This window comes from Lonepinella koalarum, from assembly GCF_004565475.1.
Classification (GTDB): Bacteria; Pseudomonadota; Gammaproteobacteria; order Enterobacterales; family Pasteurellaceae; genus Lonepinella; species Lonepinella koalarum.
This window is the reverse complement of record NZ_SRHX01000002.1, coordinates 343,595-401,265: the sequence shown is the minus strand read 5'-3', so window position 1 is coordinate 401,265 and position 57,671 is coordinate 343,595. Positions and strand designations below refer to the sequence as shown.

Here is a 57,671-nt window from a genome sequence, read left to right as displayed (position 1 = left end):
CCACAGCTGACATATCGTCATTAAATTGCTCTGTTTGCGGATATAAAATTTTAGCAAATAATAAACCTGCCGGTGCTGCCATAAAAGATGCACTAATTAAATAAGGCAACGGCACGCCCATACCAGCATAACCCGCCAATACTGACCCCGCAATAGATGCTAAGCCACCACACATAATGGCAAATAATTCGGAGTTCGTCATTCTGCTAATATAAGGTCTAACAACTAATGGTGCTTCCGTTTGTCCTACGAAAATATTGGCAGCCGCTGACATAGACTCCGCTTTAGATGTGCCTAATAATTTTTGTAACCCACCGCCGATGATTTTAATCACCCATTGCATGACGCCAATATAATAAAGCACAGAAATTAATGCTGAAAAGAAGATAATATAAGGTAATACTCGCACGGCAAAAATAAATCCGTCACCACCCATTACTTCAAAAATTTTGTCACTGGCTAAACCACCAAATACAAATTGAATACCATCAAAGCCATAGTTGATAACTTTTTGTACACCATTTGATAACCAAAGTAACGCATCTCGCCCAGCGGGTACATAAAGAATTAAAGCCCCTAAACCGATTTGGATTAATAAGGCACCAAGTACAGTTCTCAAATTAATCGCTCGACGATTATTTGATAACAGGAATGCAATACCTAACAATACTACAATACCTAACAGACTAATTAACGATTCCATTTGTTTTCTCCTTTACAGTAAAAATTACTTAATTTTAATCTCTTTTATATTTTTCTGCTATAAGTTATATGTTTAATTTTGTTTTTTTCTGCATATTTTTTCATTATCATATACCGAATCTCTTTCAGGATATGATATGAAAACAAAAACATCCCTTTTACCAAGAACAATATGGACTGCCAAACATATTTGGTCGCTAGAAAGCAAGCCCTTGCTTGTTCTATTGTTTACACTTGTCATTATGGGGATTGGTGAAGGTTTAATTTTATCATCAAACCTTGGCTCTGCACCTTGGACAGTTTTATCACAAGGTATTGCTTTGCAAGGTAATTTTAGTGTAGGCTTGGCATCTTTTATCATCAGCACGATTGTTATGTTGTTTTGGATTCCTTTAAAACTCCGTATCGGTATTGGTTCAATCTTCAATGTGATTGTGATTGCGATTTTATTGGGTATCACTGTCGCTTATCTGCCCTATCCCGATAATTTAATATGGCAAATAAGTTATTTTTTTAGTGGACTGATTTTATTTGCTATTGGTACAGCATTTTATCTAACCTGCCATTTGGGCGCTGGTCCTAGAGATGGCTTAATGGTGGGTATTTGTCATCTTTTCCATTGGAAAATTGGTAAAGTCAGAACCACCATTGAAGTTGCCGCCTGTGTGTTAGGTTATTGGCTTGGTGGGACTGTAGGCATTGGTACATTAATTTATGCACTGGCGGTAGGCTGGATTATACAGGGAACGTTGAGCTTATTTCGTTATTATCATTCGTAAGTAGAGCTTATCAATAGCACAAAGTGCGGTAAATTTTTGCTATTTTTTGCTTGCCACCTTGAAAACCACAAAACATCCCTTATTTTGTGAATACAATAAAAAAGGTGAAGTGGCACTGAACTTTTTAACGCTTTTGAAAATTTCAAAAAATTTTTAAAAATACCCTTGAAAAACAAAATGCCAACCACATTTTAAATAACAAGCAAGCGAGCCTATTTATCGTTCTGTCAATAAAAGATGAAAGGCGTTGCGAAAACCAATTCAAACTAGGAGAAAACAAATTATGGGAAAAATTATCGGTATTGACTTAGGTACTACCAACTCTTGTGTGGCAGTAATGGATGGCGACAAACCACGTGTGATTGAAAATGCGGAAGGGGATCGTACCACCCCGTCAATTATTGCTTATACTAATGATAACGAAACCTTAGTCGGTCAACCTGCTAAACGTCAAGCAGTCACTAATCCGAAAAATACCTTATTCGCGATCAAACGTTTAATTGGTCGTCGTTTTGAAGACCAAGAAGTACAACGTGATGTGAACATTATGCCATTCAGCATTGTGAAAGCAGACAATGGTGATGCTTGGGTAGATGTAAAAGGTGATAAATTAGCGCCTCCACAGATCTCTGCGGAAGTATTGAAAAAAATGAAAAAAACCGCTGAAGATTTCTTGGGCGAAACCGTAACAGAAGCAGTGATTACTGTACCAGCTTACTTTAATGATGCACAACGTCAAGCCACTAAAGATGCAGGTCGTATTGCAGGTTTAGATGTAAAACGTATTATCAACGAACCGACTGCGGCAGCGTTGGCTTACGGTTTAGATAAAGGCAAAGGCAACCAAACTATTGCGGTGTATGACTTAGGTGGTGGTACATTTGACTTGTCTATTATTGAAATTGATGAGGTTGGTGGCGAGAAAACCTTTGAAGTGTTGGCGACCAACGGCGACACCCATTTGGGCGGTGAAGACTTTGATACTCGAGTAATTAACTATCTTGTAGACGAGTTCAAAAAAGATCAAGGCGTGGATTTACGCAACGATCCGTTAGCCATGCAACGGCTAAAAGAAGCGGGCGAAAAAGCCAAAATTGAGCTTTCATCTGCACAACAAACGGATGTGAATTTGCCGTACATCACTGCCGATGCCACAGGTCCGAAACACTTAAACATTAAATTGACCCGTGCGAAACTTGAAGCCTTGGTAGAAGATTTAGTGGCTCGTTCTCTTGAACCTGTTAAAGTGGCGTTAAATGATGCAGGCTTGAGTGTGTCTAAAATTGATGATGTGCTGTTAGTGGGTGGTCAAACTCGTATGCCATTGGTACAACAAAAAGTCGCTGAATTCTTTGGCAAAGAACCACGCAAAGACGTAAACCCAGATGAAGCTGTCGCAGTGGGTGCTGCAGTACAAGGCGGTGTGTTATCTGGTAATGTGACCGACGTGTTATTATTAGACGTTACCCCGTTATCTTTAGGTATTGAAACCATGGGCGGCGTGATGACTAACCTAATTGAGAAAAACACCACGATTCCAACTAAAAAATCGCAAGTGTTCTCCACCGCAGAAGATAACCAAAGTGCAGTGACGATCCATGTGTTGCAAGGTGAACGTAAACAAGCCTCTGCCAATAAATCCTTGGGGCAATTCAACCTTGAAGGCATTAACCCAGCGCCACGTGGTATGCCGCAAATTGAAGTGACGTTTGACATTGATGCTGATGGTATTATCCACGTTTCCGCCAAAGATAAAGGCACGGGTAAAGAGCAACAAATCACCATTAAAGCTTCTTCAGGTTTAAGTGATGAAGAAATTCAACAAATGGTGCGTGATGCGGAAGCCAACGCCGAAGCAGACCGCAAATTTGAAGAATTAGTGCAAGCTCGCAACCAAGCAGATGCTATTGTTCACTCTACTCGCAAACAATTAAGCGAAGTAGGCGACAAGCTCTCTGCTGACGACAAAGCCCCAATTGAAAAAGCCTTAGGTGAACTTGAAACTGCGGCGAAAGGCGAAAACAAAGCAGAAATTGATGCGAAATTGCAAGCGTTAATTCAAGTGTCTGAGAAATTAGTGCAAGCTGGTCAAGCTCAAGCACAGGCAGACGCTCAACAAGCTCAAGGTGGAAAACCAAACGATGACGTGGTCGATGCCGAGTTTGAAGAAGTGAAAGATAAATAATCTTTCCGTTAACATTGTAGGGGCGTATTGCATACGCCCCTTTGGTGTATTAGATATTAAATAAAATCCGTAAGGGCGGATCTATGTATCCGCCTGTTAAAAATGGAGCGTAATTTTCGGGCGGATACATAGATCCGCCCCTACGCAAAACAAAAAAGAGAAAAAATTAAATGGCAATCAAAAGAAAATGGTTTCGCCTGATTATGGTGACGGCTTCCGTGTTTGTATTTTCCTTTTGTATTTCATTAGGCATGACCATGGTCAATAACGGCTTTACGCCTGATTTTTTACTGGTTTGGTTACGCAATTGGCTGGTGGCATTTTGTTTTGCCTTTCCTGCTAGCTGGTTTTTACAACCTGTGATTGCCCATTGGGTACATAAAATTAAATTTAGTGACTAATCTATATGTGAGCAAAACATTATGGCAAAACGAGATTATTATGAAGTGCTAGGCATTCAAAAAGGGGCGGATGAGAAAGAAATCAAACGTGCCTATAAACGCCTAGCCATGAAATATCACCCCGACCGAACTAAGGGCGATAAAGACAGCGAAGAAAAATTTAAAGAAATCAACGAAGCCTATGAAATTTTAAGCGATCAAGAAAAACGCGCCGCTTACGATCAATACGGTCACGCCGCCTTTGAACAAGGTGGATTCGGTGGCGGTGCGGGCGGATTTGGCGGAGGATTTGGTGGTTTCGGTGGATTTGAAGATATTTTCAGCGAAATGTTCGGTGGCAGTGGCGGTCGTTCTCGGGTGGTGCGTGGTGACGATTTACGTTACGACATTGAAATCACTCTTGAAGAAGCCGTACGCGGCGTGACCAAAGATATTCAAATTCGTACCCTAGTACATTGTGATAAATGTGATGGTACTGGTGCGGAAAAAGGATCTAAAGTAGAAACTTGCTCAACCTGTCATGGACAAGGTCGGGTTCGTCGCCAACAAGGTTTCTTTGTTACCGAAACCACATGCCCTCATTGTCATGGCACAGGCAAGAAAATTGAGAAAACCTGTAAAACATGTCATGGCGATGGGCGTGTGCATAAAACCGAAAGCCTTTCGGTAAAAATTCCTGCCGGTGTGGATACAGGCAATCAATTACGCTTATCTGGCAAAGGGGCTGCGGGTGAAAATGGGGCACCTGCTGGCGATCTTTATGTTGTCATCCACGTTCAGGATCACCCTATTTTTGAACGTGATGGTAACAATTTATATTGTGAAGTCCCAATTAGCTTTACCCAAGCCGCCTTGGGTGGTGAAATTGAAGTCCCTACTTTAGAAGGTCGAGCTAAATTAAAAGTGCCAGAAGGCACCCAAACGGGCAAAATGTTCCGCATGCGTGGCAAGGGCATTGCCGCTATGCGAAGCGGTTATGCCGGCGATTTAATTTGCAAAATTACCGTAGAAACCCCAGTTTCACTCAATGAAGCACAAAAAGAACTACTGCGTAAACTAGAAGACAGCCTAGATGGTCAAGACAAACAACGACCAAAACATTCCAGTTTCTTTGATGGTGTGAAGAAGTTTTTTGATAATTTAGGTAAATAGTGCTTACCCCGTACAAAAATGCGGGGTAATTTTTTCAATTTTTTATTTTTAGGCATTGACTTTAAATTTTTTTTTACAATAGGGAAGATTTATCAAAATAATCTGTCAAAGCTATTACCCCATGTTTATCCTAAGGAGATCAAAATCATGCACCCCATTATTCAAAAAACCTTTGGCGGTTTAAATTTCGCTTATTATATTCGCCATTTTCTGTTTGGCTTAATTTTTTATGTGTTATTTCTCTACCAATTTGCACTTCATCCACTACGTTATGAGGGGGCTGAAACAGGCTACAGCTACATTTTCATCTTGTGGTTTACCCTTTGCCAATTTCTCTATCCTTATTCTCGCTTTGTGTATGAAAGCGTGATGAATTACATTTTGGGCGAAAATGGCTTTTTGGTGAATGCCATATTGATGCTTATTGTTAAATTTTTCACCATGGCAATTTGTTGGATTTTCTCTGTATTTATCGCTCCTATCGGCTTGATTTATCTCTATTTTTATCACAGCAAACAAGAAAAACAAGCCCAGCAAGAACAGCAATAATCTTATCAAGATCCCAAAAATGCGGTAAAATTACTCACAATCCTTTACAGGATTGTTCGGGGCTTTGCCCACGCCACAAGTGGCGTTCAAAATTCCTATCGGGATTTTGTCACCGCACTTTTTGTTTTTTTAGAGATGGATTATGCTTACTCCAACCCCAACCATTGAAAAACCTTCCAATTTGGTGGCGTTTGCGTTTTTATTGATCGCTTTTTTGACAGGCATTGCATCGTCTTTTCAATTACCTACATTGAGCCTATTTTTAACGCAAGAAATTCAAGTTTCCCCTGCTATGGTAGGTTACTTCTATGCAATTAATGCGATTATCGGTATCGGATTAAGCCAAATACTCGCCAAATATTCCGATAAAATGATCGATCGCCGAAAAGTGATATTATATTGTTGTGTTCTTGCTATCGGTGGCTGTTTAGTATTCGCTTTTAACCGTAATTATTACTGGTTAATTTTATTGGGTACAACCTTGCTTGGTTTAGGATCATCGGCTAATCCACAATCTTTTGCCCTAGCTCGGGAATATGCCGACAACACAGGCAAAGAAAGCGTGATGTTTTCCACCATTATGCGAACTCAAATTTCACTGGCGTGGATTGTGGGTCCACCACTTTCTTTTAGCATTGCACTAAATTGGGGCTTTGATTGGATGTATTCCATTGCTGGGCTAGCATTTTTATTCTGTGGGTTAATTGCGGTAACCTTGTTGCCTAAAGTGCCACGTAAAAAAATGGAACAAAATACGCCGTTACAAGCGCCATCGAATAATCAAAAAAGCGTGATTTACCTGTTTATCACCGTCTTTATGATTTTTAATTGCAATGGTATGTATTTGATTAATATGCCATTATATATTATCCATGAATTACATTTACCCGCTGAATTAGCTGGTACATTGATGGGAACGGCGGCAGGATTGGAAATTCCGATCATGTTATTGGGTGGTTATTTAACCCAATATTTCAGTAAAAAAGCATTAATTTTCACCGCACTTTGGGCTGGCTTTTTGTTTTATCTCGGTTTGCTATTTTTCCAAAATACATGGCAATTAGTCTTACTGCAATTTTTTAATGCTATCTTTATCGGCATTATTGCAACGCTAGGTATGCTGTATTTTCAAGATTTAATGCCGCGTCAAGCCGGAGCTGCCACAACTTTGTTTAGTAATGCGGCTAAATTAAGTTGGCTGGTCGCCGGTCCAATTGCTGGTTGGTTGGCTCAATTTTGGCATTATAATACGGTGTTTTACGTATCTTTTTTGATGATTGCGATTGCTATGGTTTGTTTGATGAAAGTGCGGACGGTGAATTAGTCAGTCTATGGACAGACACATAGGGTCGTGCTGACAATGAATCAAGAAATTAAATGAGTTGATCGATAAGCCGAGTTCTGTCGTGGACAATCATTCCTCTAGGCGTACGTTCGCACGCACGCTCAAGCAACCTACCCGAACTCTGAGCGGGCACACCCATTGAGCTCCTATTTGGTCTTGCTACGAGTGGAGTTTACCTTGCCATGAACGGTTACCCGCCATGCGGTGCGCTCTTACCGCACCCTTTCACCCTTACCCCTCACCTAGATTATTTATAATCTAAGTGAGGGGCGGTCTGCTCTCTGTTGCACTGGTCGTGGGATCGCTCCCCCTAGGCGTTACCTAGCACTCTGCCCTGTGTAGCTCGGACTTTCCTCTCGTCTATTTGTCCCACTAGATCGTTCTGACGAACACTTTAGGGCTTCAATAAACCAGCGATTGTCTGATCAACTCAGGGTTCGTAGTATAACGGAATTTTTGCTAGAGTGAAATCAAAACTTACGTTAAAATAGCCATCACAATTTCGGGTAAAGAATCGTATCGTTTTTTTACCGCACTTTTTTGTAGGGACAGAAAATGAATCATCTACATTATGCTCGTGAAACCATTAACATGGCAGAGCAAGCGTTAGATAAATTAAGTCAAACTCTTGATAATACCTTTAATCAGGTGGTGGAATTAATTCTAACATGCGAGGGGCGTATTGCTATTAGTGGCGTGGGAAAATCAGGGTTAATTGGACAGAAAATTGTTGCTAGTTTAGCATCAACCGGTACACCGAGCTTTTTTTTGCATCCAACCGAAGCCTTTCATGGTGATTTAGGTATGTTAAAACCCATTGATGTGGTGATTCTTATTTCTTATAGTGGTGAAAGTGACGAAGTCAATAAACTCATTCCAAGTTTAAAAAATTTCGGTAATAAAATCATTGCATTGACCAGTAACAAAGATTCAACCTTAGGTAAACACGCTGATTATGTATTAGACATTACCATTGAACGTGAAGCCTGCCCGAATAATCTTGCTCCAACAACGTCAGCATTAGTTACTTTAGCTTTAGGCGATGCGCTAACAGTCGCATTAATCTATGCTCGTGATTTTAAACCAATAGACTTTGCCAAGTTCCATCCGGGGGGGTCGTTAGGTCGCCGTTTACTTTGTCGCGTGAAAGATCAAATGCAAACTCGCTTACCTATTACCCTACTATCGACCAGCTTTACCGACTGTTTGACCATTATGAACGAAGGTCGAATGGGGGTTGCTTTAGTCATGGATAATAATAAATTACAAGGCATTATTACGGATGGCGATATTCGCCGTGCATTAACCTCTAATGGCACTGCAACACTGAGTAAAACCGCTCAAGATTTAATGACCAGAAATCCAAAAACTATTCATCAGGATGAATTTTTAACCACCGCGGAAACCTTTATGAAAGAGAACAAGATTCACTCTTTAGTGGTTGTTAATGATCAAAATGAAGTGGTTGGTTTAGTGGAATTTTCAAGTTAAAACAGGGTTAAACATGCTAAATAAATTACAAAAAATCAAATTAGTGATCACAGATATTGATGGTGTACTCACAGATGGATTATTACATTACGACGCTAACGGCGAAGCCATTAAAAGTTTCCATGTACGTGATGGTTTAGGCATTCGCATGTTGATAGAACAAGGTATTCAAGTAGCTGTATTATCCGGACGCTCTTCTCCCATTTTACAAAAGCGTATGGCGGATCTTGGCATTACATTGTCTATTCTAGGCAAATTAGAAAAAGAAACCGCCTGCTTTGAATTAATGCAACAAGCCAATGTTAGCCCTGAACAGACCGCTTATATTGGAGATGACAGCGTAGATCTACCCGCTTTTGCAGTCTGTGGTTTATCTTTTGCGGTCGCTGATGCAGCTGATTATGTGAAAAAAAATGCTGATTATGTACTCACGCTAGGCGGAGGCAAAGGAGCATTTCGTGAAATGTCTGATCTGATTTTAAAGGCTCAAGGTAAAACCGATATTTATGCTACAGCAAAAGGCTTTTTGAAATCCGTACGAAATATGGTTCAATAACCATAACTACATAAAATCTAAAAATATTGTATTTTTGATCTACACCTTAATTCGGTTAGCGCTTTCAGAGTGTAGATCAAATATTATTGTGTTACTCCCATTCGATAGTCGCAGGTGGTTTACCACTTACATCATATACGACCCTTGAAATGCCGTTCACTTCATTGATAATGCGGTTGGAGATTTTACCTAATAACTCATAAGGCAAGTGAGCCCAATGTGCGGTCATAAAATCAATAGTTTCTACCGCACGCAATGAAACCACCCAGTCATATTTACGTCCATCACCCATTACACCGACAGATTTCACTGGCAAAAAGACGGTAAATGCTTGGCTCACTTTGTAATACCAACCTGAATTATAAAGCTCTTCAATAAAAATCGCATCCGCTTTACGCAACAGATCGCAGTATTCTTTTTTGATTTCACCTAACACACGCACGCCTAAACCTGGACCGGGGAACGGGTGGCGATTCAACATTTCTGCTGGTAAACCTAAGGCTAAACCAATTTTACGCACTTCGTCTTTAAACAGTTCACGTAAGGGTTCCACAAGACCTAATTTCATATAATCAGGTAAACCACCTACATTGTGATGAGATTTAATCACATGAGCTTTACCTGTTTTGGCTCCCGCAGATTCAATCACATCAGGATAAATGGTGCCTTGTGCCAACCATTTAACGTTGGTTTGTTTGTGGGATTCTTCATCAAATACATCGACAAACACTTTACCAATAATTTTACGTTTGGCTTCGGGATCATTTTCACCTTTTAAGGCAGCTAAGAAACGATCTTCTGCATTGACACGGATAATGTTTAAGCCGAATTTATCACCGAACATTTCCATGACTTGATCGCCTTCGTTAAGACGTAACAAGCCGTTGTCCACAAAAACGCAATGTAATTTTTTGCCAATGGCTCGGTGTAATAACAAGGCAGTAACGGAAGAATCTACACCACCAGACAGGCCTAAAATGACTTCATCATCGCCTACTTGGGCTTTAATCCGAGCGACTGCATCTTCAATAATATTTTCCGCTGTCCATTTAGTTTCACAACCACAAATATTGACGACAAAATTGGTTAATAACGCCAAACCGCTTTTGGTATGTGTTACTTCAGGGTGGAACTGCACGCCATAGAATCGGCGACTTTCATCTGACATTGCTGCAATCGGGCAAGTTGGTGTGGTGCCTGTGACTTGGAAGTTATTAGGTAAATGGGTCACTTTATCGCCATGGCTCATCCACACATCTAATTTCGCTTGAGCTGCATTCACATCATCATTTAATTGAGCGAAAAGCTGGCAATTAGCTTGTAAATCCACTTGAGCATAACCAAATTCACGGTGATCCGAATTTTCCGTTAATCCACCTAATTGCATTGCCATAGTTTGCATACCGTAACAAATTCCTAATACAGGTACACCAGCACTAAATACATATTCAGCCGCTCTTGGGCTGTTTTGTTCGGTGGTGCTTTCAGGTCCACCTGAAAGAATAATCCCGGTTGGGTTAAATTCACGGATTTGCTGTTCCGTCACGTCCCACGCCCAAAGTTCGCAATACACCCCAATTTCACGCACACGGCGGGCAATTAATTGGGTATATTGTGAACCGAAATCTAAAATTAAAATTTTATGTTGGTGAATGTTGTTCATTTAATTATTTCTCAAGTTTAAGGGAAGTTGTTAATTTTCTGTTAAAAGTCCATACAGAAATACACATAATTGCATAGCCAAACAGTTCTGAACCTTCTTCAACGATATGCTTTGCCGTAATGACGTAGCCTTCTTGTAAAATATGTTTCCAAATTGAACCAGTGCCAAGTAGTCTTGAGCTAATAAACACAATAACCAATCCACCTAAAAAAGCGGCATATTCTCGGCTTTTAATAAATAATACTAAAGCATCAAATGCGGCTTGGCGGTTAGTTAGGGCGTAACCAATACAAATAATTGCAGCGGTTATGGCAAAATAAAACCAACTTCCATGCCCCGTTAGTCGGTCAAAAATATTATCAGATTCTCGAATCAGGATACATAAAAAAAAGCCTGCCATTAACACAAATCCTTGTCGCAATTGTGGAAAGCGTTTGGCATTATAACTAAAAAGTCCAATGGTAATAATGATAAACACATCTTGTAGTCCTTCTACAACAGATTCTTCATTGATAATATTATCAAAATAAAACAGATCCACTGCAATAGCTAAAAATGGAATAGTTGCGACTATGGCATAAAGAAAAAATTCAATAATCGTTTGCCTTATAAAAAAGCGATCTTCGTTGGTTAATTTCATAGTACATCTTGATAATAATAGAAAATAAACGCGGTAAAAATATTGATAAAATTTTTCGATTTTTTACCGCACTTTTTAGTCTTTTAGCCCATACGATAGTTTGGTGCTTCTTTGGTAATCGTCACATCATGTACATGGCTTTCTTTAATCCCCGCACCACTAATCCGCACAAACTGGGCTTTAGTACGTAAATCTTCAATCGTAGCTGAACCTGTTAAGCCCATACAAGAACGTAAGCCCCCCATTTGTTGATGCACGATTTCTTTAAGTAATCCTTTGTATGGAATACGTCCTTCAATACCTTCAGGAACAAGTTTATCCGCCGCATTGTCTGATTGGAAATAACGATCTGATGAACCTTTTGACATTGCCCCAAGTGAACCCATACCACGATAAGATTTAAAGGAACGCCCTTGATAAAGTTCAATTTCGCCTGGAGCTTCTTCTGTGCCAGCGAACATTGAGCCAACCATTACGCAATTTGCCCCAGCAGCAATGGCTTTGGCAATGTCGCCCGAAAAACGAATACCGCCATCGGCGATCACTGGAATACCACGATCTGCCAACGCAGCAGAGGCTTCCGCAATAGCGGTAATTTGTGGTACGCCTACACCTGTCACGATACGTGTCGTACAAATTGATCCCGGACCAATCCCGACTTTTACCGCACTCGCACCTGCATCGGCTAAGGCTATCGCTCCCTCTGCAGTTGCTACATTGCCTGCGATAATCGGTAAATTAGGATATTTTGCACGAGTTTCACGTACACGTTGTAATACGCCCTCGGAATGTCCATGTGAAGAGTCGATTAACAATACATCAACACCTGCTCGGACTAGTGCTTCAACACGTTCTTCATTACCCGGTCCAGCACCTACTGCCGCGCCAACACGTAAACGACCAAACTCATCTTTACACGCATTTGGCGTATTTTCTGCTTTTTGGTAATCTTTTAAAGTAATCATCCCTTTTAATTTATCATTGGCATCTAATACCAACACTTTTTCTACACGATGGTGATGCATTAAACCAAATATTTCTTCTCGTTTGGCATTTTCTTTTACGGTAACAAGACGTTCTCTTGGCGTCATAAATTCGGCAATGGTTTTGCTATGATCAGACACAAAACGCACATCACGACCCGTAATAATTCCTACTAAATTGTCCGCATTATCCACCACAGGAAAACTGGCAAATCCATTTTTCTTGGTGATTTCTGCTAATTGTGCCAAGGTCATATCAGGTTGTACACAAACCGGTTCTGATACAATACCGCTTTCAAATTTTTTCACTTTACGCACACGTTCCGCTTGGCGTTCAATAGACATATTCTTATGAATGAAACCAATTCCCCCCTCTTGTGCTAAGGAAATCGCTAATCTGGTTTCCGTTACCGTATCCATTGCGGCGGAAAGCATTGGGATATTTAGGCGAATGGTTTTAGTCAGTTGAGTGGATAAATCAGCGGTGTTAGGTAACACGGTGGAATGGGCGGGGACGAGTAAAACGTCATCAAAAGTTAAGGCTTCTTGCTTAATTCGTAACATTGCAATATTCTCTCTTTTAAATGTATGCTATAAAATATTGCGAACGCATTATACAGGGTTCACTTAATCTTGTGAACGAATTTTTATGAAAAATTTTGCTTTTTTGAGAAAGAATTAAAAAGGAAATTTATGTACAATTTATTAGAAAAACTGGCTGACGGTCAAACCTATTCTTTTGAAAATTTAACCGCACTTTTAGGCTGTAATGACAATGAGTTACTGGTTCAAATTCAACAATTACAACAGCAAGGTATTCATATTGATACCACTTTGGGTGAAGTCAAGTTATTACCCCAAACCGCATTATTAAACCCTGAAAAATTGCGTGATACTTTGCCGAATCAAGTGTTTTATCGCCCAATTATTCATTCAACCAATCAATTTTTACTCGAAAATATCAAACGCCTCAACAAAGGCGACATCTGCACTGCTGAAAGCCAAACCGCAGGACGTGGACGACGTGGACGGCAATGGATTTCACCTTTTGCTAGTCAGTTAATGTTTAGTTTTATTTGGCAAGTAGATGCGAGAAAGCCTATTGATGGTTTAAGTTCTATCGTGGCAATGGCAATTAATCATACCTTAATAAAATTAGGCGGTGCAGACATTATGCTGAAATGGCCAAATGATATTTTATTAAAAGGAAGAAAACTAGCGGGAATTTTAATTGAAATTGCTCATACCGAGAATGGTCAACTTAATTTAGTGGTGGGGATTGGGTTAAACGTTGATATTCCCAAAGATAACCAACAAATTGACCAAAGCTGGGCAAATTTAACTGAAATTTTGCCCAAAATAGACCGCACTTCGTTGTTAATCGCTTTAATCCAGCAGATTTATCAAGAACTAGAAACATTCGAACGAGTAGGAATAAATGCTGAATTTCAGCAAAAATGGCAAGAAGTTGATGCCTATTTCGGTGAAACGGTAAATATTATCACGGAAAAACAAGTGATTTCAGGAACGGAACAAGGCATTGATGAACATGGATATTTAAAATTATTAACCAATAGTGGCGAATTATTAACCTTTAATGGTGGAGAAGTGTCGTTGCGGAGAAAATAATACTCAATGCCCCGCACTCTCGTACGGGGCTACGCATGGTGACGATGCTCCGCATCTTTAGGGACATAGAATAGCACACAAGCTACGGAGTAGCGATAATATGCTTAACCTTGTACGCAAGTGCAAAGAGAGAAAATAAATATGGCTGGGGTACTAGGATTCGAACCTAGGAATGCTGAGATCAAAACCCAGTGCCTTACCGCTTGGCGATACCCCAATTAAGATTATCTTATCTTGAAAAGATATTGATTAGTATGTTGATAGTATGGCTGGGGTACTAGGATTCGAACCTAGGAATGCTGAGATCAAAACCCAGTGCCTTACCGCTTGGCGATACCCCATCAACTCAAAAGATTTGCAAACTGAAAATGGTGCGGAAGGAGGGACTTGAACCCACACGCACAGGCGCCAGAACCTAAATCTGGTGCGTCTACCAATTTCGCCACTTCCGCAATATATTGACCACTTTTAAATGGTGGCTACAGCGAGATTCGAACTTGCGACCCCAACATTATGAGTGTTGTGCTCTAACCGACTGAGCTATGTAGCCATATTTTGCGTCACCGTAATCAGCGTTGCGGTGCGTATTATGCTAATTTCCCCCTAGCTCGTCAACTATTTTTTCTTAATAATGTTAAAATTTCCGTTCGTTCGAATACAGATTAAGCAAATCGCCTCAAATAAGTCTTTATTCTATCAAAAGATGTTGCAATAAACTACCGTCCAACAATGCCCGTTTGACTAAAGCAAATGCTCCAATCACATCTTCATGATGTAATTCCGACACTACTAACGGCGTATTTTTTACAAATGAGGGTAATGCGTGACTTTCTAATGTTTTGTGAATGGCTGCAAATAAGGTATTCTTCGCTTGGGTAATTTCCCCCGAAATCACGATTTTCTCAGGGTTAAACATATTTACTGACATTGCTAGCACCCGTCCGATTTGTACGCCGACATGTTCAATTAACTCTGTAGCCACTGCATCATGCTTATTACTGGCTTTACAAATCGCTTCAATATCATGACTTTCTAATGACAACCATTTACTTTGATAACCGTCTTCTAGCATTTGTTGCATTTTATTTTCAATAGCATCATTGCTGACCACCGTTTCCAAACAACCAACATTGCCACACAAACAGCGTTTACCCAACGGATCCACCTGAATATGCCCGATTTCACCGACATTATTGCGATAGCCTTGAAACACTTCATGATTAATCACAATCCCTGCCCCTACACCTCGATGAATACGTAACAACAAGGAATCATAACAATCTTTTGTCACACCAAAATAATGCTCGGCTAATGCCAAACTTCGCACATCTTGCCCGATATAACTCGGTAAATTAAAGCGTTGTTCAAGTCGTTGCACTAAATCCCAAGGTTCAGCTAACTCAAAGTACGGTAGATTTTCAATCAGATTATTTTTACCATTCACAAAGCCAGTGACAGTAATACCAATGGCAATTAGTTCGCTAGATTTGTTGGCATTATCCACCATAAATTTATCTAATTGCGCCAATAAAAAATCTTCTAATTGGGGTAAATTTTGCACATCAGGCAAATTAAAATGTTGGTATGTTAGCAACTTAGCTGAAAGATCCATCATTGCGAACACGATTTCTTCTCGCCCTAAATGAATCAATAAAGTACGAAATGCTTTTTGTTCTGCCACAATGGATGTCGCACGACGCCCTCCTGTGGATTCTTGCTGATCCACTTCTTTAATCAACCCACGAGCCAATAAAGCACGGGTAATTTTAGTGACACTGGCGGGGGCAAGCTGGCTTAATTCCGAAATTCGAATTCGAGAAATGGGAGCTTGTTGGTCAATTAATTTATACACCACTGCACTATTCATCTGTTTAACCAAATCTACATTGACAATTTGATTAATTCGCATCCGACTATCCTTATTTTACGCTATAAAATTTATGCTATTCTACCTGAAAAATTGGTAAAAATTAACCGCAGTTTAAAGTGAATGTACTGAATTAATCATGGTAGCAAACCAATCTTTTGTATTGTGATCTATTTCGGGTAAATAATAGGATAAATCCCCTGTCTGTTTCAAGAGCCGTTGCCAGTAAATATCCCCCTGATTATAATCATCGCCCTGAGCAATATTCTCAATATGTTGACATTTAGCCTGCGCATTCTCTGTTTTTAAATAGCGACCAATATCCTTAGTGACAGCTAAAATCACGTGCTGCTCACTCGCTAAATAAGCGGAAATATAGCGTTTCAACAATGGCATCGGATCAAAATTCGGATCAAATAAAAAAGTTTTTCCAACTAAATTATTCTTTTCTTTAGCATAAAAAAGAGGCGGAAGCACTTTATTTACACCGTTATTTGCCAATAAAATTAAATAATAAAGCCAGTTTTCAATGGCATAACTATCTTTATGCTTGGCTACCGTCCATTGAATAAGTTGCACGCCCTTTGTTGTCTCAAATAATCGATTAATATAACCGCTTAAGTAAATGGTTTTGCCCTCCACATCAATGACCAAATCCACATATTGCGTTTGTGTAGGTTGCTCTTGATATGGTCGTAAAATCTCTTGAAACTGTGCAATTTCAGACCGCACTTGATGTTGATAAAGCTGAGCAAATTCTCCACTTGGCAACAATCCTTTGACCTTGAGTTGAGCAAAATAAGCATCCACATCAATCTTTTCTTGCATCAGTAAATGTTGTTGAATTTGATATAGGTCTAAACCGTCTAACACAAAATTCTCCGTATCCATAATTTGTTCATCTTTATCTCTAAAATAAACATCTAATCGTTGTTCAAAGAAAAATTGTAACGGGTTTTTAATAAATTTAATTAACTGTTCAGTATCAATTTGAATAATATTGTTTTCTGGTTTAGTGTCACTGTTTGGTATTTTAACAAAATCTTCTGGTCGTTGATGCGCATTGGCAATATTCGCCCATTCTTTGGCAAAAGTGCGGTGATTTTCACTAAAGTTTTTTGGGCTGAATGCCGTCATCGCGTGATATTTTACCAATGGTTTATCATCACCTTTCGGTCGGCAATCAGTATCCAGATTTTCATCTAAATAATCCAGTAATTGATTTACCAATACCGACGGTTCAAGTGGTGTATTATCAATCATGGATTGCCCTACGTAACTAATATAAAGCTGCTGCTGTGCAGCCAATAAGGCTTCTAGAAATAAATAACGATCATCATCGCGACGAGAACGATCACCTTTTTGACGGTGATATTGCATTAAATCAAAGCTATTCGAGGTTTGCTGGCGTGGATAATCTGGTTCATTCATGCCTAATAAACAGACCACCTTAAATGGAATCGCTCGCATCGGTAATAAGGTGCAAAAACTCACCTTACCGACTAAAAATTTTAAGCTATTCTCTTGTTCGTTTAACTTTTCTGTTAATACATCAGCCATAACCTCTGCGCTCAAAGGTTCATCAATATGTAAGGTTTGTAATAATTCTGTCAATTGTTGAATGCTATTTTCAATATAGCGTAACATGTCTGCCGTATTAGCTTCAGAAATAAAGAAATTCTGCAATAGCGCGGTCAAATTTGTCTGCCATTCAGTGATCGAGTGGGATTGCGACAAGGTATGTTGCCATAGACTAAGTTGCTCTATAAAGCTAGCTAATGCCCCTACTAAACGGCTTTTTAAGCCATAGCTATGATCAAAACCCAATTGTTCTTGTTGCCAAATACCATTTTCTTCACGCATAGCAAAACCTAGTAGCATCCGTTCCAAGCCAGCTTGCCAAGCATTAAAATTTTGCCCTTGCGGATGTTGTTTATCTAATCCAAAACGAATTCCACTGTCTTTTACCCAGTGTCGTAACTGTTCGAGTTCATCTTGTGTAATTGCAAAACGATGGCGAATAGCTGGAATATCTAGCAAGGCTAAAACATCTTCTGCACTAAATTGACTATCTTTTAAATGCAATAAATTTAAAAAAGTGGCTAGTAATACATCACTTTCCGATAGGGTTTGATCGGAAATAGAAAAGGGAATGTAACGTTTATCATAATCCCAATTACCTTGCAGATCTTTTATTTTGCGCTGATACTGTCCAAATACCGCTTGAATATAAGGCGCATAACGGTCAATATCTGCCACCATCACCACAATATCTTTTGGTGTTAAGGTTTCATCATTTATAAAACATTGTAATAAATAATCATGTAATACTTCCACTTCACGCATCGGGCTATGACAAGCATGAAAAGAGATAGACTGATCTTCTGCCGCAAAATGCAATGAGCCTACTTCACTAGGTGCTAAATGCAAAATCTTGTGCTGAACTTGGTTTAGTAAACTTTGCCCTGTAATGTCGATATTTTGTTGAATTTCTAAGCAATCTAGCTGACTTAATAAATAGAAAAAATCTCGCCCTAACTTTCCCCAAGTGGCAAGTAGTGGATTTCCGACCGAAAGATATTCTTGCTCCGAGGTTAATTCTTGTTTATTAGCTAAATATTCATCAAGTTGTGTAGGCTTAAAAAAGGATTTTTGTTCACCGGTTTTACGTTCGGTGAGTATTTTCAATTCACGCTTGCGAGCAAAACTTGGATCGACCAAATCCCCCCAATAATATTGACTTGGATTATTAAAAAATAAATGAATATCACAATGTTTTGCCATGGCGACAAAGGTTTCTAAATAGGTTTTTGGCAACGCAGAAATACCAAAAATAAATAGCCGTTTGGGTAAATTTTTATAGTGACTGAGTTGCAAATATTCCTGATGCAAGTTAGCTCGGTGTTGGAGCGGTTTATCGTCGTGCGATAAATCCGCAATTAAGGCACGCCAAAGGATCCCTTGCCATGCCACATCTTGCTCAATTCGTTGTTTAAAATCATCATCTGTGTGTTTTTGCTGCCCTACAATTTCATTAATAATAATCTGTGGTTGATGTTGTTCCCAAGCAGAAATCCAATGCGGACGATAGACTAAATATTGATCAAACAAATCTGCAATTTTACGCGCTAATTGATACAGTTTCTGTTGTTCTGATTGTGGAGAATAATGCAAATAATTGAGAATCGGTTGCAAATCCGTTCGTTTGATCAACGCCATTAATCGCCACGTCATCGCATCTTTACTGAATTGGCTTTGTTCCGCCACATTTGGCAGATTATCCACATATTGTTGCCAAATAAAGCTCGCTGGCATAGGAAAATGAAAATTTGCCGCAATACCTTGTTTAGCCGCCAGTTGTAATTGCAACCATTGTGCCATGCCGGGACTTTGTACTAAAATAGTTTCTGAGCTAAAAGGATCATCTAGCGGATCAAGTTTAATTAATTCACATAAAATATCTTTTTGCAGTTCAAGGTTATTGGAATGATAAATGATGAACATAATGGTCCCACTTGCCCGATTTTATTTCTTATCATTATAAACCAATTTCCCCTAAAATATAGCGCACTTTCACACGCTCTCCCAAACAACTCACAGAAAACGTCAGTTGGTTTTGTTTAACTTCAGTTTCGCAAGATAGCCCTAAAAATTGTCGTTGCTGCTGATTTTCCGCAATTTGAATAGCTTGATAACGTTGATAAATTTCATTCGCCGTTTGGCGTTGCACATTCACCCATTGATTAATGGCGAGAAAAATACCACTGAATAGACTAAGTGCCACCAACAAGGTGATAAGGCTCATACCTTGTTTAAACCTATGGAATAAAATCATGCCAAGTTTTCTCTCCCTTTTGCCATCGACTATAAGATTGTACTAATTCAGTGACTACTACTTTTTTATAGCTCAGTGTCACCGTATCATCTTTTGAAAATGCCCCTTGTGTGATCACAGAACCTGTTATTTTACCTTTACCAGCAATGTGTAAATCCCCCGTTGCTATCACTATTCCACTTAAATTGCCATTAATATTCCATTCTGTTTGAGCTTGATCAAACCAAAATAAGTTATTGCCGTTATCACTAGGAAAATAATTAACATTTTGAATTGCCCTGGCCTGAAATAATACAAAAGCATCTTTATCAATAAAATTATCAAATTGTTCTTCATTTAAATTTTTAGTAGGCGATTTTTTAAATAAGGCTTGCCGTTGACACCAGATAAAATGTTGATGTTCTTCACTGTCAGATGATGTCATAGATGCTGTTGTAAAATTCCCAACTAAGCTCAGATCTAGATTTTGACAAAGGTCAAATTGCTGTTGCTGAAATTGTTTCTGTAAATCAATATGTTGTCGCACATACTGTTGCCGTTGATTAGCGATACTAGAATGTAAGCGTAGGCTATCATCATTAAATAATAAGATGATTAACAATACACTAGTAAGTAAAATCAATAAGCTAATGGTAACAAAAGCGCGGTGTATTTTAGGTAATTTTTTCATCTATTCACTTGAAATTGGTTGATTAAGTAATGGAATAACCACTGAACTTTCATATTGAATGTCCGGAGATTGTTTTAAACGACCCGCTAAATAAAGCATTAATCCTTTATATTGCTTGCTATTATCTAACCAGTTCAATTGTAAGTCAGTAATTTCATAATTATCTTCATCTAGCATTTTCGTCCAACCTAAATCCTGACAAGCATTCTGCTGTAAATAACCTTGGCATTCTGCTTTTTTACATTTGGTATTCGCTTTATTGCCATAGGTGCGACTTTCTAAAAGCAAACCATTTTGACGATAACCAAAAAGTTCGCGTCCTACTTCTGATGTGGCGTTTTGTTCATCTTTAGCACATTGCTTAGCGGTCGATCCTAAACAACCATTGCCATCTAAATCATAAAAGAATAAAACACAGTTATTTTTCACCGCACTTTCATTAGACATCGGATAAATAGCTAAACTTATGCCATCTTCATCAAGCTCAAATAGGGAAAAATTTTCCTGCGTAACCTTTATGGATAATGCTCGAAAACCGGCACGACGAAGATCTTTCGCCATGGTTTGCAAAGCTCGTTGTAATTCGGTTTGTAATTGAAGTTGTAATAGCTGACGTCGATTTTGCTGTTGGGCGTAGCTATAAAATTGAATAATCACTAATAATAGAAATGAAGATAAAGTTAAACTCAACATTAAGCCTAACAAACTTTGCCCGTTATAAAATCTTGTCATTCTTCCACTCCAGCATTACAGGCATTCTCTGCTTGATCGCTTTTTAGGCGAATCCGCCCTAAATTAGAAAAAGCAAACAAAGTTCGAGATTGCTCAGCCTGTAACATAAAGCAACCTGAATCTGACGAATTGCGTGTACCATTAAAACTGATTAATTTTTGTGGATAATACGCTTTGGCAAAGATCATGTTTTTTTGTGGGCTCAAGGGATAATAAAATTGAGCCAAAAGATGATCAGGGCAAAAATGCGGATGAAAACAATCACAAGTAGTTTCTGATTTACGCTGTGCAGCAATACACCAACGTTGTTGGCTAATATCACGATTAATCACCAGATACCAAATTTCCGTGGAATTTTCCACTCTGGCTTGGATTTGACGTAAAAATAGAAACAAACGATGCTGTTCTTTAATTAGAATTTGTTGGCTATCACTTTGCCATGCTGGCATGCTAATTAAGGTAATCATACTGATAATCAATAAAGCTATCATCATTTCAACCAAAGTAAACCCATTTTTCATAATGTCTTCTTCTGGTTACTCACAATTTCTGTAAATTTTTCACTGCACTTTAAAAACAAAGTAGCTAGAAAACAATAAAATTAATGGCGTTTTGGAACAAAAATCACAGAATTAAGCTAAAGAGATCTACTCACAGCATAAAATAATGTATATAGGTTAAGAATTATAAGAATAGTGGTGGGTCGTAAAGGGCTCGAACCTTTGACTAACGGATTAAGAGTCCGCTGCTCTACCAACTGAGCTAACGACCCAATTTGGGTGGTATTCGTTTTACTATATCAGTATCATTGAATTAAGTGGTGGGCCGTGAAGGATTCGAACCTTCGACAAACGGATTAAAAGTCCGCTGCTCTACCGCCTGAGCTAACGGCCCATTTTGCATGGTTTTATTTTTAACTTTAAAGCAAATAAGAAAATCTAATTAAGTGGTGGGCCGTGAAGGATTCGAACCTTCGACAAACGGATTAAAAGTCCGCTGCTCTACCGCCTGAGCTAACGGCCCATTTTGTATTGCTTTATTTTTAGCTTTAAAGCAAATAAGAAAATCTAATTAAATGGTGGGTCGTGAAGGATTCGAACCTTCGACAAACGGATTAAAAGTCCGCTGCTCTACCGCCTGAGCTAACGACCCACTTACGCTATAACGAACTACGTCAAGCAACGAGTGCATATATTACGGATTTAAATTTAATAATCAATAGTTATTTTTATTTTTTGAATTGTTTGCACGAATACTCATCAATTCAGGATAATTTTTTCTCGTACATTTATAGGGTCAAAAACAAAACAGGTTCCATAAATTGAAACCTGTTCTATTAAAACAATAAATACTTAAAATTAGTATTCTAATACTGCACGACGGTTTTTGCTGTATGCAGACTCATCGTGACCAGCTACAGCCGGTTTTTCTTCACCGTAAGAAACAGTTGAAACATTGTTAGCACCTTTCGCTGCTAAGAAAGATTTTACTGCGTCTGCACGACGTTGACCTAATGCAATGTTGTACTCTGGAGTACCACGTTCGTCAGCATGACCTGCTACTAATACTTTCGCTGCTGGAGTAGCGTTTAAGTATTGTGCGTGAGCGTCTAACAATTGTGAGTATTCACCTTCAATTGCATAGCTGTCAAATGCGAAGTAAACTGTGTTGTAACGAGTTTGTAAATCTTGAACAGATAAACCGCCAAATGTTTGAGCATTTGCGTTTGTACCGTCCGTACCGCTAGCATCGTTGTTTGATGAACTACAAGCAGCTAATGCTAATACTGGGGCAACTAACAATAATTTTGCTAATTTCATTTAATATTTTCTCCTTAGAGTTTTTTACTTTGTTAAATATGGTGACCAAGCAGGAAATTTCACTTGTCCGTCACTTCCTGGCAAGCGTGCTTTAAAGCGTCCGTCTGCAGATACTAATTGTAGCACCTTTCCTAAGCCTTGGGTAGAACTATAAATAATCATAATTCCATTTGGTGAAATACTCGGACTTTCATCAAGAAAAGTTGAACTTAAAGTGTCAATTTTCCCTGTTATAAGGTCTTGTTTAATCACATGATCGCCTGAAATCATTACCATCGTTTTACCGTCAGAACTCACCTGTCCGCTATAACTTTTGCCACCTGAACCTACTAATGATGCACCTCCACCGGAAGCACTCATTGAGTAAACTTGAGGCGAACCGCCTCTATCGGAGGTAAACAAAATACGTCCATCTGGAGTCCAGCTAGGCTCTGTATTATTACCCGCGCCGCTCGTCAATTTAGTAGCTTGCCCACCATTCGAACCCATCACATAAATGTTTAGCTGACCATCTTGATTCGATGCAAAGGCTAAACGACTACCATCCGGTGAAAACGCTGGGGCTCCATTGTGTCCGGGGAATGAAGCCACCACTTTTCTGGCACCGGAACCTAAATCCTGAACCACAAGCTGTGATTTTTTATTTTCAAAAGAAACATAAGCTAAACGCTTACCATCTGGCGACCAAGCTGGTGACATTATCGGTTGAGAACTACGATTTACCACAAATTGATTGTAACCATCATAATCTGCTACACGAACTTCATAAGGTTGTGAGCCACCATTTTTTTGCACCACATACGCAATACGCGTCCTAAATGCACCTTTAATGGCGGTAATCTTTTCAAATACTTCGTCACTAACAGTGTGCGCGCCAAAACGGATAAATTTTGCTGCTACGGTGAATGAATTTTGTGCTAATACTGCTCCAGCAGCCCCCGACGCACCGATAGTATCCACTAACTGATAAGCGATATTATAACCACCACCAGTGTCTGTCACTTGTCCAACCACAATCGCATCAACGCCTAATGAAGCCCATGCATCAGGAGTGACTTCAGAAGCTGAACCCGGTTGTTGTGGCATTTGGTTGACAGCAATAGGGTTAAATTTACCACTATTGCGTAAATCATCAGAGATAATTTTTGCAATATCTTCTGGAACTAAACCGTTGGTTTTAAACGGCACAACTGCAATCGGTCTTGCCCCCTCTACACCTTCATCAATCACGATGCGAACTTCGTCATCCGCTTGAACCGTGCTTATTGTAAAAAATAATACGGCAATGACACCCAAAATACGAGCTATTAATTTCATCATACCACCTATGGTTAATGTTTATTGAGATTACTTTCCTAAAAACGATTATTCCAAATCAAAATTAACTATTTTAGATCAAAGTCAATAATCGGGTTTTTATATTTATTATAAATTTCATCACTCGGTGCAGCTGGTACTTTTTTCGTTCTAGCGACTGCACTCAACGCTGCGGCACAAATATCATCAGGTCCTGAAACGCGTTGATAACCTAAAATTGCACCATCTCGAGCTAATTGAATTCTAATACTACATACTTTTCCAGCAAAACTTGGATCTTTAATAAAACGGCGTTTAATTTCTTTTTTAATCACGCCAGCATATTGATCACCTACTTTACCACCATCTCCAGCCCCCATGGCGGCACCAGAACCCTGACTACCTCCTTTGTTGGCATTACCACCTTTTGATGCGCTACCACCACCAACATCACCACCATTTAAAAAGTCATCTAAAGCAGCTTGTTTAGCTTTGGCATCTGCCTTGGCTTTAGCGTCTTTTTCGGCTTTTTCCTTCGCTTCTCTCTCGGCTTTAGCTTTGGCATCTTTTTCCGCTTTTTCTTTCGCTTCTCTCTCGGCTTTAGCTTTTGCTTCTTGTTCCGCTTTTTCTTTCGCGTCTCTCTCGGCTTTAGCTTTGGCATCTTTTTCTGCTTTTTCTTTCGCTTCTTTCTCTACTTTGGCTTTCTCAGCTTGTAAAGCTTTCTCTTTCGCTATTCTTTCCTGCTCAGCTTTAGCTTTTGCTTCTTGTTCCGCTTGTTTAGCCGCCGCGGCTAAGCGTTTAGCTTCTGCCTCTGCTTTTAATTTTGCCGCCTCAGCTTCTTGTTTAGCTTTCGCTTCAGCCTCTTGTTTGGCTTTCTCTAAAGCTTCTTGTTTAGCTTTAGCTTCAGCTTCTTGTTTCGCCTTTTGCTGTTCAAGTTGTTTTTGACGTTGTTGTTCTTTCTGTTGTTCCAGTCTTTCTTGCTCAAGTTTTTGCTCATCAACCGTCGGCTTTGGCTCTGTTTTTTCAATAACCTCTTCGGGCTCCTTCTTCGTCTTTTCTGCCTGACCTTTTTTCTGTTGTTGAATCCGTCCCCATTCTTGAGCTGCCGAACCGGTATCCACCATTACAGCACCCATCATATCGCCGTCACCTTCGCCTCCCCCCATCACTTCAAGAGGATGATACACCAGTGAACTCAAAATTAACAAACCGAACAGAATGCCATGTAAAACTACCGAAATCAGTAATGCACTTGTTTGTTTCTTTTGTCGATTATTTCTCACAATCTATCCTACTGCTTAAATGGGATCGGTCATTAAACCAACGGATTTAATTCCAGCTAAATGAAGTAAATTCAACGCCTTAATTACTTCTTCATAAGGTACATCACTTGCTCCACCGACTAAAAACATCGTATTTGGATCTTTTTCAAATTCCTGTTTAGTCATTTGCGTGACCATTTCTTCGGTCAGACCTTCGGAACGTTCACCAGCAATAGAAATTGCATATTGTCCAATACCTGCCACTTCTAAAATCACTGGAACCTTATCTTCATTAGATACCGATTGACTTTCTACGGCATCAGGTAAATCTACTTGCACACTTTGGCTAATAATCGGTGCAGTTGCCATAAAAATTAATACCAAAACTAATAATACATCCAAAAATGGTACAATGTTAATTTCAGATTTAATACTTTTCTCTCTACGACGGCGGTAAGCCATATATACCTCTAAAATATCACTAAAATCACTTACAATCCTTACGGATTGTTGTGGGCTTTTTGCCCCCGTTGCGGCAAGCAACGTTGAAAATTGCTGCGGTAATTTTTACACCAGAATTGATGTTCAACCATATAAAGTGCGGTGTAAAAATACTTATTTATTAGTTTTTAGCAAACACTTGACGTTGTAAAATCGTGGTAAATTCATCAATAAAATTACCATAATTCTGCTCTAATCTATTAACACGTAAACTTAAACGGTTATATGCCATGACAGCCGGAATTGCTGCAAATAAACCGATCGCGGTGGCAATCAAGGCTTCGGCAATACCCGGAGCGACCATTTGTAAGGTCGCTTGTTTGGCGCCACTCAATGCCATAAAAGCGTGCATAATCCCCCAAACCGTACCGAATAAACCGATATAAGGACTGACAGATGCCACTGTAGCAAGGAAAGGAACGCGAGTTTCGAGATCCTCAATTTCACGATTCATTGCTAAGTTCATAGCACGTGTTGTCCCCATCATAATGGCTTCTGGGGCATCTGCATTAACCTGTTTTAAACGTGTAAATTCTTTAAACCCTGCATAAAAAATCTGTTCACTACCCGTCATAGCCATGTCACGACGATTTTCTAACCCATCATATAATCGGGTCAAATCTTCACCTGACCAAAAACGATCTTCAAATGCCATGGAATCTTTCAACGCTTTAGTTAGTATGCGACTACGTTGAATAATAATTGCCCATGATACAATGGAGAACGTGATTAAAATTAAAATTACAAGTTGAACGACGATACTCGCCTTTAGAAATAAATCCAAAAAGTTCAATTCAGCAGTCATTGCATAGCTCCGAAAATTATTCACTAAATGCGGCTTTAACTTCTGTTGGAAGTGCCACAGGTTTCATTTTGCCTAGATCAACACAGGCTACCTTAACAGTAGCCACGCTTAATATTTTATTTTCTCGTTTCAGGCATTGTGAGAAAAAAATTGTTGCCCCTTTCATTTGTTCAACAGTGGTTTCGACTATCAACGAATCATCCAGTTTGGCTGGAATATGGTAATCAATCGACATTGATTTCACGACAAAAGCAATGCCTTGCTCTGCTAATAAATTTTGCTGTGAAAAATGAAGTGAACGCAAAAATTCTGTTCTTGCTCGCTCATAAAAATGCAGATAACGTGCATGATACACCACTCCACCAGCATCTGTATCTTCGTAATAAACACGAACGGGAAATTGAAAAAGTTGCATGATAATAAAATCCTTGTTCGATAAATCTTAGTACAAAAAACTGGCGTATTTTAGAGCTTTCAATAATGATAAGCAAGCAATAACACCAAAAGTGCGGTGGAAAATATGATTCTTTTTCTACTGCACTCAAAATCTAAACTATTAATTAAAACAATATCTACTCACTATTCTTCTGCACGCTCAGAAAAACGTTCGATTTTCGCCCCAAGAGCAGATAACTTTTCTTCAATATGTTCGTAACCACGATCAATATGATAAATACGATCCACGATGGTTTCACCAGATGCAATACAACCTGCTAACACTAAACTAACGGATGCTCGCAAATCTGTTGCCATCACTTGCGCCCCGGAAAGATACTCTACCCCTTGAATTAAAGCCGTGTTTCCTTCAATTTCTCCTTTAGCTCCCATACGGACTAATTCAGGTACATGCATAAAACGGTTTTCAAAGATGGTTTCTGTGATTTTACTCGTGCCTTCTGCTACCGCATTTAATAAAGTAAACTGAGCTTGCATATCCGTTGGAAAACCAGGATGTGGCATGGTGCGAATGTTCACCGCTTTTGGACGCTGACCTAAACTATCTAAAGTAATCGTATCCTCAGTCACATCTACTTGCATACCGGACTCACGTAATTTTTCAATTACCGCATCAAGGGTATCCGCTTTGGTACCGAGACATTTAATACGCCCTCCCGAAACTGCGGCAGCCACAAGGAATGTACCGGTTTCAATACGATCTGGCACAATACTATGCTCACAACCAGTTAAGCGCTCAACACCTTCAATCGTAATAGTATCAGAACCTAAGCCTGAAATATTAGCGCCCATCTTATTTAAGAAAACACCAGTATCCACCACTTCCGGCTCACGGGCTGCATTTTCAATAATCGTGGTACCTTTGGCTAAGGTAGCCGCCATCATCACCGATAAAGTCGCACCGACACTGACCTTATCCATATAAATTTTCGCACCAGATAAACGTCCATTAACCGTCGCTTTTACATAACCTTCGTCGAGTTCAATGTGAGCACCCATTTTTTCAAGACCTGCAATATGCATATCGACCGGTCTTGCCCCGATAGTACAACCACCGGGTAAAGAAACCTGCCCCTCGTGGAAACGAGTTAACAATGGTGCTAACGCCCAAATAGATGCACGCATGGTTTTGACCAGCTCATAAGGTGCCACATAATGATTGATATGGCTCGCATCAATTAATACCGTTTTATCCGTATCGCGTTCAACATTCACACCTAATTTATGCAAAATTTTAAAGGTTGTATCTACATCTTTTAATTCTGGTACATTTTTTAATTTAACAGGTCGTTCCGCAAGAATCGCAGCAAAAAGTATCGGTAATGCCGCATTTTTTGCCCCTGAAATTTGTACCGTTCCAGTAAGACGCGATTGACCATAAACACGAAATTTTTGCATAACATTTCCTTAATTCATTGAGTGTAATAGGCGATCACGTTTCCATTTTTCCACTGTATAAGTTTTAATGGTTAATGCATGGATTTCGCCTGTAGTAAAATACTCCATTAATGGTGCATAAATCATTTGTTGTTGTTTTACACGAGATAGTGCAGCAATTTCATCATTCACTACAATTACGCCAAAATGGGCATTTTCGCCTTGAGCATAAATTTCTGAAAGATTAAGTTTTTCTTTCAAAATCTCTTCAATTTTTTTAGGTTCCATAATTTCTCAATAAGGTTAATTTTTTGAAATAAAAGGCGTTAACCAATCATTCAAATTAAATAAATCAGCCAACGTTAATAATTGCTTTGGTATATTTATTAAGACTATTTTATGTTCAGATGATTTAATTTTTCTACAATAAGCAATCAAATCACATAATAGCGCAAATCCAGCACTGTCTATACGCTTGATTTGTGCCAAATCCCATAAAATATCTTTATCGGCAATTTGCTTTTCTGATAAAAAAGTTAAACGTTGTTGCCATAACGGTAACAACGTATCACGAGATAACTCTCCGACTAATCGGAGCGTTATTTTATCATCATTTTGCACTGCCGACCATGTTAGTTTTTCAGCTTGCATATTGAATATTATTTTTTAATGGTGACTGGCACAGCGGCCGCTTTTAATACTTGAGCAGTTAACGCATCAATACCGTCTTTACGTAAAATGTTACTCCACTCTTGTTTTTTAGTTTCCACCATACTCACACCTTCAGCGGACATGTCATAAACTTGCCATTGACCAGATTTACTATTTTTACGCCACTGGAACGTTAAATTTACTGGTTGGCTTTGCATTAATTTTACTTTTACACTCGCTTGACTATCACCATTCATTTGTGCAGGTTGTACTTGTGCTTCCTGACCAGTGTATAATGTTAAAGCCTGCGCATAAGCTTGTTCAATAAACTGATCAAATGCAGAGAAAAATTTCTCACGCTGCTCTGGCGTAGTAGATCTAAAATACTGACCTAACACCAAAGAACCGGCGTAATTAACATGCACATAAGGCATTAAATCTTTACGTACCAAACTTTTTAACACATTTGGATCCGCTTTAATTTGAGCATTTTGTGCTTTCAAATCAGCAAATAAAGTATTTGCTGCTTTTTGAGTTAATTCATAAGGACCTTCTGCCGCCATTACACTTTGAACAGCAAAAAGTGCGGTTGCCACAACAACCATTTTTGATAACCATTGTTTAATTTGAATCTTCATAAAAACTCCTATTAAAATTGCTTTCCTAACCTAAATTAAATTATTCAACTGCTGGTGTGTCAAGCGTTGATTCTTCTTTTTGGTCCTTATCACCATATAAGAATTGACCAATAAGATCTTCTAATACCACTGCTGATTTCGTATCAAAAACTTTACTGCCTTCTTTCAGCATAGGGGTTTCACCGTCATCAAATCCAACACTTAAAGAGATATATTGTTCACCTAATAAACCAGATGTTTTAATTGAAAGTGAACTGTTATCTGGAATTTGATCATATTCTTGGTTTATAGCAATAGTCACGTTCGGTAAATAAGTTTGTTCATCCAGTGAAATATCTGTTACACGCCCAATGACAACCCCGCCAATTTTTAATGGTGCACGCACTTTTAGACCACCGATATTATCAAAAGTTGCAGAAATGTTATAGGACTTCTGTTCGCCAAAGCCTTGTACATTGGTTACTTTTAAGCCCATAAAGGCTAACGCCCCAATACCGAGTAATAAAAATAAACCTACCCAGAACTCATATTTAATTGTTTGTCGCATAATTTATACCTAATAAAAAAGAAATCTTAGTTAACCGCCAAACATCATCGCAGTTAATACAAAGTCTAAACCTAACACCAATAATGACGCGTTTACCACGGTTTTCGTAGTAGATTGGCTAATGCCTTCTGATGTCGGCACACAATCATAACCGTTAAATAATGCAATCCAAACCACTGCAAAAGCAAATACGACGCTTTTAATAAAGCCATACCATAAATCTTGCACGGAAACTGCATTTTGCATCACTGACCAGAAACTACCATCGTCAATACCTTTCCAATCAACCCCCACTAATGCCCCACCGATCACACCCACTGCGGTAAATAATACAGCTAAAATCGGCATGGAAATAATTCCAGCCCAAAAACGTGGTGCAATCACACGGCGTAAAGGATCCACTGCCATCATCTCAAGACTAGAAAGCTGTTCAGTAGCTTTCATTAAACCAATTTCAGCGGTTAATGCAGAGCCCGCCCGACCTGCAAATAATAATGCCGTAACAACAGGTCCTAACTCACGCAATAAGGATAGTGCCACTAACTGCCCAACATTAGCTTCGGCGGCAAAATCCACTAACACTACATAGCCTTGCAAGCCCAGAACCATACCAATAAAAAAGCCCGAAAGCAAAATAATTAGTAAGGATTGTACCCCTAAAACATGTAGCTGCTTGATTAATAATGGGGTATGTTTACGAAATTGTGGCTTACCAACTAATGCGCCCCACAACATAAACCCAGAACGACCTAAAGCTTGTACGGAGTTTATGAAGGTTCGCCCCAATGCAGAGATTAATTTCACTATCATTTAAATAAATCTCCTATGCTATCCTTAACGGGGAAATGGAAATGTACTGGTCCATCTTCTTGCCCTTGAATAAATTGAAGCACTTGCGGATCAGTACTTTTCAATAAAATATCGGCTGTACCTTCAGCAATTACACGTTTATCGGCAATAATATACGCATAATCCGCAATACTTAACACTTCTTGCACATCGTGAGAAACCACAATAGAGGTTAAATCCAAGGCTTCATTTAAGCGTTTAATTAAACTAATGATCACCCCCATACTAATCGGATCTTGTCCGGTAAAAGGTTCATCATACATAATTAAATCTGGATCGAGGGCGATGGTCCGCGCTAATGCTGCACGACGAGCCATACCACCTGATAATTCAGATGGCATTAAATCCGCCGCTCCACGCAACCCCACAGATTCTAATTTCATCAGTACAATTTTACGAATCAATTCCTCTGGTAAACGAGTATGCTCCCGAATAGGAAAAGCGACGTTATCAAAAGTAGAAATATCCGTAAATAAAGCACCTGACTGAAACAGCATTCCCATACGTTGACGCACTTTATAAAGTTCAGCATTTGACATTTTACAAATATCAGAACCATCAAATAAAATCTCACCTTGCTCTGGGATGAGTTGTCCACCGATTAATTTTAATAAGGTGGTTTTACCAATACCCGACGGCCCCATAATGGCGGTAATTTTGCCTTTAGCAACCCGCAAATTAAGATCATCGTAGATAGTACGTTCACCCCGTCTAAACGTGAGATTTTTCACTTCAATTAGTGCTTTCTCACTCATTTTATTTTCCATTTCGTTTGTTTCATTCTGTTATCTTAGTCAAATCGCTCGAGTTTGGACTGTAAAATTTTCTATAAGTTCAACATCATTAATTTTTGACTTTGGGTCTAAAACCTTTCACTTCACTCATTATTATACCATCAGTCACAAAGGTTTGCATGGTTTGCCCTCGGACTACTTGTTGTATTGAAACAATTGCCTTGCCTTGCTCATTTTCTGCAATCGCATAACCACGAGCCAACACTTTTAATGGGCTCAAGCTATCCATTTTGGCACACAAATGTGCCACGTAGTGCTGTTTATGAGCGACATTATTTTTTAACGCAAAATCTAACCGCACTTTCAACTGTTGTATATGCTGTTGTTGTTTTTGTACCGTATAAAATAACGGATTATTATCCAATCTCTGATAAAGTGCGGTGAAATTATAGCGTTTTTTTTCCACTATACGTTGTATCGCGTTATTTAAACGTTGTATAAGCTGATTATTTTTTTGTCGTTGCAAGGTTAATTGAGCTTGTGGGTGCTGATGTTGTAACCGCAATAACAAACGTTGTAATTGTTGTTGTTTCTGTTCAAAAATACGATCTAACGCCCGATCTAAACGTTGTCGTTGATTATCTACTTTATATAATAATTCTTGTTGATTACGACTGACCAGTTCAGCTGCCGCAGACGGTGTCGGAGCCCGTAAATCCGCTACAAAATCCGCAATCGTCACATCAATTTCATGCCCCACTGCACTAATCACCGGCAACATTGAATTAAAAATCGCTCTAGCAACTGATTCTTCATTAAAACACCAAAGATCTTCCAAAGATCCGCCACCACGCCCGACAATCAGCACATCGACTTCTTGCCGTTGGTTAGCTAACTCAATCATTTGCACAATTTCAGCACTAGCTTCTTTGCCTTGTACTTGAGTAGGATAAATCACCACCTTTAAACTCGGATCACGACGTTTTAGAATTTGTAAAATATCCTGTAATGCCGCCCCAGTGGCAGAAGTCACTATGCCAACTGTTTGACAAAAGTGCGGTAAGTTTTTCTTAAGATGTTGTGCAAACAATCCTTCTGCTGCCAACTTCATTTTGAGCTGTTCAAATTTTTGTTGTAACAATCCATCACCGGCTGGATGCATACTTTCTAAAATAAGCTGATAATCACCTCGTGGTTCATACAAACTCACCCCAGCTCGTACCAACACTTGCATTCCATTCTGCGGACGAAAATTCACACGCTGGGTTTTCATCCGCCACATAGCACAACGTACCTGTGCATTTTCATCTTTTAGAGTTAAATACCAGTGACCCGATACCGGTTGAGTAAAATTTGAAATTTCACCCGTCAACCAAACTGCACCTAATTGCCCTTCAAGCAAATTACGTACTGCACTATTTAATTGACTAACAGAAAAAATATTTTGTTGCATAGCGTAAGATAAAATATTCCTATAAAAAATCCGATGGCAAGCATCGGATTTTAACATTATTCGGCTTGTGCCTTAGTCGGCTCACTAAACACATGACTTACCGCACTATGATGTCCCGCCGAACCTTTACCATGGAAATAATAACGACTGTCTTTCCATTGGACGATCTCATAAGCTGGATTCAATTCCGCACTAGCTTTCGCTAAGGTCATTTCAACGTTAACATGTTGTACAGCAGATACCGTCCCTAATCGACCATTAAAATGATAATTACGTTCTGTTTTTTCTATAATTTCAACAGTTTTTGCCATTTTCTCTGGTTCAACTGGCGTAATTTTTTGCTCAGCTTGTTGTTCAAGAATCCGTTGTTCTTCGTTTAAACGTTCCAAGGATTGCTGAACTTTTTTCTCCACGGCTTCATTCGCTGGTTGCGTCACAAAACCCAGAGGCTGGGTTACCACTGTTTCTTCGTTAACCACCAATGACGTTGCCGGCACCACATCACCGTTTATTTCCGGTTGCTCTTGTCGCTGTAACAATTCGTCAACGGATAAAAAGTTACTTTCTTTGGCTTTTTGCACCGCACTATAGTCAATACAAACTTTACCACTGGCGAATTCAGGCGAAGCTACCGCAGCAAATAACGGCATCGGTGACAGATTTTCTTGACGGCGACGACGTTGATTATTCACCCGTAAATGACGTGGTAAACGACGATTATTATTACGTTCACGACGTTCATTTTGTGGAACAGCCTTATCTGCCGTACTTTCCACAGGTTCACCCGTCACCTCTGCTTTCACTTTATTTTCTACGTTGTTTGGCGTACTTAACACTTCAGCTACAGGTACAATGGTTATATTTTCCGCACTTTCAGCCACATCATTTCCCACTCGAACACGTTTACGTAAATCACGTCGTTCTCTACGTTGACGAGTTGGTGCTTTTTCTTCTACCACTTCTGATGCTGTAGCCAGATTATCTTGTTTTTCAATTGTTTTAGTGGCAACGCTAGCGTCTTCCTGCGCTTTACGGTTATTACGACGATTATTACGTTCAGGACGTGATGATGTGGTTGTTTTTTCTGGCGTATTTTCATCATTCAATTTTGCCGGTGTATTACGTTCGTTACGCTCATTACGAGTTTTGCGATTGTTGTTACGACGATCATTATTACGATTTTGCCGATTATGGTTATTTACCGGCTTTTCTTCCGGTTTCGGTGCGTTTGCAAATAATCCTTTTAATCCAGCCCAAAGATAAGCCAAAATAGACGGTTTTGCCTCTTCTTTAGTTTCAATAATCGGTGCAGCTTCTGAAATTGTCATGGATAACGCCGCAATTTCTGCTACATTTTCCGCCGCTGAATTATCCGCGTTGGTTGCACTTGAAGTGTTTTCATTCGCAACATAAAGCTCTTCTTTTTCTTCGTATAATTTGGCTAAATTGTAACTTAAGACTCCGGTATCCTCACCATCACGAGAACGTACCACTTTAAAGTGTGGCGTTTCCATCGCTTGATTTGGTGCCACCACCACATCTACATTATGACGTCGTTCAATGCTTTGAATGGCTTGACGTTTTTCATTTAATAAATAGGACGCAATTTCCACCGGTACAATACATTGTACTTGCTTAGAATTTTCTTTTAAGGCTTCCTCTTCAATTAAACGCAAAATAGAAAGGGATAGACTTTCATTATCACGCACTTTTCCCGTGCCTTGGCAACGTGGACAAATATGATGCGATGATTCACCTAATGACGGACTTAAACGCTGGCGCGACATTTCCAACAAGCCAAAACGTGAAATACGGCTAATTTGAATTCTGGCACGATCTTGACGAACCGCATCACGCATACGATTTTCTACCTCACGTTGGTGACGAATCGGAGTCATATCAATGAAATCAATCACGATTAATCCACCTAAGTCGCGCAAACGTAATTGACGAGCGATCTCATCCGTAGCTTCTAGGTTAGTATTTAAAGCGGTTTCTTCAATATCGCCGCCACGTGTTGAGCGAGCAGAGTTAATATCAATAGCGGTTAATGCTTCGGTCACATCAATTACAATGGATCCACCAGACGGCAAACGTACTTCACGTTGAAACGCAGATTCAATTTGCGATTCAATTTGATAATGACTAAATAGTGGTACTTCGCCTTGATACAGCTTAATTCGGTTTAAGAAATCAGGCCGGACTAATTTAATATGTGCCTTGGCTTTCTCATAAATTTTCGGACTATCCACCAAAATTTCACCAATATCACGACGTAAATAATCACGGATTGCACGCACGATCACATCACTTTCTTGGTGAATTAAGAAAGGAGCGGAGCGGCTTTGTGAAACTTGTTTAATCGCTTCCCAATGATGCAATAAGACTTTTAAATCCCATTGCAATTCTTCCGGTGATTTCCCCACACCAGCGGTACGCACAATTAATCCCACACCATCTGGCACGTCTAAAGAACTTAACGCATCTTTTAATTCAAGACGTTCGTCACCCTCAATACGACGAGAAATCCCCCCTGCTCTCGGGTTATTCGGCATAATCACAAGGTAACTACCAGCCAATGACACAAAGGTTGTCAATGCCGCACCTTTATTGCCTCGTTCTTCTTTGTTCACCTGTACGATGACTTCCTGCCCTTCTTTAATCACATCTTTGATGTTCGGGCGACCGTTATAGCTATAACCTACTGGGAAATATTCACGAGCAATTTCTTTTAAGGGTAAAAAACCATGGCGATCTGCCCCATAATCAACAAATGCAGCTTCAAGGCTCGGCTCTACTCGAGTGATTTTACCTTTGTAAATATTCGCTTTTTTTTGTTCGTGACCCGGACTTTCAATGTCCAAATCAAATAAGCGTTGTCCATCGACTAGCGCAACGCGCAACTCTTCTTTTTGAGTTGCATTAATTAACATTCTTTTCATTGTAAAAATTTTCTCATTTTTATTTCTTAAAATAATTTAATTAAAAAATACCGCACTTTGCTTAAAATTAAGCAAAATTTGACCATAATCGACCTCGTGTTTTTCGTCCTATGTCGCTCATCCCGACCGTCAAAGACTGGGTGCATTGATTAGGCTATTCTTGAATAGTGTCTAGAAACACCGAATAAAACGGTAATTTAATCACATATTTTGTTAAAAATTAATGTCTTATGTCTAAACTGCATTAATCTGAACTTTAACAAAAATCAGTTAATTTTGCCAAGGCAAAATCTATATTATTATGGACGTAATACACCTTTTTAGCAAGGTATTTCAATAATTTTAATTATTTGTTAACTATGCTAAAATCTAACCAATTTTCTCTAAATAACAACTATTTTATGACAAATCAACCCGACAATATTATTAATGCCACGGTCAAAATCATCGATATTTCAGAAGATGAAGCCGGTCAGCGAATTGACAATTATTTATTAACTAAACTGAAAGGCGTACCCAAAAGCCTGATTTATCGGATTGTGCGTAAAGGCGAAGTGCGCGTCAATAAAGGTAGAATTAAACCAGAATACAAATTACAAGTCGGCGACACAGTACGGATTCCACCGGTACGAGTTGCACAAAAAGAACAACCGCCAATCTCAACTAAATTGAATAAAGTTGCTCAACTTGAGCAACAAATTATATTTGAAGATGACTGCCTATTGGTCATTAATAAGCCATCTGGTATTGCGGTGCATGGTGGTAGTGGATTAAGTTTTGGGGTTATTGAAAGCTTACGAGCGTTACGCCCCGAAGCGCGTTTTTTAGAATTAGTCCATCGTATTGACCGTGATACATCTGGTATTTTACTCGTGGCCAAAAAACGTTCTTCCCTACGCCATTTACATGAACAATTACGGGTTAAAACCGTACAAAAAGAATATTTAGCACTGGTGCGTGGACAATGGCAATCGCATGTAAAAATAATCCAAGCTCCCTTACTCAAAAATGAATTAGCCAGTGGTGAACGTATTGTCAAAGTCAGCGAACAAGGTAAACCAAGCGAAACACGGTTTAGTATTGAAGAACGTTATCCCAATGCCACCTTAATTAAAGCATCACCGATTACAGGGCGAACCCATCAAATTCGGGTACATACGTTACATGCCGGACATCCAATTGCTTTGGATGATAAATATGGTGATAAAAAATTTAATCAAGAAATGACCACGCTTGGTTTAGATCGGCTATTTTTACACGCCTTTAGTATTCGCTTTGAACATCCAAAAACAGGGGAAACCTTACGCTTAAACGCTCCACTAGACGATAGAATGAAAAAAGTTTTACAAAAATTGCGAGAACAACAATGATGAAAATTAACCAACTATATGGATGCTTATTAATGACAATTTCTATTTCGGCAACTGCGGTGGAAAATACGATAGTTTCTAACTCAGACATCGTCGGCGAATGGAGTTGTCGAATTTTATACCGCGATTTAGATATTGAATCCTTAGATACCTTAGATTTCCATGCTGATGGTTCAACTGTAGGGCTAGGTATGCTTTCTGTACAAAACATCTTTACTTACGAAAGCCACCATACTGGACGTTGGTCATTAAAGAACAATATTCTATCGGAAAATAGCACGAATTATCGTTTTGGACGTATTCATTCCAAACAAACAGAAAAAAGATTATCCGACGAACCACAATTAAAAGCGCTTGAACAACAATTTTTCCAACAATTAACCAAAGATATGAACAATGGGGATAGTACTGATTTTGAAATATTAGATTTAAAAGAGAACCGTATGTTAATCAACCATGTTTGGAAAAACCAACAACGTCATCCGGGGTTATGCGTTAAAAAAGTGGAAGTAAATCCCAACTAATGTTGGGATCTTCTGACTAAAAACAATTATAACGCCTGATTAACAAATGAAGCTAATTGTGTTTTCGGTACCACGCCTACTTGAGTTGCAAGCACTTTACCTTCTTTGAATAATAACAACGTCGGAATACCCCGTACACCAAATTGAGTTGGAGTACCTTGGTTATCATCAATATTCATTTTAACGATTTTCACTTTATCGCCATATTCTTTAGCCAAATCTTCTAAGATTGGACCTATCATACGGCAAGGACCACACCACGGCGCCCAAAAATCTAATAATACAGGTACATCTGAATTTAAAACATCTGCTTCAAATGAAGCATCGGTAACATGTAATACATCTGCCATTTTTCTTTCCTTTTTAATAAAATCCGCGGACATTTTATTTTTTTAACATATATCAAGGCAAATTGCCATGAATTTGTTAAATATAATAACACAGCTACAAAATTTTCATCCTTTTTTTAATCAATCATTTCAATTTGTAAAATCTTACTTATCACAGAGGGCTAACGCTTGAACTAAATCTTGTTTAATGTCTTCAACATCTTCTAACCCCACTGAAAAACGCAATAAACGATTGCATACTCCACGCGCAATTCGCTCTGCTTCTGGAATATCCATATGCGTTTGCGTTGCTGGATAGGTAATAAAACTTTCGGTACCACCTAAGCTTTCCGCAAACGTAATTAATTTCATTGCTTTTAAAAATGGATTTACCCAGTTCTCATCTTGTAAACGGAAGGATAACATTCCCCCCTTATTCGAATATAACACATCGGTAATTTGTGGTTGTTGACGTAAAAATTCTGCGATTTGTTGAGCGCTTTGTTGATGACGCTTCATACGTAGAGAAAGGGTTTTTAAGCCTCGAATAGTTAACCAAGAATCAAAAGGTGAAAGCACCGCACCTGCTCCGTTTTGAATGTAAAATAAACGTTCACATAATTCTTGCCCTTTTGCGACAATTAAACCCGCTAACACATCATTATGACCAGCAATATATTTAGTGCCACTGTAAATCGTCACATCCGCCCCATCATCCATTGGACGATATAACATCGGGGTTAAGAACGTATTATCCACGATCAACAATAAGTTATGTTTTTTTGCTAGTTTGGCAATCGCCTTGACATCACATTCTTCCATTAATGGATTAGACGGTGTTTCTACAAAAATAGCTTTTGTATTTGGCGTAATAACGGATTCGATCGCACTCACATCAGCAGTATTGACATAAACAGGTTTAACACCATGGGTATTTTTATGACAAAAATCAAGTAGACGATAAGTGCCTCCATAAACATCACTAGAAACAATCCATTCATCGGGAGCTTTAAATAATGTCATTAACACTTGAATGGCTGCCATGCCTGATGCAAAAGCAAAGGCTGCATCCCCACCGTCTAATTTTGCCATAGTCTCTTCTAAAACCACTCGTGTTGGGTTTTTGGTGCGAGTGTAATCAAAACCAGTACTTTCACCGATACCATGATGTCCATAGGCCGTGGAAAGAAAAATCGGCGTGGAAACCGCACCAGTACGTGGATCGGTACGGTTACCAGCTTGGGCTAAAATAGTATCTAAAGCATATTCTTGTGTCATTATTTCACCTAATATTGAAAACGAAAAATTTGCTTGCCATTTTGGCATAAAGTGCGGTGGGATTAAAGGGAATTTTTTTGATTTTGTTTGGCTAATTGGAACAGTGATAAATGATTATATTGATTTTCTTTTACTTTCCTTATAAAAATCCCCCCCAACTGGAACAATTTACCAGCGATAATTATTTAGCGACTTTTAATTCTACCAAGCATTTAAGTGGAATTTTGGCGATAGCCGCGATAGTTAATAGTTAAATAGAAATTTATTGTTTGTGAGATACACGAGAGCCACTGATGACTTTTTAATACAAAACTGGCTTATTTTTAGCAATAATGTCTTTTTTTTCAGCAAGCAATATAATTTTTAAAACTTATTGCAAAATTCCTGTTGACAACAAAATAGATTTCCGTAAAATGCACCCTCGTTGACAGCGATAAGCTGAAAGCAAAGCGGGAATAGCTCAGTTGGTAGAGCACGACCTTGCCAAGGTCGGGGTCGCGAGTTCGAGCCTCGTTTCCCGCTCCAACTTAACCTAATCAGTTAGGAAATGCGTTTAGCCCGAGTGGCGGAATCGGTAGACGCAAGGGATTTAAAATCCCTCGCCTTTCGAGGCGTGCCAGTTCAAGTCTGGCCTCGGGCACCATTTAAAACTAAGTTAACAATAATAAAATGGCACCGTAAGGTGTTTTTTTATATCTAAAACAGATTTCAAATTGTGGCGTGTTAGCAAAGCGGTTATGCACTGGATTGCAAATCCATGTAGCTCGGTTCGACTCCGGGACACGCCTCCATCCATTAAATAAAACTAATTTGAATTTATTATATTTTTTAGTTAACAATTGGATTCAAGTCTCACTTACTCGAAATATTAAACTATATAACTAAAAAAGAGAGGAAATCTTATTACAAAAGTAATCATACTAACTTACCTAAATACTCTATAAAAAAGACCAACTCATCTGAGTTGGTCAATACTATCTACTTTTATTATTTTTATTTAGGGGATTTCAAAATTACGCTTCTACACCTTCAAATAAAGCAGTACTTAAATAACGTTCTGAAGCAGATGGTAAAATAACCACAATCAATTTATCAGCAAATTCAGGTAATTTTGCAATACGATCTGCAGCAGCAAGCGCAGCACCGGATGAAATTCCAGCTAAAATACCTTCTTCTGCCATTAAACGACGAGCGGTTGCAATAGCGGTTTCGCTATCTACTCGTTCAACTCGATCAACTAAAGACAAATCTAAATTTTTTGGAATAAATCCAGCGCCAATACCTTGAATCTTATGTGGACCCGGTTTCACTTCTTCACCATTTAAGGTTTGAGTGATGACTGGGCTTTCTGCTGGTTCAACCGCAACAGAAGTAATAGCCTTACCTTGATCTAGTTTGATATAACGGCTAATTCCTGTAATGGTACCACCAGTTCCTACGCCAGCAACGACCACATCCACCTTGCCTTCCGTACCATTCCAAATTTCAGGTCCTGTGGTTTGTTGGTGAATAGCTGGGTTAGCAGGGTTTTCAAATTGTTTTAAGATAACATAACGATTCGGATCACTTGCTACGATTTCATCTGCTTTCGCAATCGCCCCTTTCATACCTTTTGCGCCTTCGGTTAGCACCAAATTCACACCTAAACCACGCAATAAACGTTTACGTTCTGTACTCATGGTTTCAGGCATAGTTAAGGTAATTTTATAACCGCGCGCTGCTGCCACAAATGCTAACGCAATCCCCGTGTTACCACTGGTCGCATCTACAATTTCCTTATCTTTAGTTAAGATACCGTCTTTTTCTGCTTGCCATACCATGTTGGCACCAATACGGCATTTTACGCTGAAACTTGGGTTACGACCTTCTACTTTCACCACAATATTGCCGTTACCAAAATGATTTAAACGCACTAATGGGGTGTTACCAATAGAATAGGAATTATCTGCAAAAATTGTCATTGTTTTCTCCTTGAAAGAATAGTGTTTGTTGTTGATGCTATTTTTAACACAATATATAATAATAAAAAAATAGTTATTTGTTCTATTTTATAACTAAATAGAATTAAGAACCCGGTAATTCTGATTTTTGCGGTAAACGATCACTTAATAAAATAGCATAACGTTCTGTTCTCGGGCTAGATTCCAACGCAATTTTCAATGCCATCGTTAAAGGGACAGATAGCAACATTCCTACCGTTCCCAGTAACCATCCCCAAAATAAAAGAGAAAGAAACACCACCAAAGTAGAAAGTCCTAATTTTTTACCCATTATTCTCGGTTCAATCACATTGCCGATTGATACATTAATAATAATGACGCTAATAGTCACAATAAATCCCGTAGTAAACCCGTTCAGTAAGAATGCCTGCAAAACAATTGGTACAGCGGCAATAATTGAACCGATACTCGGAATATAATTAAACAAAAAGCTCAAGGTTGCCCAAAGAATTGCATATTGAACGCCTACAAAAGTCAGTAATGCCCATATTGAGATACCAGTAAGTAAACTCATTATTGTTTTTACCCCAAGATAACCAATAATACTCTTCAGCACACGTTCTATATGATTTTCATCTTCTTGCTGCTTATTAAAGACAATAGCAAATTTTCGTTTAGCCGTTGGTGCTTCCAAAAGCATAAAAATTACCACAAGAATTAAGATAAATACATTTGAGACCACATTAGAGAAATTCATTAATAAACCACTAGCAAAATTCATTACAGAACTTGGATCAAAATATTTTACAACTGCATCTGGTCGCATTGAAAAAGGGATATTCCATTTTCGAGTAAATGACAGTAAATCATTAATTCGCTCCGTCATTAATTCACGATACTGTGGCATTGATTTAGTAAACTCTTGTACCGAACCATTAATCAATCCCACCAAGAAGAAAAATATAAGTAGAATTAATAAGAAAAGTAAGGCAATAGCTAACCAGTGTGGTATATTTCTGTTTGTCATAAACTTAATAATTGGTGAACAGACTATCGCTATAAATAAAGAGAGCAAAAAAGGAACGACTATCACCGAAGACACTTTGATCCCAGCAAAAATAATCACCAACGCCGCTGAAACAAATATAAATTGATTTAATGGATTGTTTTTTATCATAAAATACACCGTATTTGATTAGTTAAATCGCCTCTTCATTTTCTTCACCTGTTCGAATACGAATAACGCGTGCCACATCATAAACAAAAATTTTGCCATCTCCAATTTTACCCGTTTGTGCCGTATCTACGATAGCCTCAATACATTGTTCAACAATGTCATCGGGTACCACAATTTCCAATTTTACTTTGGGTAAAAAATCAATGGAATATTCCGCCCCACGATATAATTCCGTATGCCCTTTTTGACGCCCAAAGCCTCGTACTTCGGTGACAGTCATGCCAGTTATACCAAGATCAGAAAGGGATTCACGTACATCATCTAATTTAAATGGTTTAATAATTGCTTCAATCTTTTTCATCTTTAACTCCTATTTTCTCGCCGATTTTGGGCGAAAACTTTCAATCACTTCGGGTTTTGTATCAATATAAATACCATCAATCAGTTGTAAACAATAAGGCACGGCAGAAAAAATTCCTTTAACCAACACCTTACCATTTTCATCTTTTACCCCTTCTAAGGTTTCTTTAATCGCTTTCGGTTGCCCGGGTAAATTTAAAATTAAGCTGTTGTTGCGAATCACGCCTACTTGACGAGAAAGAATCGCAGTCGGCACAAAATGTAAACTGACTTGACGCATTTGCTCACCGAATCCCGGCATTTCACGATCCGCAATAGCTAAAGTCGCATCAGGTGTCACATCCCTTTTTGCTGGTCCTGTTCCACCGGTGGTTAAAACTAAATGACATTGTTGTTGATCGACCAACTCAATAAGCGTTTGCTCAATAATCGCTTGTTCATCAGGAATTAAACGGGTATCAACCAGAAATGGATCCACTAAGGCAGTTTCTAACCAAGCGGTTAATTCAGGAATACCTTGATCTTGATATACCCCTTGCGAAGCTCGGTCTGAAACAGAAACCAAGCCTATTTTTAGCATTTTTTTATTAACTGCAGTCATTTTTTTCCTTATTTTTAAAATGGAAAGAATATGGGAATACAAAATATGGTCACTAACATCACTAAAATGGTAAATGGCACACCGATTTTCATAAAATCAGCAAATTTATATCCCCCCGGTCCTAACACCATGGTATTCACCGGTGAAGAAATTGGGGTCATAAAGGCAGCAGAAGAGGCAATCGCCACTGTCATCGCAAAGGGCATCGGGGATAAATGTAATTGTTGCGCCATGCTAATGGCTATCGGTGCCACTAAAATAGCCGTGGCAGTATTGGATATAAATAACCCAACTACAGCACAAAGCATAAACAAGCTGATTAAGATCCAATGTTTCCCCATTGTCCCCACAGTATTAATCATAAAATCTACCACTAAATCTACCCCACCGGTTTTTTGTAAAGCAATGGAAAAGGGCATCATACCCACAATTAAAATCAGACTTGACCAATGAATACTGGCATAAGCGCTTTTAGCATCTACACAACGAAACTTGCCTAACATTAAACAGGCAATTAAAGCCGCAATGACGTTCGGCACGATACCTGTTACCATTAACAATACCATGACAGCAATCGAAAAGATAGCATGCCATGCCTGACTTGCTGCTGGCACTGCTTTATCAATTTCACTCGGATAACTCAATAAAAAGAAAGATTTGGTTTTATCACGCAGTTGTTGTAATAATTTCCATTGTCCAATCACCAACAATAAATCCCCAACTTTTAGCGGTTCTTCCACCAAATTTCCTTGTAGTAGCTCGCCATTACGTTTAATCCCAATAATATTCAAGCCATAATAAGATCTAAAACGTAATTGCACCGCACTTTTGCCTTCTGCACTGCCGTCAGGAATCGGTGTAATTTCAGCCATCCCCACGGATTTTGCTTGCTCGTTAAAGTTATTATTACGAATTGCCGCCTGTTCTAAATGATGTTCGCGACAGAACTCGGCTAAATCTAATTCAGGATTGCTAATATCAATCATCAATAAATCTTTTATTCGCACTTCTTCTTTACCTAAAGAAGCTGCCATAAATATTGGTCTAAAACGTTTCCAGCGTTCAATTGCCAAAATATTTAACCCATAATTAGAACGCAAATGCAATTCTTCTACACTTTTACCAATAAAATCTGATCCTTCTAGCACAGCGAAACGCTTAATTCGATCGTGCAAATGATAACTTTCAATCAGATCACTAATGGAATAGCGACTGATCGCTTCCTGACTATCTTGTTCCGCAGTTGCAAGCCAACGGCGAGCAACTAACATATAAAACACACCCAATACAAGAACGATTAAGCCTATAGGCGTAAAAGAAAAAAAGCTAAAACGTCCCGCCTGCGTTCGCATTAATTCAGCATTCACGACCAAATTTGGTGCTGTTGCAATTAAAGTCATCATACCACTAATTAAGCCAGCCATACTTAACGGCATCATCAGACGTTTTGGTGAAATATTCATTTGTTGGCAAATCACTAGCACCACAGGAATAAAAATCGCCACAATACCTGTGGAACTCATAAATGCCCCTAAACTGGCAACCGATAACATTAATAACACTAGTACTTTGGTTTCACTATTTCTGGCTGCTTTCATCAACCATTCGCTCACTTGATAAGCCACCCCAGTACGCACCAACCCTTCTGCCACAATAAAAAGCAAGGCAATCAAAATAATGTTCGGATCACTAAAGCCCGCAAATACTTCATCAACACTCAAAATACCACTTAAACAAAATCCCAACATCACCAATAGCGCCACCGTGTCCATACGCAATTTATTTTGGATAAATAAAAAAATTGCCCCAACTAATAAAATAATAACGGTAGTCAAGGGGATTTGTAGAAAATTAAGTAAGTCTGCATTCATCACTATTTTCCTTAAATCAAGGCGTATTATTTAGGATTATTTGCCGTACAGGCGCAAAACTACGGCGATGTTGTGGCAACACGCCAAATTCTGCTAATCTTGCTAAATGTACCTTAGTTGGATAGCCTTTATGTTTGGCAAATTCATATTGTGGAAATTGTTGATCGAGTTCAACCATTTCTTGATCGCGAGCAACTTTCGCCAAAATAGATGCAGCACTAATTTCAGCGACTTTGCTATCGCCTTTTATCACTGCTTGAGCTGGCATAGGCAAGTCAGGAATACGATTGCCATCCACTAATACAAAGTGCGGTTGAATTTTCAGCGATTTTACTGCACGTTGCATGGCTAACATCGTAGCATGCAAAATATTCAGTTGGTCAATTTCTTCCGATTCCGCACGACCTAACGCCCAAGCTAAGGCTTTTTGTTTTATTTCTTCGGCTAATAATAAACGTTTTTTCTCACTGAGTTTTTTACTATCAGCCAATCCTTCAATAGGGTGATTAGGATCTAAAATCACCGCAGCTGTCACCACCGCCCCCACTAAAGGTCCACGCCCGACTTCATCTACACCAGCAATTAATTCTATACCTTGTGGATATTCGAAATCTGCCATAATTATTTCCTTTCTAACACATCCATCACCGCCTGTGCTGCTTGGCTATCGGCATCACATTGAATCAATTTATGCAATTCGGTAAAACGTTGAATTAAAACTTGACGATATTGCACCGCACTTTCACTTTGTTCGAAATAAACAGCAAGTTTCTCGGCTAATTTTTCAGGGGTACAATCTTGCTGTATCATTTCAGGTACTAACATTTCATTTGCTAACAAATTCGGCAAGGAAATATAAGGGGTTTTCACCAACCGTTTGGCTAAAAAGTAGGTGAGCGATTTCATTCGATAACCAACCACCATCGGTGATTTACATAGCATACATTCTAAAGCTGCCGTGCCTGATGCTAATAATGTGGCTTGAGCTACGATCATCGCTTGGCGAGCTTTTCCATCTAACATAATAAGATTTAAATCAGGCGCAATTTGAGCCTTGATTCGTTGAAATTGCTCACGACGTTTTTCATTCACCAAGGGGACTAAAAAGTGTAAATCGGGGTATTGTTGTTTTAATAATACGGCGGCTTTTAAGAATGGCTCCGTCAGAAATTCCACTTCCGCACCACGACTACCGGCTAAAATCGCCATATAACGTTGGCTTGGATCAAGATCAAGTTGTTGACATACTTCTATCCGATTTGGCTTTAATGGAATCGCATCTGCCATAGTATGTCCGATAAAACGGCAAGGCACATTAAAATGATCATAAAAGGCTTTTTCAAAGGGCAAAAAGGCTAACACAAGATCGGTCGCTCGGGCAATTTTATAAATGCGTTTTTGTCGCCATGCCCATACCGATGGGCTAACATAATGAATGGTTTTAATCCCCTGATTTTTGAGTTTTTGCTCCACATATAAATTAAATTCAGGAGAATCAATACCAATAAAAATATCAGGCTGTTGGGCTAACAAAGTTTGCACCGTATTTTTGCGAATTTTCAATAATCTTGGCAGATGTTTTAAAATCTCGGCTAACCCCATCACCGCAATTTCTTCTATATCAATCAGGCTTTCACAACCTTCGGCAAGCATATTTTTGCCCGCAATACCGATAAATTTAGCTTGTGGATAATGACTTTTTAAGGATCGAATTAAACCAGCACCAAGAATATCCCCCGAGACTTCACCTGCTACCATGGCAATTGTTGGAGAGTTTAAGGAATGAGAAAGATTAAGAGCTGATTGAGTTTGTGTCATAAGAAATATCCATAAAATTCACCGCACTTTTTCGTAGAAGTGCAAAATAGAGTGAAGCGCGGTGTAAATGAACAGAATTTTTAACGAATAATGCCACGAGTAGAACGTTTAAAAAAGGCAAGAAAGAAACTAATAGCGGCTTCTGTCTTAGCGTAATGTTCAATCTCAGGCATCACTTGTTCAAGAGTTTTGTCACTACGATAAATTAACTTATACACATTACGAATCGCATGTAAGGTCGTTTTATCAAAGCCACGACGTTTAAGCCCTTCAATATTCACCCCAAATGGTCGAGCATGATTGCCTTGTGCCATGACATAAGGAGGTACATCTTGACTGACCATGGAACCGCCACCTAACATCACGTGAGCCCCAACAATCACAAATTGATGAATAGCAGACATACCGCCCACAATCACAAAATCATCTAGTTCAACATGCCCCGCTAATGTCGCATTATTCGCTAATATACAACGATTTTTAATTTGACAATCATGGGCGATATGCGCATTGATCATAAATAAATTATCATCACCGACTCGAGTTACCCCACCACCTTGCACGGTACCACGATGAATAGTTACGTTTTCACGAATACGATTACGATTGCCAATAATGGTTTTTGTCGGTTCGCCATTGTATTTTAAATCTTGATTAATCTCACCAATGGTCGCGCCGTGGAAAATCTGGTTATCTTCGCCAATCGTCGTGACACCATTGATAACCACATGAGAATGTAATACCGTTCCTTTACCAATTTGAACTTGTGAACCAATCACACAAAATGGACCGATCACCACATTTTCACCAATTTTTGCTCCATCTTCAATAATAGCAGAAGGATGAATCTTCGCACCTGAGTGGATCATAAATGCTCCTTTATGTTTAATTATTAGCGTCTAGCACACATTAATTTTGCTTCACATGCCACTTCACCCGCGACTTTAGCAATGCCAGTAAAGGAAGTTACACCCCGACGTTGTTTGATTACTTCGACATATAATTCTAATTGATCTCCCGGTAACACAGGACGTCTAAAACGAGCATCATCAATCCCCGTAAAATAAAATAATTCTCCACCTTGTAATTCATGTGTTTTAAATGCAAGAATTCCCATAGATTGAGCGAGAGCTTCAAGAATTAATACTCCCGGTAAAATAGGTTCTTGTGGAAAATGACCGGTAAAACAGGGTTCATTAGCGCTAATATTTTTGATGGCTTTCAACCACACGCCTTCTTCAAAATCTAAAACGCGATCAACCAATAAGAATGGATAACGGTGTGGCAATAATGTCATAATTTCTTTGACTTCAATAATACGAGATGGTCTTGTTTCTGTTGTCACAATAATTACCTTTAATGTCGTTTACTTTTAAGATTAATTATACATGAATTAGATGATAGATTGTAGTAAAACAATAATAAAAGTAGTTTCCCCCGCACTTGATGTACGGGGTTAAACATAATAACGCCATGAGGTGGCTAGAAATAAATAGGAGGAAATATAATAAAACCAGAGAAAATAGATAGGTAACATCATCACGCTGGTCTTGCTTTTAGAAAATCAATCGGCTAATTTTTTTTCCAAGGCTTTAAGACGCTTATTCATCTTATCAATATCCATGGTCAAAGCAGCGGTTTTACGCCATTCTTTGTTTGGTTGTAACGGTATACCAGAAGAATAAATGCCCGGTTCGGTAATCGGTCGCATTACCATTCCCATCCCCGTCACAACAGCTTGATCACAAATTTCCATATGACCATTGATGACACTCGCTCCGCCAATTTGGCAATAACGACCCACTTTTAGGCTGCCTGCCATAATGACACCTCCAGCCACCGCAGTACCCGTACCAATATGTACGTTATGCGCAATTTGGCAAAGATTATCAATAATCACATTATCTTCAATCACCGTATTATCTAATGCACCACGGTCAATACAGGTACAAGCACCAATTTCAACATAATTACCAATGACCACGGTGCCAGTTTGTGGAATTTTAATCCAACGCCCACGTTCATTGGCATAACCGAAACCATCGCCACCAATTATCGCACCAGATTGAATAAGACAATGCTCACCAATTTGCACATTGTGATAAATCACCACATTCGCCCACAATTGCGTATTCGCGCCAATTTGTGCTTGTTTACCAATAAAGCAACCGGCACCAATCACCGCATTGTCACCAATCACGGCTCCGTCTTCAATCACTGCATTGGCACCAACACTGACATTTTTCCCTAAAGAAACCGTGCTTGAAATTACCGCACTTGGCGCAATATCATTCGCCGCTTTTGGTGTGCTATCCATATATTGGGCTAATAACGCATAAGCTACATAAGGGTTTTTCACAATAATTAAGTTTGTATTATCGGCACAGAATTCGACATCTGCCTCTGATACCACCAGAATACCGGCTTGTGAAAGGGATAGATAAGGACGATATTTTACATTAGAAATAAACGTTAAATGTTCTCTACTGGCTTTATCTAAAGGAGCGATGGATGTCACAAAAACATCGGCGTTGCCACGCATGACACCGCCGATATGTTCTGCTAATTCTTTTAATGTATAAGAACGCATAATTAATTTAACCTTTTAAAAGATTATTTTGCTGCTGGTTTTTCAGTATCTTTGGTCTCTGCTTTTGGTTGTTCCGCCGGGACTTTACCACCAATCGCTTTTAACACATCATCACTAATATCTTTGCCATCCACAGCAAATACGACTGAATTTGCATCAAGAACATAGGTATAACCTTTTTCTTTTGCCAAATTGTTAGTGGCTTCTTGAATTGACTCTAATATTTTAGTACGTTCTGCATTTTCCAATTTCTGTGCTTCTTGTTGGTATTTTTGTACTTTAGCATCGTGTTCTTTCATCAATTTATTGATTTCATCTTCACGTTTTTTAATATCGGCACTGCGTAAATCTTTTGCTTCTTTTTGCAATTTCTCAATCTTGCCATCAATAGATTTCTTACTTGCTGCAAGTTCATCAGCTTGTTTTTTAAAACCTGAATCTAATTTTTGGGCAATTGCATCACGATCCGGGTGATGTTCGAATAAATAGGCGGCATTAATAAATGCAATATTCTCAGCCGCCATAGCAGCAGATGATACGAAAGCTAAGGCTAAAGAAAGTGCGGTGGCTTTTACAATTTTTTTCATTTGTATAAATTTCCTTTTAAATTATTATTTTTGTTAGTGTACTAAATATGATGATTTATCATGGCTACTCAGCACTAATAAATATTAGACGCTATGAATAAATATTAGTTCAATCTAAATAAATTAGAATGTCCCACCAATGCTAAATTGGAATTGTTCGAGATCATCATGATCATATTTCTTAAGTGGTTTCGCATAAGAGAATACCAAGGGTCCAATCGGTGATTGCCACTGAAATCCAATACCAACGGATGTACGAATACGACTTGGGTCGCTGTAATCTGGTAAAGTTGGGAATTTCGCTTTATCAGCGGCACTCCATTTAGTATTCCATACACTCGCTGCATCAAAGAATACTGAAGTCCGTACCGAGTTCTGATTTTTATCTGCCACAAATGGGGTCGGTATAATTAATTCTACGCTAGATAATACCATAGCATTACCACCGATAATATCATCATCAGAATGATACGTCGTATTTCCACTTGCATCTGATCTTATATAAATCGCATTTGGACCGACTGCTCCAGAAGCAAAACCACGTAACGAACCTATGCCACCAGCGGAATAATTACGATAGAACGGTAATACTTTTCCACCAAATCCATTAGCATAAGATGCACCAGCTTTAGCTGAAAGCACCCACAGACGGTTACGATCTAATGGGTAATAACCCTGTGCATCCGCGCTTAAGGTATAATATTTATTATCCGAGCCCGGAATAGTGACGGTTCCCCCCAAACCCGCTTTCACCCCTTTGGTTGGGAAATAACCGCGGTCTAAACTGTTATAATTCCAGCCTGCTTTAAAGGTAAAATCATGAGATTTAAATGAAGATCCATCATAATTCATTGAATCCATATATTTTTTACGAGAATATTCAGGCATCACTTTCTTCAATTTGTTATAAGCATAACCTACACCTAAATAGTAGGAATTATTTTCATTCACTGGAAAACCTAGGGTTAAATCCGTCCCATAAGTAGTACGGGCATAACTTGCTACAGTATCATCATCCGAGTTATCGTATTTTTCATAATACACATTACCACCAAGACTCACACCATCTTTGGTAAAATACGGCTCCGTATAACCTAAATTAACGCTAGTCGTATAGTCATCTTTACGACCACCTAAACTAACAGATGATCCCATACCTAAGAAGTTATCTTGTTTTATACTGGCTTGATAACTAAAACCACTCTCCGTACCATAACCGATACCAAAGTTGATACTCCCCGTATTACGCTCTTTCACAGTATAGATAACATCTAATTCATCATCTGTACCCGGCACATTTTCAGTACGTTGTTCAACCGTTTCAAAGAAACCAGTACGATCTAAACGTAATTTACCTAATTCAACTAATTGGGAAGATAACCATGTACCTTCTTGTTGACGCATTTCTTGACGCAATGTTCTATCGGCACTCACCGTATTGCCTTCAAAACGAATTTGACGCACAGAATAACGACGACCCGCTTCCACAATATAGGTTAACGCAATACTTTTGTTGTCTTCATCAAATTCAGGATGAATATTCACCTGAGCATTAGCATATCCTTGTTCAGCTAATTTTGCTTTTATATTACTTTCAACATTTTTAACTTCACTACGCTGAAAATTTTTATTTAACTGAATTTCTTTTAACAGTGGAGCAAGCTGTTCTTGCATCCCCCCCACATCACCGATAATTCTGGCACTATTAACAGTATAAACATCACCTTCATCCACCACGATTTTTACTCGGGCTTCATTTTTGTCATCACTTAACTGCACATCAGTATCGGTAACTCTTGCTTTAGCATAACCATTTTCACCATAATAATCTTGGATAGCATTTAAATCTTTACTAAATTGATCAGAAGCAAATTTATTACCAAAGAACTTCCACCATGCGTCTGGTTGTAATTCCATTTGTTCTTGCAATTTGCTACTTGAAATATGGTTATTACCCTCAAAACTAATTTCCTTTAATAGCGCAACATCATTTTCTTTAATTTGCAATTTCACTTCAGCACGATTATTCGGCAATGTATTGACGATGGTTTCTACTTTCGCATTATAACGACCAGTACTGGCATAATGTTCCACCAAACTTTGGCGAAAACCTTCTAATTTTTCACGGTTTAACACTTCGCCTGATCTAAAACCATTTGATTCTAAATTCGATTTTAAGGCTTCATTTGGAATAGAACTATTACCATCAAATGTCACTTCAGTAATAATCGGTTGTTGTGTCACAGAGATAACCAGCGTATCCCCATCCCTACCCGCTCGCACATTATCGTAACCACGTGAATAAAGAGTTCTGACCACATTTGCAATATCATTATCTGTCGCACGTTTACCTACTTGCACAGGCAAACCAGCTAATACATTCATTTCTGAACCTGCTTGCACACCTTCTACACGAATATCTTGTACCACAAAAGGTGCAGCATAGACGCTCGTCGAACCGAATAATAAACTAGCTATTAAAAGTTTTTTCATTTTACAATGACCTTATTAAATTAAAGTAACCGCAATAAAACGCCCAGAATGTCAATCAAAAGGAATTTTAAACGTTCATTTATCAATGGGATATTAACCCTAACACTCTATAAAGACTGCTAAAATTTTAAAACGTTCTCGCTATAAACGTAAAAAATCATTAAATAACGCAAACGCCGTCAGCATTAATAACAAGGTCGCGCCAATGCGATAACACATATTTTGCACCTTATCTGATATGGGTTTGCCGTTGATCCCTTCCGCAGCTAAAAACACTAAATGTCCGCCATCAAGTACGGGCAACGGAAATAAATTCATCATACCTAAGTTAACACTAATTAATGCCATAAAACCGAGATAATATATCCACCCAATTTGTGAAGATATTCCCGCGCCTTGCGCAATGGAAATCGGACCACTTAAATTATTTAGGGATAAATCTCCGGTCAATAATTTACCAATGACTTTAAGGGTTAACCAAGAAAGTTGCGTAGTTTTTTCAATGCCTTTCCACAAAGCATCAAGCATATCATATTTTAATTCTGTACGATACTGCTCATTAAGAGGATAAATCGTTGGTGCAATCCCAACCACATAACGTTTATCCTGTAATGTGGGAATTAAAGTCAAATTCAAGATCCGACCTTCGCGATGAATTTGCAAATCTAGCGGATTGCCCTGTTGTACCTGTTTTACAAAATCTTGCCACGCAAATACTTCACCCTGAGCAGTATAAATCTCATCACCCACCAGTAAACCAGCTTGTTGTGCGGGGGAATCTTCCACAATTTGAGCAATTTTCATTTCGACTTTATTGCCCACCGGCTGAATGCCTAACGCACCAAAGGCAGTTTGTTTATCCGGCTCAAATGTCCAACCTTGGATATTTAAGATTTTTTGTTGTGGACGATCTTCGCCGAAAGGTGTAACGGTTAACGTGACTTGATCATTGCCTAGCTTGGTGGCCAACAACATATTAATGGTTTCCCAATCGGGCGTCGCGGTGCCATCCACCGCCAAAATTTGGCTATTTGGAGAAAGTTGAGCTTGTGCAGCAAGTGTATTCGGTTTGATGCTATCAATCACCGGTTTAATACTCGGGATCCCCACCGCAAACACAATCCAATACGCCAAAATAGCAAAAATAAAATTTGCCAACGGTCCGGCGACAATCACGAACATGCGTTGTAACACGGTTTTACTATTAAACGACTGAGATTTTAACTGTTCCGGTACGTCCTCATTACGTTCGTCTAGCATTTTTACATAGCCTCCCAAAGGGATCAACGAAACAGCAAATTCTGTATCATGTTTATCTTTTCTCGACCACAATACCTTGCCAAACCCAATGGAAAAACGATGAACTTTTATACCGCACTTTCTGGCTGCCCAGAAATGTCCATATTCATGTACGGATACCAGTACACCAATCACGATAATAAACGAAACTAACGACCATAAAAATGACATTAATACCACCTGTTATAGCCAGAAAAAGTAGAAATAAGCAAAAAACGGGATGGCAGCAGTTAAACTATCAATACGATCCAAAATACCGCCATGCCCCGGAATCAAATTACTGCTGTCTTTAATGCCACTTTGACGTTTAAACATACTTTCGGTTAAATCGCCTAACACAGAAACCACCACAGTCGCAATGGAAAGTGCGGTTAAATTTAGCGGATTTCCGTGCATAAAAAAATTATCGCCCGCCAAATAGATAAATAATTCCGCCAACACACCAGCAGTAATGACACCACCCATCACTCCTTGCCAAGTTTTCCCCGGTGATACTTTCGGCGCTAATTTATGTTTACCGAATTTACGCCCCGCAAAATATGCACCGCTATCTGCCGCCCACACTAACACAAACACGTAAAGCAATAATTGAATACCATGCAAGCTGTCTATATTGTAATTTTCTAAACGTAATGCCGCCACGGCAATTAAGAACGGCAGCAAGGTTAACACGGCAAAAATAATGTGTAAAATTAAAGAATTACCCCAAATATTGGCAGATTTCGGATAAGTCACCACTAACCCTAATGCCACTCCCCACCAAATCACTGAAACTAACAATAAAGGTTCAGCATAATCGGCAAATACACGACCCGCATTTAAATAATTCGCTTGACTAAAAATCCAAACGAATAAGACTGCCAAGGAAATGGATGTCACCACAAAACGCCAAACAATTTTTAGCCGTGGAAATTGTGTCCATTCCCACACCGCTGCGGTGACAATCAGACCCAACGCCAAAGTAAAATAGAATGGCGAGAATAAAAATAATGCTGCACAGACAATGGCAATCATCACAATGGCGGATAAGATACGTTGTTTAAGCACCTGTGTTTCCTTCTTTAAGATCCACCAAAACGGCGTTCTCGTTGTTGATAGGTCCAAATGGCCTGATTAAATTCTTGTTCATCAAAATCTGGCCACAGCACTGGCGAAAAAAATAATTCTGCATAGGCTATTTGCCATAATAAAAAATTACTGATACGTTGCTCACCACTGGTGCGAATAAGTAAATCTACCGGTGGCTGCTGTCCAGTGACTAATTTTTGCTGAAAAAGGGCTTCGTTGATCTGCTCAAGCGCTAATTCACCGTTTTTCACTTGCAACGCAATCTGTTGTGTCGCTTGCACAATATCCCAACAGCCTCCATAATTGGCAGCAATATTGACACAAAGTGCGGTGTTATTTTCGGTTAATTTTTCTGCTTTTGTGATTTTCTGCTGTAACTTTTCACTAAACTTAGATGTATCTCCGATAATTTTCAAGCGAATATTATTCTTATGTAATTTCTTCACTTCTGTATCCAAGGCTTGCATAAATAACGTCATCAGAGCTGAAACTTCTTGCTCGGGACGATTCCAGTTTTCACGACTAAAGGCATACATGGTCAAGGATTGCACACCAATTTGACGCGCATAAGACACCGAACGACGCACGGCTTGCACCCCATTAGTATGTCCAAATACCCGCATTTTACCTTGGTTTTTCGCCCAGCGCCCATTGCCATCCATAATAATAGCAACATGCTTCGGAATATTATTCGGATCTAATTCTTTCATTTAATCCTAAATCACAGATGTGAATTGAAAATTTGGGCGTGAATATAGCATATCTAGGCGAATTATGCCATTTTATCATCATATTATTTTTCCGAATGTGTCGATTTTTCATGCGGATAAATGGCGGCACCAATAATTAAGATACCCCCTATGATCATTTTTAAGGTAGGTTGTTCATTAAACAGCCACCATGCCACCACAATGGCATAAACCGGTTCTAAGGAAATAATTAATCCCGTGGTTCGGGCAGGAATATATTTTACGCTACTAACAAACAGCACATGGGAAAGTGCGGTGCAAATTACACCCAAAATGAGCAAATACACCCCATCGCTCCCCGTCATGGAAAGCGAAATAAAGCAAAGTGTCGGTAACGTGACGATTGCTACAATCAGATTTTGCCAAAAAGAAATACTGATCGCACTCAACTGATGACCCATGGTACGATTAACCACCGCCAGACCAGCAAAGCTCAAGCCTGAACTAATTCCCCAAACTAGTCCCACACTATTGGTGTTTTGCCATGTCAATTCAGGTGAAACCAGAAATAATCCAAACATCACGATAAAAACCAATAGCCACGCCGTGCTATTCACTTTATCTCGCAAAATAAAACGTTCTATCAAGGTAATAAACGCTGGAAAACTGGCAAAACCAAGGGTTGCCATTGCTACGCCACCGATTTTGACGGCATAAAAAAAGGTCACCCAATGAATCGCCAGCAAAACCCCAGAGAAAAGTAATCGCCCCATAAAAAATGGCGATAAATGCTGCGTTAATGAAATCCCCACAAGACGACTATAAAGATAAAGACTGATAAACGCCAAACTCGCACGCCCAAAGGTAATCAAACTGGCATCCATTTGGATTAACGCCCCTAAAATACCGGTCATGCCAAACAACACCGCAGCAAGATGAGCAAACACTAGACCTTTTTGATGATTTGTCATGTTACTCATTCCCCTGTTCTCTATGCCTAAAGTGCGGTCTTTTTTAGCTACATTTTTGTAAAATACATTTTTGTGCTAATTCCCGAGCCACCCGATCCACCGCTAATACATCATCAATCTCAGTAATTTTCTGTGGTTGAATTTTTTCTACTACATGCTGATTCACTTGAGCAATATCAGTGAATTTAATTTGTCC

At 39.0% G+C, this 57,671-nt stretch carries 55 protein-coding genes, 11 tRNA genes and 1 other RNA gene (2 of these 67 running past the window's edge); 14 read left to right on the top strand and 53 right to left on the bottom strand.

Annotation, left to right across the window (positions count from 1 at the left end):
- A protein-coding gene (locus E0709_RS04630; RefSeq protein ID WP_132301122.1) for a NupC/NupG family nucleoside CNT transporter crosses the window boundary here: on the bottom strand, positions 1-703 show its 5' portion. The gene continues 563 nt to the left of window position 1, outside the view; only the first 703 of its 1,266 coding nucleotides appear in the window; the start codon lies at positions 701-703; the stop codon falls past the left edge of the window.
- 136 nt (positions 704-839) lie between these two features.
- Here E0709_RS04630 and yczE point away from each other — a divergent pair, with 136 nt between their 5' ends.
- The 6 genes from yczE (at position 840) to E0709_RS04600 (ending at position 7,092) form a co-directional block, all read left to right on the top strand.
- Positions 840-1,481: a membrane protein YczE gene (yczE, locus tag E0709_RS04625; RefSeq protein WP_132301124.1), complete on the top strand. Its 642-nt coding sequence runs from the start codon at positions 840-842 to the stop codon at positions 1,479-1,481.
- Between the two features lie 259 nt (positions 1,482-1,740).
- Positions 1,741-3,666: a molecular chaperone DnaK gene (gene dnaK / locus E0709_RS04620; RefSeq protein ID WP_324187730.1), complete on the top strand. Its 1,926-nt coding sequence runs from the start codon at positions 1,741-1,743 to the stop codon at positions 3,664-3,666.
- A 170-nt stretch (positions 3,667-3,836) separates the two neighbouring features.
- Positions 3,837-4,067 (top strand): DUF2798 domain-containing protein, encoded by a 231-nt coding sequence (locus E0709_RS04615; RefSeq protein WP_132301128.1) that lies wholly within the window; start codon positions 3,837-3,839, stop codon positions 4,065-4,067.
- A 21-nt stretch (positions 4,068-4,088) separates the two neighbouring features.
- Positions 4,089-5,219 (top strand): molecular chaperone DnaJ, encoded by a 1,131-nt coding sequence (gene dnaJ, locus E0709_RS04610; RefSeq protein ID WP_132301130.1) that lies wholly within the window; start codon positions 4,089-4,091, stop codon positions 5,217-5,219.
- A 147-nt stretch (positions 5,220-5,366) separates the two neighbouring features.
- Complete coding sequence (locus E0709_RS04605; RefSeq protein WP_132301132.1) at positions 5,367-5,768, top strand: hypothetical protein; 402 nt, start codon at positions 5,367-5,369, stop codon at positions 5,766-5,768.
- A 142-nt stretch (positions 5,769-5,910) separates the two neighbouring features.
- Positions 5,911-7,092 (top strand): MFS transporter, encoded by a 1,182-nt coding sequence (locus E0709_RS04600; RefSeq protein WP_132301134.1) that lies wholly within the window; start codon positions 5,911-5,913, stop codon positions 7,090-7,092.
- A gap of 50 nt (positions 7,093-7,142) precedes the next feature.
- Here the strand turns inward: E0709_RS04600 and rnpB are convergent.
- An RNA gene (gene rnpB, locus E0709_RS04595) (RNase P RNA component class A) lies at positions 7,143-7,546 on the bottom strand.
- A 122-nt stretch (positions 7,547-7,668) separates the two neighbouring features.
- On the opposite strand from rnpB, the gene E0709_RS04590 reads away from it, so the two are divergent.
- The gene (locus E0709_RS04590) at positions 7,669-8,604 is read left to right on the top strand and encodes a KpsF/GutQ family sugar isomerase (RefSeq protein ID WP_132301136.1); all 936 of its coding nucleotides are present in this window, start codon (positions 7,669-7,671) and stop codon (positions 8,602-8,604) included.
- A 13-nt stretch (positions 8,605-8,617) separates the two neighbouring features.
- Positions 8,618-9,160 carry a KdsC family phosphatase gene (locus E0709_RS04585; RefSeq protein WP_132301138.1) on the top strand — a complete coding sequence of 181 codons (543 nt, stop codon included), beginning with the start codon at positions 8,618-8,620 and terminating at the stop codon, positions 9,158-9,160.
- A 91-nt stretch (positions 9,161-9,251) separates the two neighbouring features.
- On the opposite strand, the gene guaA is transcribed toward E0709_RS04585, so the two are convergent.
- The 3 genes from guaA to guaB form a co-directional block, all read right to left on the bottom strand.
- A complete protein-coding gene (guaA, locus tag E0709_RS04580; RefSeq protein ID WP_132301140.1) occupies positions 9,252-10,823 on the bottom strand; it encodes a glutamine-hydrolyzing GMP synthase in 1,572 nt (523 codons plus the stop codon).
- A 4-nt stretch (positions 10,824-10,827) separates the two neighbouring features.
- Complete coding sequence (locus tag E0709_RS04575) at positions 10,828-11,463, bottom strand: hypothetical protein (protein ID WP_132301142.1); 636 nt, start codon at positions 11,461-11,463, stop codon at positions 10,828-10,830.
- An 83-nt stretch (positions 11,464-11,546) separates the two neighbouring features.
- A complete protein-coding gene (gene guaB, locus E0709_RS04570; RefSeq protein WP_132301144.1) occupies positions 11,547-13,010 on the bottom strand; it encodes an IMP dehydrogenase in 1,464 nt (487 codons plus the stop codon).
- 129 nt (positions 13,011-13,139) lie between these two features.
- Here guaB and birA point away from each other — a divergent pair, with 129 nt between their 5' ends.
- Positions 13,140-14,075 (top strand): bifunctional biotin--[acetyl-CoA-carboxylase] ligase/biotin operon repressor BirA, encoded by a 936-nt coding sequence (gene birA / locus E0709_RS04565; RefSeq protein WP_132301146.1) that lies wholly within the window; start codon positions 13,140-13,142, stop codon positions 14,073-14,075.
- Positions 14,076-14,217: 142 nt separating this feature from the next.
- Here the strand turns inward: birA and E0709_RS04560 are convergent.
- The 29 genes from E0709_RS04560 to rne all read right to left on the bottom strand — a co-directional run bounded on the left by E0709_RS04560 (position 14,218) and on the right by rne (position 36,510).
- Positions 14,218-14,292 (bottom strand) — tRNA-Gln (locus E0709_RS04560).
- A 49-nt stretch (positions 14,293-14,341) separates the two neighbouring features.
- Positions 14,342-14,416, bottom strand: a tRNA-Gln gene (locus E0709_RS04555).
- Positions 14,417-14,444: 28 nt separating this feature from the next.
- Positions 14,445-14,527 (bottom strand) — tRNA-Leu (locus tag E0709_RS04550).
- A 21-nt stretch (positions 14,528-14,548) separates the two neighbouring features.
- Positions 14,549-14,625: transfer RNA gene (locus E0709_RS04545), tRNA-Met, on the bottom strand.
- A gap of 138 nt (positions 14,626-14,763) precedes the next feature.
- A complete protein-coding gene (locus tag E0709_RS04540) occupies positions 14,764-15,984 on the bottom strand; it encodes an ROK family protein (protein ID WP_132301148.1) in 1,221 nt (406 codons plus the stop codon).
- A 72-nt stretch (positions 15,985-16,056) separates the two neighbouring features.
- Complete coding sequence (gene recC / locus E0709_RS04535; protein ID WP_132301150.1) at positions 16,057-19,446, bottom strand: exodeoxyribonuclease V subunit gamma; 3,390 nt, start codon at positions 19,444-19,446, stop codon at positions 16,057-16,059.
- A gap of 34 nt (positions 19,447-19,480) precedes the next feature.
- A complete protein-coding gene (locus E0709_RS04530; RefSeq protein WP_132301152.1) occupies positions 19,481-19,747 on the bottom strand; it encodes a DUF5374 domain-containing protein in 267 nt (88 codons plus the stop codon).
- Between the two features lie 13 nt (positions 19,748-19,760).
- Complete coding sequence (locus tag E0709_RS04525) at positions 19,761-20,447, bottom strand: DUF2572 family protein (RefSeq protein WP_132301154.1); 687 nt, start codon at positions 20,445-20,447, stop codon at positions 19,761-19,763.
- On the bottom strand, positions 20,448-21,179 hold the full coding sequence (locus E0709_RS04520) for a hypothetical protein (RefSeq protein ID WP_132301156.1): 732 nt from the start codon (positions 21,177-21,179) through the stop codon (positions 20,448-20,450).
- Positions 21,176-21,700: a prepilin-type N-terminal cleavage/methylation domain-containing protein gene (locus E0709_RS04515; RefSeq protein ID WP_132301158.1), complete on the bottom strand. Its 525-nt coding sequence runs from the start codon at positions 21,698-21,700 to the stop codon at positions 21,176-21,178. Before E0709_RS04515 ends, E0709_RS04520 begins: the two co-directional genes overlap by 4 nt.
- Positions 21,701-21,875: 175 nt before the next feature.
- A tRNA-Lys gene (locus E0709_RS04510) sits at positions 21,876-21,951 on the bottom strand.
- Positions 21,952-21,997: 46 nt separating this feature from the next.
- Positions 21,998-22,073: transfer RNA gene (locus E0709_RS04505), tRNA-Lys, on the bottom strand.
- 53 nt (positions 22,074-22,126) lie between these two features.
- Positions 22,127-22,202 (bottom strand) — tRNA-Lys (locus tag E0709_RS04500).
- A gap of 53 nt (positions 22,203-22,255) precedes the next feature.
- A tRNA-Lys gene (locus E0709_RS04495) sits at positions 22,256-22,331 on the bottom strand.
- A gap of 206 nt (positions 22,332-22,537) precedes the next feature.
- The gene (gene pal, locus E0709_RS04490; RefSeq protein ID WP_132301160.1) at positions 22,538-22,999 is read right to left on the bottom strand and encodes a peptidoglycan-associated lipoprotein Pal; all 462 of its coding nucleotides are present in this window, start codon (positions 22,997-22,999) and stop codon (positions 22,538-22,540) included.
- Between the two features lie 24 nt (positions 23,000-23,023).
- The gene (gene tolB / locus E0709_RS04485; protein ID WP_132301825.1) at positions 23,024-24,316 is read right to left on the bottom strand and encodes a Tol-Pal system beta propeller repeat protein TolB; all 1,293 of its coding nucleotides are present in this window, start codon (positions 24,314-24,316) and stop codon (positions 23,024-23,026) included.
- Between the two features lie 68 nt (positions 24,317-24,384).
- Entirely contained in the window at positions 24,385-25,578 is a 1,194-nt protein-coding gene (gene tolA / locus E0709_RS04480; protein WP_132301162.1) for a cell envelope integrity protein TolA, read from the bottom strand.
- Between the two features lie 15 nt (positions 25,579-25,593).
- Positions 25,594-26,019, bottom strand: a complete 426-nt coding sequence (tolR, locus tag E0709_RS04475; RefSeq protein WP_132301164.1) for a colicin uptake protein TolR — start codon at positions 26,017-26,019, stop codon at positions 25,594-25,596.
- Between the two features lie 160 nt (positions 26,020-26,179).
- Positions 26,180-26,863 (bottom strand): protein TolQ, encoded by a 684-nt coding sequence (gene tolQ / locus E0709_RS04470; protein WP_132301166.1) that lies wholly within the window; start codon positions 26,861-26,863, stop codon positions 26,180-26,182.
- A gap of 16 nt (positions 26,864-26,879) precedes the next feature.
- Entirely contained in the window at positions 26,880-27,278 is a 399-nt protein-coding gene (gene ybgC / locus E0709_RS04465; RefSeq protein WP_132301168.1) for a tol-pal system-associated acyl-CoA thioesterase, read from the bottom strand.
- 164 nt (positions 27,279-27,442) lie between these two features.
- The gene (gene murA, locus E0709_RS04460) at positions 27,443-28,717 is read right to left on the bottom strand and encodes a UDP-N-acetylglucosamine 1-carboxyvinyltransferase (protein WP_132301170.1); all 1,275 of its coding nucleotides are present in this window, start codon (positions 28,715-28,717) and stop codon (positions 27,443-27,445) included.
- 9 nt (positions 28,718-28,726) lie between these two features.
- Positions 28,727-28,984 carry a BolA family protein gene (locus E0709_RS04455; protein ID WP_132301172.1) on the bottom strand — a complete coding sequence of 86 codons (258 nt, stop codon included), beginning with the start codon at positions 28,982-28,984 and terminating at the stop codon, positions 28,727-28,729.
- Positions 28,985-28,999: 15 nt separating this feature from the next.
- The gene (locus E0709_RS04450; RefSeq protein WP_132301174.1) at positions 29,000-29,347 is read right to left on the bottom strand and encodes an STAS domain-containing protein; all 348 of its coding nucleotides are present in this window, start codon (positions 29,345-29,347) and stop codon (positions 29,000-29,002) included.
- A gap of 8 nt (positions 29,348-29,355) precedes the next feature.
- Positions 29,356-29,985: a phospholipid-binding protein MlaC gene (mlaC, locus tag E0709_RS04445; RefSeq protein ID WP_132301176.1), complete on the bottom strand. Its 630-nt coding sequence runs from the start codon at positions 29,983-29,985 to the stop codon at positions 29,356-29,358.
- Positions 29,986-30,025: 40 nt separating this feature from the next.
- Positions 30,026-30,532, bottom strand: coding sequence for an outer membrane lipid asymmetry maintenance protein MlaD (gene mlaD / locus E0709_RS04440; protein WP_132301178.1), 507 nt, complete (start codon positions 30,530-30,532; stop codon positions 30,026-30,028).
- A 30-nt stretch (positions 30,533-30,562) separates the two neighbouring features.
- A complete protein-coding gene (gene mlaE / locus E0709_RS04435) occupies positions 30,563-31,342 on the bottom strand; it encodes a lipid asymmetry maintenance ABC transporter permease subunit MlaE (RefSeq protein ID WP_391540655.1) in 780 nt (259 codons plus the stop codon).
- The gene (locus tag E0709_RS04430) at positions 31,339-32,136 is read right to left on the bottom strand and encodes an ATP-binding cassette domain-containing protein (protein ID WP_132301180.1); all 798 of its coding nucleotides are present in this window, start codon (positions 32,134-32,136) and stop codon (positions 31,339-31,341) included. Before E0709_RS04430 ends, mlaE begins: the two co-directional genes overlap by 4 nt.
- An 88-nt stretch (positions 32,137-32,224) precedes the next feature.
- Positions 32,225-33,568, bottom strand: a complete 1,344-nt coding sequence (gene xseA, locus E0709_RS04425; RefSeq protein WP_132301829.1) for an exodeoxyribonuclease VII large subunit — start codon at positions 33,566-33,568, stop codon at positions 32,225-32,227.
- A gap of 56 nt (positions 33,569-33,624) precedes the next feature.
- Complete coding sequence (gene rne, locus E0709_RS04420) at positions 33,625-36,510, bottom strand: ribonuclease E (RefSeq protein WP_132301182.1); 2,886 nt, start codon at positions 36,508-36,510, stop codon at positions 33,625-33,627.
- A 401-nt stretch (positions 36,511-36,911) separates the two neighbouring features.
- On the opposite strand from rne, the gene rluC reads away from it, so the two are divergent.
- Both rluC and E0709_RS04410 read left to right on the top strand, forming a co-directional pair.
- Positions 36,912-37,880: a 23S rRNA pseudouridine(955/2504/2580) synthase RluC gene (rluC, locus tag E0709_RS04415; RefSeq protein WP_132301184.1), complete on the top strand. Its 969-nt coding sequence runs from the start codon at positions 36,912-36,914 to the stop codon at positions 37,878-37,880.
- Positions 37,881-37,912: 32 nt separating this feature from the next.
- Positions 37,913-38,404: a hypothetical protein gene (locus E0709_RS04410; protein WP_132301186.1), complete on the top strand. Its 492-nt coding sequence runs from the start codon at positions 37,913-37,915 to the stop codon at positions 38,402-38,404.
- Between the two features lie 26 nt (positions 38,405-38,430).
- Here E0709_RS04410 and trxA read toward each other — a convergent pair whose 3' ends face one another.
- Both trxA and E0709_RS04400 read right to left on the bottom strand, forming a co-directional pair.
- Positions 38,431-38,754 carry a thioredoxin gene (trxA, locus tag E0709_RS04405; protein ID WP_132301188.1) on the bottom strand — a complete coding sequence of 108 codons (324 nt, stop codon included), beginning with the start codon at positions 38,752-38,754 and terminating at the stop codon, positions 38,431-38,433.
- A 144-nt stretch (positions 38,755-38,898) separates the two neighbouring features.
- Positions 38,899-40,011 (bottom strand): methionine biosynthesis PLP-dependent protein, encoded by a 1,113-nt coding sequence (locus E0709_RS04400; protein ID WP_132301190.1) that lies wholly within the window; start codon positions 40,009-40,011, stop codon positions 38,899-38,901.
- Positions 40,012-40,460: 449 nt separating this feature from the next.
- Between E0709_RS04400 and E0709_RS04395 the strand changes: the two genes are divergently transcribed.
- The 3 genes from E0709_RS04395 (at position 40,461) to E0709_RS04385 (ending at position 40,802) form a co-directional block, all read left to right on the top strand.
- Positions 40,461-40,536: transfer RNA gene (locus tag E0709_RS04395), tRNA-Gly, on the top strand.
- Between the two features lie 31 nt (positions 40,537-40,567).
- Positions 40,568-40,654: transfer RNA gene (locus E0709_RS04390), tRNA-Leu, on the top strand.
- 74 nt (positions 40,655-40,728) lie between these two features.
- Positions 40,729-40,802 (top strand) — tRNA-Cys (locus tag E0709_RS04385).
- A gap of 222 nt (positions 40,803-41,024) precedes the next feature.
- Here the strand turns inward: E0709_RS04385 and cysK are convergent.
- The 17 genes from cysK to ispC all read right to left on the bottom strand — a co-directional run.
- On the bottom strand, positions 41,025-41,972 hold the full coding sequence (cysK, locus tag E0709_RS04380) for a cysteine synthase A (RefSeq protein ID WP_132301192.1): 948 nt from the start codon (positions 41,970-41,972) through the stop codon (positions 41,025-41,027).
- A 103-nt stretch (positions 41,973-42,075) separates the two neighbouring features.
- Positions 42,076-43,128, bottom strand: coding sequence for an AI-2E family transporter (locus E0709_RS04375; RefSeq protein ID WP_132301194.1), 1,053 nt, complete (start codon positions 43,126-43,128; stop codon positions 42,076-42,078).
- A gap of 22 nt (positions 43,129-43,150) precedes the next feature.
- Positions 43,151-43,489: a nitrogen regulatory protein P-II gene (gene glnB / locus E0709_RS04370; RefSeq protein WP_132301196.1), complete on the bottom strand. Its 339-nt coding sequence runs from the start codon at positions 43,487-43,489 to the stop codon at positions 43,151-43,153.
- 9 nt (positions 43,490-43,498) lie between these two features.
- Positions 43,499-44,089 (bottom strand): molybdopterin adenylyltransferase, encoded by a 591-nt coding sequence (mog, locus tag E0709_RS04365; RefSeq protein WP_132301198.1) that lies wholly within the window; start codon positions 44,087-44,089, stop codon positions 43,499-43,501.
- A gap of 14 nt (positions 44,090-44,103) precedes the next feature.
- The gene (locus tag E0709_RS04360) at positions 44,104-45,960 is read right to left on the bottom strand and encodes an SLC13 family permease (RefSeq protein WP_132301200.1); all 1,857 of its coding nucleotides are present in this window, start codon (positions 45,958-45,960) and stop codon (positions 44,104-44,106) included.
- Between the two features lie 16 nt (positions 45,961-45,976).
- On the bottom strand, positions 45,977-46,579 hold the full coding sequence (rnhB, locus tag E0709_RS04355; protein ID WP_132301202.1) for a ribonuclease HII: 603 nt from the start codon (positions 46,577-46,579) through the stop codon (positions 45,977-45,979).
- A 2-nt stretch (positions 46,580-46,581) separates the two neighbouring features.
- Positions 46,582-47,778 carry a lipid-A-disaccharide synthase gene (lpxB, locus tag E0709_RS04350; protein WP_132301204.1) on the bottom strand — a complete coding sequence of 399 codons (1,197 nt, stop codon included), beginning with the start codon at positions 47,776-47,778 and terminating at the stop codon, positions 46,582-46,584.
- An 80-nt stretch (positions 47,779-47,858) separates the two neighbouring features.
- Positions 47,859-48,647 carry an acyl-ACP--UDP-N-acetylglucosamine O-acyltransferase gene (lpxA, locus tag E0709_RS04345; RefSeq protein WP_132301206.1) on the bottom strand — a complete coding sequence of 263 codons (789 nt, stop codon included), beginning with the start codon at positions 48,645-48,647 and terminating at the stop codon, positions 47,859-47,861.
- A gap of 23 nt (positions 48,648-48,670) precedes the next feature.
- Positions 48,671-49,123 carry a 3-hydroxyacyl-ACP dehydratase FabZ gene (gene fabZ / locus E0709_RS04340; protein WP_132301208.1) on the bottom strand — a complete coding sequence of 151 codons (453 nt, stop codon included), beginning with the start codon at positions 49,121-49,123 and terminating at the stop codon, positions 48,671-48,673.
- A gap of 219 nt (positions 49,124-49,342) precedes the next feature.
- A complete protein-coding gene (lpxD, locus tag E0709_RS04335; RefSeq protein ID WP_132301210.1) occupies positions 49,343-50,368 on the bottom strand; it encodes a UDP-3-O-(3-hydroxymyristoyl)glucosamine N-acyltransferase in 1,026 nt (341 codons plus the stop codon).
- Positions 50,369-50,391: 23 nt separating this feature from the next.
- Complete coding sequence (locus E0709_RS04330; protein ID WP_132301212.1) at positions 50,392-50,955, bottom strand: OmpH/Skp family outer membrane protein; 564 nt, start codon at positions 50,953-50,955, stop codon at positions 50,392-50,394.
- A 123-nt stretch (positions 50,956-51,078) separates the two neighbouring features.
- On the bottom strand, positions 51,079-53,448 hold the full coding sequence (gene bamA / locus E0709_RS04325) for an outer membrane protein assembly factor BamA (RefSeq protein ID WP_132301214.1): 2,370 nt from the start codon (positions 53,446-53,448) through the stop codon (positions 51,079-51,081).
- 141 nt (positions 53,449-53,589) lie between these two features.
- Complete coding sequence (gene rseP, locus E0709_RS04320; protein ID WP_132301216.1) at positions 53,590-54,918, bottom strand: sigma E protease regulator RseP; 1,329 nt, start codon at positions 54,916-54,918, stop codon at positions 53,590-53,592.
- Positions 54,919-54,930: 12 nt separating this feature from the next.
- Positions 54,931-55,794 (bottom strand): phosphatidate cytidylyltransferase, encoded by an 864-nt coding sequence (locus tag E0709_RS04315; RefSeq protein ID WP_132301218.1) that lies wholly within the window; start codon positions 55,792-55,794, stop codon positions 54,931-54,933.
- A 14-nt stretch (positions 55,795-55,808) separates the two neighbouring features.
- A complete protein-coding gene (gene uppS / locus E0709_RS04310; RefSeq protein ID WP_132301220.1) occupies positions 55,809-56,525 on the bottom strand; it encodes a polyprenyl diphosphate synthase in 717 nt (238 codons plus the stop codon).
- Positions 56,526-56,608: 83 nt separating this feature from the next.
- Entirely contained in the window at positions 56,609-57,475 is an 867-nt protein-coding gene (locus E0709_RS04305) for a DMT family transporter (protein ID WP_132301222.1), read from the bottom strand.
- 43 nt (positions 57,476-57,518) lie between these two features.
- Positions 57,519-57,671: the 3' portion of a 1-deoxy-D-xylulose-5-phosphate reductoisomerase gene (gene ispC / locus E0709_RS04300; RefSeq protein WP_132301225.1), read on the bottom strand. 1,050 nt of this gene lie beyond the right edge of the window; the window shows 153 of its 1,203 coding nt (coding positions 1,051-1,203); its start codon lies beyond the right edge, outside the window; its stop codon occupies positions 57,519-57,521.

What these genes read in the sequence shown, in the direction of transcription:
- lpxB (WP_132301204.1), bottom strand. Translation starts at nt 47,778, where the DNA reads ATGACACAAACTCAATCAGCTCTTAATCTTTCTCATTCCTTAAACTCT.
- E0709_RS04515 (WP_132301158.1), bottom strand. Translation starts at nt 21,700, where the DNA reads ATGAAAAATGGGTTTACTTTGGTTGAAATGATGATAGCTTTATTGATT.
- E0709_RS04375 (WP_132301194.1), bottom strand. Translation starts at nt 43,128, where the DNA reads ATGATAAAAAACAATCCATTAAATCAATTTATATTTGTTTCAGCGGCG.
- murA (WP_132301170.1), bottom strand. Translation starts at nt 28,717, where the DNA reads ATGCAAAAATTTCGTGTTTATGGTCAATCGCGTCTTACTGGAACGGTA.
- tolQ (WP_132301166.1), bottom strand. Translation starts at nt 26,863, where the DNA reads ATGACTGCTGAATTGAACTTTTTGGATTTATTTCTAAAGGCGAGTATC.
- rseP (WP_132301216.1), bottom strand. Translation starts at nt 54,918, where the DNA reads ATGTCATTTTTATGGTCGTTAGTTTCGTTTATTATCGTGATTGGTGTA.
- mlaE (WP_391540655.1), bottom strand. Translation starts at nt 31,342, where the DNA reads ATGATAGTGAAATTAATCTCTGCATTGGGGCGAACCTTCATAAACTCC.
- xseA (WP_132301829.1), bottom strand. Translation starts at nt 33,568, where the DNA reads ATGCAACAAAATATTTTTTCTGTTAGTCAATTAAATAGTGCAGTACGT.
- rnhB (WP_132301202.1), bottom strand. Translation starts at nt 46,579, where the DNA reads ATGGCAGATTTCGAATATCCACAAGGTATAGAATTAATTGCTGGTGTA.
- tolB (WP_132301825.1), bottom strand. Translation starts at nt 24,316, where the DNA reads ATGAAATTAATAGCTCGTATTTTGGGTGTCATTGCCGTATTATTTTTT.
- E0709_RS04430 (WP_132301180.1), bottom strand. Translation starts at nt 32,136, where the DNA reads ATGAGTGAGAAAGCACTAATTGAAGTGAAAAATCTCACGTTTAGACGG.
- E0709_RS04575 (WP_132301142.1), bottom strand. Translation starts at nt 11,463, where the DNA reads ATGAAATTAACCAACGAAGATCGCTTTTTTATAAGGCAAACGATTATT.
- E0709_RS04585 (WP_132301138.1), top strand. Translation starts at nt 8,618, where the DNA reads ATGCTAAATAAATTACAAAAAATCAAATTAGTGATCACAGATATTGAT.
- lpxA (WP_132301206.1), bottom strand. Translation starts at nt 48,647, where the DNA reads ATGATCCACTCAGGTGCGAAGATTCATCCTTCTGCTATTATTGAAGAT.
- E0709_RS04330 (WP_132301212.1), bottom strand. Translation starts at nt 50,955, where the DNA reads ATGAAAAAAATTGTAAAAGCCACCGCACTTTCTTTAGCCTTAGCTTTC.
- E0709_RS04450 (WP_132301174.1), bottom strand. Translation starts at nt 29,347, where the DNA reads ATGCAAGCTGAAAAACTAACATGGTCGGCAGTGCAAAATGATGATAAA.
- E0709_RS04590 (WP_132301136.1), top strand. Translation starts at nt 7,669, where the DNA reads ATGAATCATCTACATTATGCTCGTGAAACCATTAACATGGCAGAGCAA.
- guaB (WP_132301144.1), bottom strand. Translation starts at nt 13,010, where the DNA reads ATGTTACGAATTAAGCAAGAAGCCTTAACTTTTGATGACGTTTTACTC.
- mlaC (WP_132301176.1), bottom strand. Translation starts at nt 29,985, where the DNA reads ATGAAGATTCAAATTAAACAATGGTTATCAAAAATGGTTGTTGTGGCA.
- cysK (WP_132301192.1), bottom strand. Translation starts at nt 41,972, where the DNA reads ATGACAATTTTTGCAGATAATTCCTATTCTATTGGTAACACCCCATTA.
- E0709_RS04520 (WP_132301156.1), bottom strand. Translation starts at nt 21,179, where the DNA reads ATGACAAGATTTTATAACGGGCAAAGTTTGTTAGGCTTAATGTTGAGT.
- E0709_RS04615 (WP_132301128.1), top strand. Translation starts at nt 3,837, where the DNA reads ATGGCAATCAAAAGAAAATGGTTTCGCCTGATTATGGTGACGGCTTCC.
- E0709_RS04410 (WP_132301186.1), top strand. Translation starts at nt 37,913, where the DNA reads ATGACAATTTCTATTTCGGCAACTGCGGTGGAAAATACGATAGTTTCT.
- birA (WP_132301146.1), top strand. Translation starts at nt 13,140, where the DNA reads ATGTACAATTTATTAGAAAAACTGGCTGACGGTCAAACCTATTCTTTT.
- mlaD (WP_132301178.1), bottom strand. Translation starts at nt 30,532, where the DNA reads ATGCGACAAACAATTAAATATGAGTTCTGGGTAGGTTTATTTTTATTA.
- ybgC (WP_132301168.1), bottom strand. Translation starts at nt 27,278, where the DNA reads ATGCAACTTTTTCAATTTCCCGTTCGTGTTTATTACGAAGATACAGAT.
- E0709_RS04530 (WP_132301152.1), bottom strand. Translation starts at nt 19,747, where the DNA reads ATGAGCCTTATCACCTTGTTGGTGGCACTTAGTCTATTCAGTGGTATT.
- guaA (WP_132301140.1), bottom strand. Translation starts at nt 10,823, where the DNA reads ATGAACAACATTCACCAACATAAAATTTTAATTTTAGATTTCGGTTCA.
- E0709_RS04525 (WP_132301154.1), bottom strand. Translation starts at nt 20,447, where the DNA reads ATGAAAAAATTACCTAAAATACACCGCGCTTTTGTTACCATTAGCTTA.
- uppS (WP_132301220.1), bottom strand. Translation starts at nt 56,525, where the DNA reads ATGAAAGAATTAGATCCGAATAATATTCCGAAGCATGTTGCTATTATT.
- E0709_RS04605 (WP_132301132.1), top strand. Translation starts at nt 5,367, where the DNA reads ATGCACCCCATTATTCAAAAAACCTTTGGCGGTTTAAATTTCGCTTAT.
- E0709_RS04455 (WP_132301172.1), bottom strand. Translation starts at nt 28,984, where the DNA reads ATGGAACCTAAAAAAATTGAAGAGATTTTGAAAGAAAAACTTAATCTT.
- bamA (WP_132301214.1), bottom strand. Translation starts at nt 53,448, where the DNA reads ATGAAAAAACTTTTAATAGCTAGTTTATTATTCGGTTCGACGAGCGTC.
- rne (WP_132301182.1), bottom strand. Translation starts at nt 36,510, where the DNA reads ATGAAAAGAATGTTAATTAATGCAACTCAAAAAGAAGAGTTGCGCGTT.
- E0709_RS04400 (WP_132301190.1), bottom strand. Translation starts at nt 40,011, where the DNA reads ATGACACAAGAATATGCTTTAGATACTATTTTAGCCCAAGCTGGTAAC.
- E0709_RS04360 (WP_132301200.1), bottom strand. Translation starts at nt 45,960, where the DNA reads ATGAATGCAGACTTACTTAATTTTCTACAAATCCCCTTGACTACCGTT.
- recC (WP_132301150.1), bottom strand. Translation starts at nt 19,446, where the DNA reads ATGTTCATCATTTATCATTCCAATAACCTTGAACTGCAAAAAGATATT.
- dnaJ (WP_132301130.1), top strand. Translation starts at nt 4,089, where the DNA reads ATGGCAAAACGAGATTATTATGAAGTGCTAGGCATTCAAAAAGGGGCG.
- pal (WP_132301160.1), bottom strand. Translation starts at nt 22,999, where the DNA reads ATGAAATTAGCAAAATTATTGTTAGTTGCCCCAGTATTAGCATTAGCT.
- glnB (WP_132301196.1), bottom strand. Translation starts at nt 43,489, where the DNA reads ATGAAAAAGATTGAAGCAATTATTAAACCATTTAAATTAGATGATGTA.
- tolR (WP_132301164.1), bottom strand. Translation starts at nt 26,019, where the DNA reads ATGGCTTACCGCCGTCGTAGAGAGAAAAGTATTAAATCTGAAATTAAC.
- E0709_RS04600 (WP_132301134.1), top strand. Translation starts at nt 5,911, where the DNA reads ATGCTTACTCCAACCCCAACCATTGAAAAACCTTCCAATTTGGTGGCG.
- yczE (WP_132301124.1), top strand. Translation starts at nt 840, where the DNA reads ATGAAAACAAAAACATCCCTTTTACCAAGAACAATATGGACTGCCAAA.
- lpxD (WP_132301210.1), bottom strand. Translation starts at nt 50,368, where the DNA reads ATGCGTTCTTATACATTAAAAGAATTAGCAGAACATATCGGCGGTGTC.
- rluC (WP_132301184.1), top strand. Translation starts at nt 36,912, where the DNA reads ATGACAAATCAACCCGACAATATTATTAATGCCACGGTCAAAATCATC.
- trxA (WP_132301188.1), bottom strand. Translation starts at nt 38,754, where the DNA reads ATGGCAGATGTATTACATGTTACCGATGCTTCATTTGAAGCAGATGTT.
- E0709_RS04305 (WP_132301222.1), bottom strand. Translation starts at nt 57,475, where the DNA reads ATGACAAATCATCAAAAAGGTCTAGTGTTTGCTCATCTTGCTGCGGTG.
- E0709_RS04540 (WP_132301148.1), bottom strand. Translation starts at nt 15,984, where the DNA reads ATGCGAATTAATCAAATTGTCAATGTAGATTTGGTTAAACAGATGAAT.
- mog (WP_132301198.1), bottom strand. Translation starts at nt 44,089, where the DNA reads ATGACTGCAGTTAATAAAAAAATGCTAAAAATAGGCTTGGTTTCTGTT.